A 56643-nucleotide genomic window follows, 5' to 3' on the forward strand; every position below is an offset into this window, starting at 1 on the left:
CGGCGGGCGTTCCGGGCGGCCCGATCAACACCGTCGCCGAGGCCCTCGCCGAACCGCAGATCGAAGCCCGCGGCCTGAAGATCGAGGCCGGCGGCGTACCGGGATTGCGGACGCCGATCGTGTTTTCGAGAAGCCCGCTGGATACGGAGCAGCCCGCGCCGGCGCTGGACAAGACGAAAGGGATCGAAGGAGCGCGGTTCGGGCAGGGATAGTCCGGCGGGCTTAACGAGCGACGATTTCCAAACGCTCCGTCATTCCGCGGCCTTGGAAAGCTCCGAGGGCTTTTCGCTTCCGTCGCCACGCATCGTGCTGACGCGTCGATGCTCCCGAATGAACTTGTCGATGTCACCGGACAGGAGGAGCGGGACGTTGGCCTCGACGTCCTCGGCTGGCCAATTCCACCAAGCGATCTCAAGCAGTTCCTCGATCTGCCGGTCGGTGAAGCGCTTCTTGATGATCGTTGCCGGGTTGCCGCCGACGATTGCGTAAGCTGGAACGTCTTTCGTCACCACTGCGTTCGTCCCGATGCAAGCGCCATGACCGATCCTCACGCCGGACAGGATCCTGCAGCCGGCCCCCAGCCAGACGTCGTGGCCAATGATCACCTCCCCTTTCGTGGCTGGATGGCCTTTGATATGGCGGAACGCTGGTCGTAGCGCGCTGAACGGATAGGTCGTGACCCAATCCGTTCGGTGATTGCCGCTGAGAAAGATCTCGACGCCGACCGAAATGGATCCGTATTTGCCGATCGTCAGCTTGGTGCCGCTGTTCCAATCCCGGACGACGGGGCGACCATAAGTGAATTCCCCGATCGACCAGCCTTTTTTTTCGATTTCATCAGCGAGTGCATCGCGGGTATAAAAGGCCATTCTGACTCTCGGCGCCCAACAGTGTCGGGCGCCAATCAACATGACCGAATTGGAACATGCAACAGAATTCTTTGCATCTTTGCCCGCCCCCATTCGTCCCCTAGCCGGACGCTCGTCGAGGGCGTGAGAACTCTCGACGGCCAATTGATGGGATGGCCGAAACGTTCACTCGGCCGCGGATCGCCGCGCGTGGGCTGAAGATCGACGGCGGCATTTCCCGCCTCGACACGCCCCCGGCTTCGGAGACGAGGAGCAGATGGTTGGGACGCGCGACCTCGAATCCACCGACGGGATCGGAGTTCTCCCGGATCACCGTAGGGTCGGCAGCGTGCGCCATCTGAACGCCGGCACAACGAGGATCAACCGCGTCTGACGACGCTTCGCCGACGTCACCTATTCGCCGGCACCACCCAAGGCCGCTCGGCGAAATGCCGCGTCTCGAAGGCCGTGATCATCGGCTCGTCCTCCAGCGTTTCGGACAATTCGTCGAGGCCGAGGAGCAGCCGGCGTTTCAGGCCGGCGTCGATGTCGAACTCGATGGTTTCGAGGCCCTCGCCAGCGATCGTCTGCGTCTCGAGGTCGATCGTCAATCGCCCCAGCTCGGCACTTGCCCGTTCCCGCTCCACGAAGCGGACGAGCCGGGCGCGCTCGGCATCGCCCAGCGCGATCGTCAGCAGCCCGTTCTTGCCGGCATTGCCGCGAAAGATGTCGGCGAAGCTCGCGGCGACGACGACGCGGATGCCGTGGTCGACGAGGGCGTAGACCGCCGCCTCCCGCGACGAGCCGCAGCCGAAGTTCTTGCCCGCCACCATCAGCACCGGCGGCTCGGCCAAGCGGTTGAGGGGAAAGGCCGGGTCGGGCTCGCCGTCCTCGTCGAAGCGGAGGTCGCGGAGAAGCTGGTCGCCATACCCTTCCGTCCGGCTGCGCTTCATGAAGCGGGCGGGGATCAGCTGGTCGGTGTCGATGTTGTCGCGGTCAAGGACGACGCCCGGGCCGGTGACGGTGGTGAAAGGCTGCATCGGTCTGGTCTCTCAGCTGCCGGCTCGCGCGGCTTCGAAACTTTCCGCCGCCTCCGGCAGGGCGGCGAGTTCCATGGCGCGCACGTCGGCGATGCGGCCGGACAAGGCCGCGGCCGCGACCATCGCCGGGCTCATCAGATGGGTGCGGGCGCCGGGACCCTGGCGGCCGCGGAAGTTGCGGTTGGAGGTCGAGGCGCAACGCTCGCCGGCCTGCACCCGGTCGCCGTTCATGCCGACGCAGAGCGAACAGCCGCTCATCCCCCACTCGGCGCCGGCGGCCCGGAAGATCGCCGCGATGCCGCTCTCCTCGGCCTGTCGCGCCACCTCGCTCGATCCGGGCGAGACGAGCAGCGGCACGGCGAGCCGGCGCCCCGCAAGGACCCGCGCCGCGGCCAGGAGATCGGAATAGCGGCCATTGGTGCACGAGCCGATGAAGCCCCGGTCGATGGGGATCTCAGACAGGCTCTCGCCGCCGGAAAGGCCCATATAGTCCAGCGCCTCGGCATCGCCTCCCGCGGCGGGCTCCGGAACGGCGCCGGTCACGGGTGCGACCTGCTCGGGGCTCGTGCCCCATGTGACCATGGGTGCCACCTCGCCGGCGTCGATCACGACCTCGCGGGCATAGTCGGCGCCCGCGTCGGAGCGCAGCGCCTTCCAGCTTTGCACGGCCCTGTCGAAGGCCGCCCCCTTCGGCGCCATCGGCCGCCCCCTCAGCCAGGCGAAGGTCGTCTCGTCCGGCGGCACGATGCCCGAGCGCGCGCCCATCTCGATGGTCATGTTGCAAAGCGTCATGCGCCCTTCCATCGACAGCGCCGAAATCGCCGCCCCGGCATATTCGACGGCATGGCCGGTCGCCCCGCCGGTGCCGATCCGGCCGATGATGTGGAGCGCCAGATCCTTCGCAGTCGTGCCGAAGGGCAGCTCGCCCGTGACGGTGATCCTCATCGCCGGCGGCTTCTTCTGCCACAGCGCCTGGGTCGCCAGCACATGCGCCACTTCCGACGCGCCGATGCCGAAGGCGAAAGCGCCGAAGGCGCCGTGGGTGGCGGTGTGGCTGTCGCCACAGACGATGACGAGGCCGGGAAGCGTCAGCCCCTGCTCGGGCATCGCCACATGGACGATGCCGCGCCGGGCGTCGCCGAGGCCGAAGCTGCCGATGCCGTGGCGGGCGGTGTTTGCGGAGAGCCGCTCGATCATCGTCGCCGAGGCGGCATTCGCCCGAAGCTCGCTCGACGGCGCATAGTGGTCGGCGACGCCGAAGGTGAGCTCGGGATGACGGACCTTGCGCCCGGCGGCGCCGATCTTGTCGAAGGCGTGATGCGAGCCCTCGTGCAGGAGATGGCGGTCGACGAAGAGTAGGCTCGACCCCTCGCGGGCGAGGATCTCATGGGCTGCCCAGATCTTGTCGACGATGGTCTGGCGCATGATGCCGCACGTCCTCTTCCACTGCGCTACCCACGGTCACGCCCGACCCGTCGGGGCGAATGGCCAGCCGGTCCGTCGTCAAGGTTTCCGGACGAGTTTGGCGCTCCTCGCCTGTCCGGTCAATAGGACATGTCTTGTCTTTTGAAACAGACAGATTTGAGATGGGTCAGGATACGGCCAAGACGCGATCGTGTTGCGCCTCGCCGTCGCCATTTCCTCAAGCTTGCGCGAAGATGGCGTCTTCCGCCTTCACGCTTGACTCGACTCACGCGCTTGACCATCGTCCGCTTACGGAAAACAAGCGTCGATCCATCTTCAGGGCGTAACAGGATCGAAAGCCCGCAGCCGCGTCGGCCAATCGTAGTTTTACCGGCGTCCTGTCTCGGCTGTCGATCGGACTTCGTCCAATTGACGCGAGTCGGGGCTTCGAGCAAGCGGCGGGACGGTCGGCGACCGCACCGGCGCAACAAGGGAGGCGCTCGTCATGGCCGAGGATGAGAGCGAGCGAGACGGCGCCCCCGGCGGGGCGCGAAGCGGAACGAGAAGCGAGACGGGCGCGGTGGCAGAGGCTGGAAAATCGGGATCTGCGACGGCGCGGCGTCATGCCGACGAGGCGATCGCCCGCGACGCCGAGCTTTTGTCGGCGCAGCTCAGCCAGATGCGCGAGCGGCTGTTTCCGCCCTCGGCGAAGAAGGCGCTGCGCTCCTTCACCTCCGGCGAGGCAGCCAAGCTGATCGGCGTCTCCGACGGCTATCTGCGCCAGCTGTCGATCTCCGGCGAGGGGCCGCAGCCCGAGACCGGGCCCGGCGGGCGGCGCTCCTACACGCTGGAGACGATCAATGCGCTGAGACGCCATCTCGCCGGCCAGCACGACAAGGGCAGCCCCAAGGCGCGGCAGTATCTGAAATGGCGCGAGCCGGGCGAGCATCTCCAGGTCGTCGCCGTCACCAACTTCAAGGGCGGCTCGGGCAAGACCACGACCTCGGCCCATCTCGCCCAGCATCTCGCCCTCGAAGGCTACCGGACGCTGGCGATCGATCTCGATCCGCAGGCGTCCTTCTCGGCGCTGCTCGGCTACCAGCCCGAGCTCGATCTCAGCGGCAACGACACGCTCTACGGGGCGATCCGCTACGACGAGCTGCGCCGCCCGCTACGCGAGGTGGTGCGGCCGACCTATTTCGACGGCCTGTCGCTGGTGCCCGGCAATCTCGAACTCCAGGAATTCGAGCACACGACGCCGCGCCAGCTGGCCGAACGCGGCGCTGCCGACGATCTGCCCTTCTTCGCCCGCATCGGCGCGGTGATCGAGGAGGTGGAGGCCGATTTCGACGTCGTCGTCATCGACTGCCCGCCGCAGCTCGGCTTCCTGACGCTGGGGGCGCTCTGCGCCGCGACCTCGGTCATCGTCACGGTGCATCCGCAGATGCTGGACGTCGCCTCGATGAGCCAGTTCCTGTTCATGACCGCCGATCTGCTCGCCGTGGTGCGCGAGGCCGGCGGGGACCTCAATTTCGACTTCCTGCGCTATCTCGTCACTCGCTACGAGCCCCATGACGGGCCGCAGGCGCAGATCGCCGGCTTCCTGCGCGCCCAGTTCGGCGAGCGGGTGCTGACCAACGCCATGCTGAAATCGACGGCGATCTCCGATGCGGGCCTGACCAAGCAGACGCTCTACGAGGTCGGCCGGGAGAACTTCACCCGCGGCACCTACGACCGGGCGATGGAATCGCTGTCTGCGGTCAATGGCGAGGTCGAGGCGCTGATTCGCGCCGCCTGGGGGCGGCCATGACGGGAATATCCGACCGCATCGGGATCGCCGCCGGCAGGGCTGCGCCATCTTTTAAAAACGGCGATATTTTAATGGCTTGCAGGCGGTTTTCGCGCCGCCGGCGGGCCGTTTCGCCGCTTCGTCCGGCCAAAACTTATCCCCGCCCCGCACGGCCGCGTTCATCGTGGCGCGGCAAGCCGGGTCTCGCAGCCATGTCGCGGACGGAAAAGGAGGGCAGCCGATGGTGAAACGCAAGGACGCATTGCGCGCCCTCCTCTCGGCCACCCCAGGCAACCCGGCAGGACAGAGCGAGGCCGACCGCGCCCCGCGGACGCCGGGCGAAGAGCCGGCGGGTCAGTCCGAGTCCCGGGACGAACCGCCCTCCCCGCCGCTGCCCGCTGCATCCGGCGAGGCGGCGCCCGCCCGCGAACATGCGCGCTCGGGCGCGATCAACGCCATGCGCAGTTCCTGGGGCGAACTCCAGAAGGAGGCGGAAGCCGCCCGCAGGCTGCGCGAGGACGTGCGGGCCGGCGGCCATGTCGTCTCGATCGATCCGCAGAAGATCCTGCCCTCGCCGGTGGTCGACCGGCTGTCGCGGGCCGGCGATCTCGATCCGGGCTTCGACGCCCTGAAGGCCTCGATCGCCGCAGACGGGCAGAGCGTGCCGGTGCTGCTTCGTCCCCACTCAGACCCGGCAAAAGCGGCCGGAGGCTTCTTCGAGACCGCCTATGGCCATCGCCGCGTCCGCGCCGCGAAGGATCTGGGGCTTCATGTCAGGGCGATCGTCCGCCCGCTCAGCGACGACGAACTCGTCCTCGCGCAGGGCCGCGAAAACGCCGAGCGGCGGGACCTCACCTTCGTCGAGCGGGCCTTCTTCGCCAAGGGGCTGGAGGCGCGGGGCTTTTCCCGCGAGACGATGCGCGCCGCGCTCGGCATCGACAACACGGAACTGACCCGGCTCCTCCAGGTGGCGCACCGGATCCCCGTCGCGATCGCCGAGGCGGTCGGTCCGGCGCCGAAGGCCGGGCGGCCGCGCTGGGGCGAACTCGGCGAAAAGATCGAGCGCCAGTGCGGCCGGGAGGTGGCGATGGACTTCATCCAGCGGGACGCCTTCCGCGCGCTGACGGATTCCGACGCAAGGTTCCGGGCGCTCTACAAGCGCATGGACCGCGGCACGCGCCGTGGCGAGAGCGCCGGCGAAACGAAGATCACCACCGGGGACGGCATGGTTCTGGCGCTGGCGAAAAGCGGCCCGCGCTCGCGCCCGGTGCTCAGCTTCCAGACCGGCGAGGCCTTCGCCGATTTCGTCGCGGCCCGGCTGCCCGAACTCTACCGGGATTTCCAGCGGGAAGCGGAAGATCGGCGCGGCAGCGACGATGCTTCGGACGGCCCCGGGGACGACGCTTCGGGCTGAGGCCCGAGCGAGGACTTTCACCGCCCGTCGACCGGTTTCGACGGGCAAGACGCGACGGAAAACGGAGACGCGGAAGACGGCAAAAGAAAAGGCCCCGAAGCGGGAGCCGCAACAGGACCTGATCCTTAAGACTAGACACCTTTCGATCTAGGCCCTCCCGACTCACACGTCAAGCAGCTTCGCGGTTTCCCGCCACGGGCTTTTCTTGCCTCGCGCAAGGAAGGCGAACGTGACGGAACAAGGATGGCGTGCGCCCGGCGCACGGAGAGCACCCGGCCGGGAAACGGTTTTCGGGCAGGTGAGGACGCGCGCCGTCACGGCGCAAATCATGGCGGCCGAAAACCCCGACACCCCGCGCGGCGCCAGCCATGAATCTGCGGCGGAGGCTTGCGCTCAGGCCGTCGCCACGACGGAAGCCCCCTCCCCGGTCTTCACGGCCAAAGCCGCGATCTGGGCGGATTTTCGCGCCGGGCTGATCTCGCTGCAGGAGGCCGAGCGGCGCTCGGCGAAGATCGGCGCGGCTTCGGCCGAAGCCGAAACGTCCCGACAGCGGAAAGGCGCCCATCCGCCGGCGCCGCGGCCGCGCCACAAGCGCCCGGCCCCGAAACCCTCCCGCCAATATGCCAATCCGATGGCGACGACGGCGATGCGCGACGACCGGCTCACCCCCGGCGCCAAGGCGCTGCTCGTCGTCCTTCGCGCGCGCTGCGGCAAGGGCCGGGTGACGGCCTTCGCCAAGGCGACGCTGGCCGCGACCATGCAGCGCTCGGCCCGCACCATCCGCCGCTATCTCCTCGACCTCGAACGCTTCGGCTACATCGCCGCGCGCATCCGCAAGACGGCCCGGGGCTTTCACACGGGGCTGGTGGTGACGCTGACCGACAAGGTCCTACCCTTCTTCGCCGAACAGAAAGAACTCGCCGCCTGGCTGACGGAGGCGCCGGACCGCGAGCGGATACCTTTCGCGCCCTTTGCGGCGATGGGCCGGGCGGCGATTGCCATGGACCTGCCCATGCCAACCCTGGCGATAAAAACCCGGCGAAACCCGATCTTTCAGGGTGTGACAGTCCTGTCGCCCAACAACCATATCCATCAAGACTCTTCTTTCAGGGAAAGATTTCGCCGGGAGATATCGGGTGGGTTTTGGGGCAAGGGCGGCGGGTCGACCTGAACCGCACCACTTGCCAAAGACGAACAGGACGAAAAGCGCGCTCGCGAAACGAGCGGGCGAGGGCGCTTGGCATGGAGATGCCGACGGAGTTTGGCCTACGCTTTTTGCCATCGATCAAGCAGGTCCCGAGCCAGAAGACGTCGTTGACAGCTGTCAACGCGAAGACGCGAACGCCGAGACGATGCTTGACCCTGCAACGCGGCATGGCGGACACTCGCCACGACACGGAGCCGCCGAGACCCGCCACGACGAGTTGGTATGCGGAAACATTGAAGGGAGCATCCGTTGCTGAGCCGGATCGGCGTCTTTGGCTTCCTGAGCGGGGTCGCGCTCGCGGCTACGACCGGGATCGTGCCCTCCGCAGACTTCGGCGCGATCATCGCCAATGTCCTGCAGGGCGCCGTCGGCAGCTCGCTCTTCGACCTCGCCGACAAGTCCGGCGGACCGCTCGGCAAAGCCATATTGGGCCGCAACACCGGGATCGACAGCAATCAAGCTCGGTGATGTGTTCAGGGCGGAGGGCAATCTGGCCGAGGCGAAGGCGCGCTACGAGGCTGGCTTGAAGGTCAGGGAAGCGCTGGTGGCGCAGGACCCGGGCCACAGCGAATGGCGGCGGGATCTGATCGTCAGTCACTGGCATCTCGCGACCGTTTCACCGGCGGAGGCGCGAGGGCATTACTCGGCAGCGCTGACCATTGCCGAAGAACTCTCCACGAGCGGGCGGCTGGCTCCGGCCGACGGCGGGATGATCGAGGAGCTACGTCGGCGTCTGGCCGGTCTCGACGATTGCGAGGATGCCGGCGCCTGAGCCGTTGACAGCTGTCAACGCCGCGCCGGGGGAGAATGCGGGTCAGCGAGACGGGCCGCTTCTCCCTCCACCACTGCCCGCTTGCCGCGAAAGATTGCATGCAACGTCCGCGATTGCGCAAAAATGCGGCAGAGCGGCGCGTGGCGTTTTGCTCCAAACCATTGAAAACGCTTGGACTCCCGTTTGGCATGGTGGTTGCATGCAATCGGATCGAGACCCGGGCGCGCGGTCCGGGGCGTCGCGCAAGTCCGATCGGGCGCCGCGGCGAGACGCATGATCCGGGGCGCCTCGGCGACCGAGGACCACGAACCGAGAGGGATCACCATGCTGCCAATGAACCGCCGCCGCTTCCTGGCCACCACCGCCGCGCTGTCCGCCGCGCCGCTGTTCGGCCGCCCGGCCTTCGCGGCCTCGCTGACCGCCGGCTTCGTCTATGTCGGCCCGCGCGACGACTATGGCTACAACCAGTCCCATGCCGAGGGCGCCGCGGCGATCAAGGACATGGAGGGGCTCACCATCGTCGAGGAGGAGAACGTCGCCGAGAGCGATGCGGCGGTGAAGACGATGGAATCGATGATCCAGCTCGACGGGGCGGGGCTGATCTTCCCGACCTCCTTCGGCTACTACAATCCTTTCGTGGTCGACACCGCCAAAAGCTACGAGGACGTCCAGTTCCGCCATTGCGGGGGCTTGTGGACCGACGAGGACCCGAAGAACGCCGGCTCCTATTTCGGCTATATCGGCACGGCGCAATATATCTGCGGCATCATTGCCGGCCACATGACCAAGACGAAGCGCCTCGGCTTCGTCGCGGCGAAACCGATCCCGCAGGTGCTCCTCAACATCAACGCCTATACGCTCGGGGCGAAGTCGGTGGATCCGGAGATCACCACCCAGGTGATCTTCACCGGCGACTGGGCGATGCCGGTCAAGGAAGCCGAAGCCGTCAACGCGCTCGTCGACCAGGGCGCCGACGTCCTCACCTGCCATGTCGACAGCCCGAAGGTCTTCGTCCAGACGGCCGCGGGACGGGGCGCCTACGTCACCGGCTACCACACCAGCCAGGCGAAGCTTTCGCCGGAAAAATATCTCACCGGCGCCGAGTGGCACTGGGCGACGGTCTACAAGATGTTCGCCGAAAAGGCGCTGGCCGGCGAGGAGCTGCCGAATTTCGTCCGCGGCGGCCTCGCCGAGGATTTCGTCAAGATCTCCGACTACGGCCCGGCCGTGACGGAGGAGGCGAAGAAGCAGGCCGACGCCGTCAAGGCCGAGGTGATGAAGGGCGGCTTCGCCGTCATCAAGGGGCCGCTGAAGGACAACAAGGGCAACGAAGTCGTCGCCGCGGGCACAAAATATCCCGAGACCGCCATCGAACTCGAAAGCATGGACTACCTCGTCGAAGGCGTCATAGGCTCGACCTCGTGAGGGCACGATGAGCGAGATCACCGACAGGGCGCCGCTTTCCGGCTTCCAAGTCCGGCCGCTCCTCGGCGAGGCGGGACGGCGGCGGCTGGAAGGCTTTCTCATTCCGCTGATCGCGCTTCTCGCCGGTCTGGCGTTGTTCGGCGCCTTCATCGCGGCGAACGGCAAGAGCCCGGTCGAGTTCTACCAGCTCGTCTATCGCGGCGGCTTCGGCACCTGGTTCTCGCTCCAGAACACCATGACGCGGGCGGCACCGCTGCTCCTCACCGCGCTCTGCGTGGCGCTTCCCGCCCAGCTCGGCCTCGTCGTCATCGGCGGGGAGGGGGCCTTCGTCCTCGGCGGGCTCGCCGCCGCCGTGGTCGGCCCGCTCTTCGGCTTCGCGCCGGGATCGCTGGCCATCCTGACGATGGCGCTCGCCGGCATTTGCGCCGGCGGCGTCTGGATCGGCCTCGTCGGCGCGATGCGGCACTATCGCGGCATCAACGAGACGATCTCCAGCCTGTTGATGGCCTATATCGCCATCGCCCTGATGAACCATTTCGTCGAGGGTCCGCTGAAGGATCCGGCGAGCCTCAACAAGCCCTCCACCGTGCCGCTGCCGGACCCGATGCGGGTCGGCGAGATCCCGGGCATGGACGTTCACTGGGGCTTTGCGGTGGGAATCCTCGCCTGCCTTGCCGCCGGCTTCGTCCTGTCGCGCACCACTTTCGGCTTCGCCGCGCGCATTGCCGGCGGCAATGCCAGGGCCGCCGCCGTGCAGGGGCTTCCCGTCGGGCGGCTGATCCTCGCCTTCACGGCGGCGGCGGGCGCCGCGGCCGGGCTCGCGGGCATGATCCAGGTCGCGGCCGTGCAGGGCTCGGCCAATGCCTCGCTGGCGGCGGGTTACGGCTATACCGGCATCCTCATCGCCTTCCTCGCCCGGCAGAACCCCGTCGCGATCATTCCGATGGCGCTTCTCATCGGCGGCATCGACGCCGCCGGCGGCTTCATCCAGCGGCGGATGGATTTGCCCGACGCCACGGTCCTGGTGCTGCAGGGCATCCTGTTCGTGGCGATCCTCGTGTCCGAAACCCTGTCGGGCCGGCTTCTGCCGAGCCGCAACGCCAAGGCGGGAGGCGCGTCATGAATGCCGATCTCGGCCTCTGGGCGGTGCCGATCGCCGTTCTCGGTGGCATGCTGCGGGTCTCGACGCCGTTTCTCTTCGTCAGCCTCGGCGAATGCGTCACCGAGAAGTCGGGCCGCATCAATCTCGGCCTCGAAGGCACCCTCGTCTTCGGCGCCATGGCCGGCTATGGCGGGTCCTATCTCACCGGCAATCCGTGGGCGGGCGTGCTTCTCGCCGGCATTGCGGGAACGCTGTTCGGCCTCCTCCACGCCGCGCTCTGCTCGCTGCCGCGGGTCAACGACATCGCGGTGGGGATTGCCCTGATGATCCTCGGCTCGGGCCTCGCCTTCTTCTTCGGCAAGCCGCTGATCCAGCCCGCGGCGCCGATGCTGCCCGGCCTGTCCCTCGGCGCCTGGTCGAACGTGCCGCAGCTGCGCTCGGCGCTCGAAGTCTCGCCGCTGTTCCTCATCGGCGTCGCCGTCGCCGTCATCCTGCTCTTCGTCTTCAAGCGCACGCGGATCGGGCTGATCCTGCGGATGGTCGGCGACAGCGCCGACGCCGCACGCGCGATGGGCTATCCGATCGTCCCGGTGCGGATCGCCGCCACCGCCTTCGGCGGCTTCATGGCCGGCGTCGCGGGCGCCTATCTGTCGCTCTATTATCCCGGCTCCTGGAACGAGCACATCTCGTCCGGCCAGGGCCTGATCGCCGTCGCCCTCGTCATCTTCGCGCGGTGGAACCCGCTGGCCTGCCTCGGCGCGGCGCTGATCTTCGGCGGGGCAGGGGCGCTCGGCCCGGCGCTCCAGTCGGTCGGCGTCACCTCCGGCTACTATCTGTTTTATGCCGCACCCTACGTGCTGACGCTGCTCATCCTCTTCCTCACGTCCTCGCCGCGCCGGGCGCTCGAAGGGGCGCCGCGCGAACTGTCGATCACCAAGTAAAGGAGCCACCATGAACGGATTGGGCGGTCTCAACAAATCGGAAAGCGGCGTCGTCATCGGCTGCGTCCAGCTGCAGCTACCGACCGTCGTCACCAAGGCGGACCTTGCCGCGCAGACGGAGAAGATCGTCGCCATGGTCGGCAAGGCCCGGCGAAACCTGTCGACGATGGATCTCGTCGTCTTCCCGGAATATTCGCTGCACGGCCTGTCGATGGACACCAATCCGGAGATCATGTGCCGGGTCGACGGGCCCGAGGTCGCGGCCTTCAGGCAAGCCTGCGTCGACAACGGGATCTGGGGCTGCTTCTCGATCATGGAGCTCAACCCCGGCGGCATGCCCTACAACACCGGGCTGATCATCAATGACGCCGGCGAGATCGTTCTCAACTACCGCAAGCTCCACCCCTGGGTGCCGGTCGAGCCGTGGGAGCCGGGCGACAGGGGCATCCCGGTCATCGACGGGCCGAACGGCTCGAAGCTCGCGCTGATCATCTGCCACGACGGCATGTTCCCCGAGATGGCCCGCGAATGCGCCTACAAGGGCGCCGAAATCATGCTCAGGACCGCCGGCTACACCGCGCCGATCCGCCAGTCCTGGCGCTTCACCAACCAGGCGAACTCCTTCCAGAACCTGATGATCACGGCGAACGTCTGCATGTGCGGTTCGGACGGCTCGTTCGATTCCATGGGCGAGGGCATGATCGTCGACTTCGACGGCACGGTGATCGCCCATGGCGAGACGGGGCGGCCCGACGAGATCATCACTGCGGAAGTCCGGCCGGATCTGGTCCGCGAAGCGCGGGCCGGCTGGGGCGTCGAGAACAACATCTACCAGCTCGGCCACCGCGGCTATGTCGCGGTGAGGGGCGGCGCGCAGGACTGCCCCTATACCTTCATGCACGACATGGTGGCGGGCAAATACCGCGTCCCCTGGGAGGACGAGGTGAAGGTGACCGACGGCACCTCCTGCGGCTTCCCGGCGCCGACGCGGGTTTTCGGCGAGCGGTTGAAGGACGCGGCGGAGTGATGGGGGTGGTTTCGCCATCCGTCGCCGGCTGGGCCGATTTGCCCGCATTTACCGACGTCGCGGCTGCAGCACCCCCCTCTGCCCTGCCGGGCATCTCCCCCACAAGGGGGGAGATCGGCAGTGTCAGGGGCGACGCCTTTTCGTTCGATCGTCTTGCAGATTTCGTAGCAGCTGAACGGACGCTGGCGTTTCCGCAGTATCGATCTCCCCCCTTGTGGGGGAGATGCCGGCAGGCAGAGGGGGGTGCTTCAGCCGGACGTCGCCCCCACCGCGGCGTCATCCTCGGGCTTGTCCCGAGGATCTACCGTCCCCTCCGCGCCAGAAGCCTTGCCGGATGGCGGAGCGCCGACGATCAATCCCTCGATCCGGCGGCAGTAGATCCTCGGGACAAGCCCGAGGATGACGCCGCGTCGATGTTCTCGGTCGGTCGCGAGCGCTTCTCCCGCACCTCGCCGCATCAGGAAGGACCCCACCGATGACCACCACCCTCGACGAGCGCATCGACGCCGCCTTCGTCCCCGGCGGTCGCACCGTCGCCTCGGACCCTTATCCGTGGCCCTTCGACGGCAATCTCAAGCCTCAGAACACCGCCATCGTCGTCATCGACATGCAGGTCGATTTCTGCGCGCCGGGTGGCTACGTCGATTCGATGGGCTACGACCTGTCGAACACCAGAGCGCCGATCGCGCCGATCGCCAAACTCCTCGAAGTCGCCCGTGCAAAAGACTTCACCGTCATCCACACCCGCGAGGGCCACAAGCCGGACCTGTCCGATCTGCCCGCCAACAAGCGCTGGCGCTCCCAGCGGATCGGCGCCGGGATCGGCGACCAGGGGCCGTGCGGGCGCATTCTGGTGCGCGGCGAGCCGGGCTGGGAGATCATTCCGGAACTGCAGCCAATCGCCGGCGAGCCGATCATCGACAAGCCAGGCAAGGGTTCGTTCCTCGCCACCGACTTCGACCTCGTGCTCCAGACCAAAGGCATCCGCAACATCGTGCTTTGCGGCGTCACCACCGACGTCTGCGTCCACACCACCATGCGCGACGCCAACGATCGGGGTTACGAATGCCTCGTCCTGTCGGACTGCACCGGCGCGACGAAACTCGAAAATCACCTCGCGGCGCTCGACATGGTGAAGATGCAGGGCGGCGTCTTCGGCGCGGTCGCGACGAGCGACGCCTTCATCGCGGCGATCGCCTGATGCGGCGGGCTCTCGTCCATCGCATCGCGACGACGGCGCCGGACGACGTCTCGGGCCTGGAAGCCGCGATCGCCGCCGGGCGGATCGACCCGGCCGGGATCGTCGCGATCCTCGGCAAGACCGAGGGCAATGGCTGCGTCAACGATTTCACCCGGGCCTTTGCCGTCTCGGCGCTCGAGGCCTGCCTCGCGAAGCACCTCCCCGGCGACGCGGTGGCGGGCATTGCCATGGTGATGTCCGGCGGCACCGAGGGCGCGCTGTCGCCGCACATCCTCGTTCTGGAGCACCGCGACCTCGCGGACGAAGCGGGCGAGGGGCCGGCGCTCGCCATCGGCGTCGCCCACACCGGCGACATGCCGCCGGAGCATCTCGGCCGCATGGGGCAGGTCTGGCTGGTGGCCGAGGGCGTCGCCAAGGCGATGCACCAAGCCGGCATCGAGGATCCGGCGGACGTCCATTTCGTCCAGATCAAGTGCCCGCTGCTGACGGCCGAGCGGATCGCCGGCGCCGAGGCGCGGGGCGAGACGACGGCGACCCGCGACACGCTGAAATCCATGGGGTTGTCCCGCGGCGCTTCGGCCCTCGGCGTCGCCCTGGCGCTGGGTGAGATCGAGGCCCATGCGATGAGCGACACGGCGATCGGCAGGGACGTCTCCCTCTGGTCGGGCCGGGCGAGCGCTTCTGCGGGCGTCGAGTTGCAGAACCACGAGATCGTCGTCCTCGGCATGAGCAGGGCGTGGTCGGGTCCGCTCGCGATCGACCATGCGGTGATGGCCGACGGGATCGACGTCGAGCCGGTGCGCGCGGCCCTCGCACGGCTCGGCTTTGCGGCGGACGGCCAGCTCTCGCAGGATGAGCGGGGACGCCTCGTCGCCCTCCTCGCCAAGGCCGAGCCGGGCTCGACGGGGCGCCTGCGCGGCGCCCGCCACACCATGCTCGACGACAGCGACATTTCCGCCACCCGCCATGCCCGCGCCTTCACCGGCGGCGCGCTGGCCGGGCTCACCGGCCTGACGGAGCTCTTCGTCTCCGGTGGGGCCGAGCATCAGGGGCCGGACGGCGGCGGCCCGGTCGCCGTCATCGCCCACCGCGCCGAGGGGAGACGCTGATGTCCGCCGTCGCCATCATGGAAGACGTCGAAGAGCCGGGCCCGGCGGCCGAGCGGCGCGGCGCACGCCCGCTGCTGGAGGCCATCGGCCTCACCAAGCGTTTCGGGTCCTTCACCGCGCTCGACGCGGTCTCGATCGAGCTTCACGCCGGCGAGTTCCATGCCCTTCTCGGGGAAAACGGCGCCGGCAAGTCGACCCTCGTCAAATGCATGCTCGGCTACTACCACCCGGACGAGGGCTCCGTGATCCTCGACGGGCGGGAACGGACGATCGCCAGCCCGCGCGATGCGAGGCGCCTCGGCATCGGCATGGTCTACCAGCATTTCACCCTCGTTCCCTCGATGACGGTGCTGGAAAACCTCGTCATGTCGCGCAGCGAGGTGCCACGCGTCATCGACTGGCGGGCCGAACGCAAGGCGCTGTCGGCGTTTCTGGAAACGATGCCGCTGAAGGTGCCGCTCGATACCAAGGTCGACCGGCTGTCCTCCGGCGAGCGGCAGAAAACCGAGATCCTGAAACAGCTCTATCTCGGTTCCCGCGTCCTCGTCCTCGACGAGCCGACCTCGGTGCTGACGCCGGACGAGGCGCGCGAGGTGCTCGGCTTCCTTCGCGCTTTGGCATCCGAGAGCGGCATGTCGGTGCTGCTGATCACCCACAAATTCGCCGAGGTGACGGCCTTCTGCGACCGCGTCACGGTCCTGCGCAAGGGCGCCAAGGTCGGCGCCGGCAAGGTGGCCGAACTTTCCACCGCCGCAATGGCGGAGATGATGATCGGCGAGCGGGAGCTTGCCGCGGTGCCGGAGCGCGTCGCTCCTGCGGCCGATGCGGAGCCCGTGCTTGCCGCCCGCAGTCTCGTCTCCGGCGATGCCGGGACGCGCGGCTCCGTCGCGATCGACCGGCTCGATGTCCGGGCCGGCGAGATCGTCGGCATCGCCGGGATATCCGGCAACGGCCAGACGCGGCTGGTCGAGCTGATCTCCGGCCAGGCGCGCCCCGATGCCGGCGAGATCCGCGTGAAGGGAAAGGCCTATGACGCCAGCCGCAGGGCTGCCCAGGCGATGAAGGTCCGGTGCCTCCCGGAAGAGCCGCTGCGCAACGCCTGCGTCGGCAAGATGAGCGTCGCCGAAAACCTCGCCTTCCGCGCCTTCGACCGGGACGGCGGCGGCAAGCCGCGCCGGCTGCTCGACAGGGGGGGCATGCGCCGCGAGGCCGAGCGGCTGATCGCCGCCTATTCGGTCAAGACCCAGTCGCCGTCGGCGCGGATCGAGACGCTGTCCGGCGGCAACGTCCAGCGCGCCGTGCTGGCCCGCGAGCTGTCGGGCGAGACCGACCTCCTGGTCGCCGCCAACCCCTGCTTCGGCCTCGATTTCGGCGCCGTCGCCGACATCAGGGCGCAGATCCTCAAGGCCCGCAACGACGGCGCGGCCGTCCTGTTGGTCTCGGAGGATCTCGACGAGGTCGTCGCCCTGTCGGACCGCATCGCCGTGATGTTCGAGGGCCGCATCGTCTTCGAATGCGAAGGCGGCGAAAAGGCCGACACGCGCGAGATCGGCGCTCACATGGCCGGCCATTCGGCGGTCGAAGCGGGAGGGCTCGACTGATGGCGAGGATCATGGCGAGACCCTTCGATTTTCCGCTCGATCCAGCCCGGGTGGCGCTGATCGTCATCGACATGCAGCGCGACTTCCTGGAGCCCGGCGGCTTCGGCGAGAGCCTCGGCAACGACGTTTCCCGCCTCCAAGCGATCGTGCCGGCGACGGCCCGGCTGATCGAAGGCTTTCGCGCCGCGGGCCGCCCGGTGATCCACACCCGCGAATGCCATCGGCCGGATCTGTCGGACTGCCCGCCGGCCAAGCGCCTTCGCGGCGCCCCGGGCTCGAGGATCGGCGACGCCGGGCCGATGGGCCGCATCCTGATCGCCGGCGAGCCGGGGGCGGAGATCGTGCCGGAGCTGTTTCCGATCGCCGGAGAACTGGTGATCGACAAGCCGGGGAAGGGGGCTTTCCACGCCACCGACCTTTCGGCCCATCTCGAAACCCTCGGCGTGACGCAGTTGGTCTTTGCCGGGGTGACGACGGAGGTCTGCGTCCAGACGACGATGCGCGAAGCCAACGACCGCGGCTTCGAATGCCTGATCGCCGAGGACGCCACGGAGAGCTATTTCGCCGAGTTCAAACGGGCGGCGATCGACATGATCGTCGCGCAGGGCGCGATCGTCGGCTGGGCGGCGCCGGTGGAGGCGATTGTCGCGGGGCTGGCTGCGGAAGAAGGCGCGAAGCAGGCGGGGTCCGAGACGAGCGCCGAGCCCGCGCCTGCAGGCTCCGCGCCGGGGGAGAGCGCCCGCGCCGCCTCTGCCGTCTCGCCCGCGCCGATCGGCTTCGGGGCCGGTCTCTGATGCCGGCGGTCTATTCCGGCCTCCTCGGCGCCGATCCGGCCGCCGCCCGCTTCGAGCCGTTCCGCGACGGCGTCGAGATCGCCCGGCTGTCCGGCGCGGGCGACGGGGGCGAAACGGCGCTGCTGCGCTATGCGCCGGGCGCCTCGGTGCCGATGCACGAACACACCGGGCTCGAGACCATCCTCGTCCTTGCCGGCTCGCAATCCGACGACCACGGCACCTATCGGGCGGGTGATCTCGTCCTCAACCAGCCGGGCAGCCGCCACCGGGTGTGGTCCGAGGAGGGTTGCCTCGTGCTGATCTCCTGGGCGGCGCCGGTGCGGATTTTGGGGGAGGCAGAGTGATTGCCGTGTCGAAGCGCCGAAAGGTCTTCCTTTCGGGGAGCGCCGAAGGGTGCTTCGCCAGCAAGCGAGTCATCCGCGCCCAGGCGTGATCAAAAGACGCGACCAAGCATAACGAATTGAACTTCCCCGGGGAGGGGAGACATGACCGACCTGCCGACCATTCTCGATTTCGCCGGCCTCAGCGCCCTATACGCCGGCGGCACCACGCCCGCCGCGGTGATGGCCGCCGTCGCCCGCCGCATGGAGACCGCCGATCCCGCCGCCTTCATCCTGAAACGCGCCCAAGCCGACATCCTGGCCGATGTCGAGGCGCTTCTCGCCCGCGCGCCGGAGCCGAACTCCCTGCCGCTCTGGGGCCTGCCCTTTGCGGTCAAGGACAATATCGACGTTGCCGGCCTTCCGACCACCGCCGGCTGCCCCGACTATGCCTATGTGCCGGCGGCCGACGCGAGCGCCGTGAAGCGGTTGCGCGAGGCGGGTGCCATTCTCATCGGCAAGACCAATCTCGACCAGTTCGCCACCGGCCTCAACGGCAGCCGCTCGCCCTATGGCGCGCCGCGCTGCGTCTTCGATGCGTCATACGTGTCCGGCGGGTCGAGCTCGGGCTCGGCGGTGGTCGTTGCCGCGGGGATCGCGGCGTTTTCGCTGGGGACGGATACGGCGGGGTCTGGCCGGGTGCCGGCGGCCTTCAACAACATCGTCGGCATCAAGCCTTCGCCCGGCCGCGTGTCCACCACCGGCGTCGTGCCGGCCTGCCGCTCGATCGACGTCGTCACCGTCTTCGCCGCGAGTGTTACGGACGGGATGGCGGCGCGGCGGATCGCGGAAGGCTTCGACCCCGCCGATGCCTATGCCCGTCGCTTTGCCGACGAAGCGCTGCCGCCGGCGCTGCGGATCGGCGTTCCGGCCGAGAACGAGCGCGAGTTCTATGGCAACGCGGCCTATCGTGCGCTCTATGACGCGGCGATCGGGCGGGCCGAAGCGCTGGGCGCGACGATCGTTTCTTTCGACTACCGGCCGTTCCGCGAGGCGGCGGCCCTCCTTTACGAGGGGCCCTGGGTGGCCGAGCGGCTCGCCGCGATCGAGCCCTTCCTGAACGAGCGGCCGGACAGCCTCGATCCGACGGTGCGCCAGATCATCGAGGGCGGCCGAAACATGACCGCCGCCGACGCCTTTCGCGGCGCCTACCTTCTGGAGGCGCTTCGCCGGGAGGCCGAAGCCGAATGGGCGAAGGTCGATTGCCTGATGCTGCCGACCTCGCCGGACATCCAGACGGTCGAGGCGATGCGGGCCGATCCGATTGCCCTCAATGCCCGCTTCGGGCGCTTCACCAACTTCGCCAATTTCTTCGGCTGCGCGGCTATCGCCGTCCCCGCCGGTTTCACCCCGGCGGGGCTTCCCTTCGGCGTGCAGCTCGTGGCGAAGCGGGACACGGACGAGGCACTCGGCGTCTTCGCAGCGACGCTGCACGAAGCCGCGCGATGCGGCGCGGGGATCGACCGGCAATTCGTGCCGCCAGCGCTTCATGAGCCGGCTAATCAGAGCGCGGCCGATCCGCATCCCACCCGCGAAAAGGACGCCGCGTCCCGGCGGATCGAGATCGCCGTCGTCGGCGCCCATCTCACCGGCATGGCGCTCAACCACGAACTGAGCGAACGGGGCGCGCGGCTCGAGCGGGCGGGCAAGACCGCCTCGGACTATCGGTTCTATGCGCTCGATACGGTCCCGCCGAAGCCGGGGCTCGTCCGCGAGCCGGGCTTTGCCGGGCCGGGGATCGCCATCGAGGTCTGGTCGCTCGACCCTTCCAGCTTCGCCACCTTCGTCGACGGCATTCCCGCGCCGCTCGGTATCGGCAAATTGACGCTCGACGACGGGACCAGCGTCTCCGGCTTCATCTGCGAGCCCGCCGGGATCTCCGATGCCCGGGAAATAACCGCCTTCGGAGGCTGGAAAAACTACCTCGCATCGCGCAAGACTGCGCCGTGACGTCGCGGTTGCATCCAGTGAGCATGGCGTGAAGAAGCGCACCCAGGTCGACATGATCCGCGAGGCCCTCGCCGACCGGATCGTCCACGGTTATCTGAGACCCGGCGACCCGCTCGACGAGACCTCGCTCGCGGCCGAATACGGCGTCTCGCGGACGCCGATCCGCGAGGTGCTGCGGCAGCTCGAGACCATCGGCCTCGCTCTGTCGCGCCCCCATCGCGGCGCGATCGTCGCCAGCCTGACGCCGCGCCAGCTGGACGAGACCTTCGTCGTGATGGCCGAGCTCGAGGCGCTGTCGGCGCGGCTCTGCGCGACGGCGCTCAGGGGCGAAGGGCTGCACGCGCTGCAGAGCCTGCATGAAGGCGGGGCGGGCGCAGCCCGGACGAACGACGTTGCCGGATACCGCCTGCACAACGAGCGTTTTCATGCGGCGATCTATGCCGGCTCGGGCAACGCCTTCCTGGAAGAGACGGCGCTCGCCGTCCGCCGCCGCCTCGCGCCTTTCCGCAATCTCCAGTTCGAGGCGTTTCAGCGGCCCGAACTCTCGCACCGCGAGCATGCCAGGATCGTCGATGCGATCGTTTCCGGCGACGGGGAGGCGGCGGCCAGCGCCATGCGTGCCCACATCCTCATCGTCCGCGAGGCGGTCGACGCGGTCGATCTCGCCTCGGAGCGCTGAGGCCGGCGTGGCAATCGGGCTTGCGCGGACCGATCAGGCCCTGTGCTCGCGCCAGATGGTGACGACGCCGCTGGCGATGATGATCGCCGCGCCGAAAAGGGTCGCCAGGTCGGGGCGCTCGTGCCAGACGAGCCATCCGAGCGCCGTCGCCCACAGGAGCGCCGTGTAATCGAGCGGGGCGACCACGACGGCGGGCGCCAGCCGGAACGCCTGGGTCATCATGGTCATCCCCGCGGTGCCGAACAGGGCGATGGCGACGAAGGCCCAGAGGTCTTCGGCCGCGACGGGGCGCCAGGCGAAGGGCACGATGACGGCGCTCAGAAGCGCGCCCGCGCCGGTGAGATAGAGGAGCAGCGTCCAGACGCTTTCGCGCGGATCGACCCAGCGGGCGCCGAGCATCAAGAGCGCGTAGACGAAGGCCGTTGCCACGGGCAGGAGGGAGACGAGCTGGAACGCCGCCGTGCCCGGCCGTACCACGATCACGACGCCCGAAAATCCGGCGAGGACGGCCAGCCAGCGATAGCGCCCGACCGTCTCGCCGAGGAACGCGGCCGAGATCGCCGTGATGAACAGCGGCGCGACGAAGATCAGCGCCGTCGCCTCGGCAAGGCCGAGATGCATGATGCTGGTGAAGAACAGGACGGTGGCGCCGATCCACAGGATGCCGCGCAGGAGATGGGCGAGGGGGCGATGACTGCGCAGGGCCGCCGGACCGCCGATCCGCCAGGCGATCGCGAGGGCGAAGGGGAAGGCGATGACGTTGCGCAGGAACAGGATCTGCAGCGGCGAGTAGCGCTCGGTCAGGAGCTTGGCGAGGGCGTCGTTGACGCTGAGGCATGCGACCCCGGCGCACATCAACGCGATGCCGACCGCGTTGCCGTGCGGCACTCCCCGCGAATTCGTCTGCAATTTCATCCTCCCGCCATTGGGCTCTCTCCTACCAGACCGCCCGGCATTGTCACGAGCTTGCGCAGGGCGGCCCGTCTCGGCCCGACGCCGATGCGCCGGGTGGGGCCGGCACGCCGAGCGACCGAGGCGGGGCCATGTTCGCGGCCATCCGCGGGCGCTGACGGGCGACTGCCGCCTGCGCGATCTCAGCCGCTGGGTGGCCAAGGCGGCGGAGGAAAGCCGCGCGGTGGCAGCCAGGGCCCGAGCTGCGCCGTGCGCGGGCTCAGTCGTCCTCGCCCTGCCAGTAGTCGACCGCGTCTTCGGTCCGGAACGAGGCCGCGACCCGCCGCCGGGCTTTGTCGCCGCCGGGGGCGGCGCCGGCGAAGACGGTGATCTTGCCGCTGTCGGGATATTCCATCACGTCCGGCTCGCGCATCGAGCTGACGGCGACGTAGCGCAGCGGCTCGTCGCCGGTGGCGATCATCTGATGGGCGGTCTCGGCGCCGCCCGCCGGACAGACCGCGACCATGCCCGCCGCCACCTGGTGGCGCTCCATGCCGAAACGAAGTTCCCCCGTGCCGGAGAGGATGACGAACAGCTCGTCGTTCGCATGGTGGGCGTGGAACGGCCAGGCGGCCTTGCCGGGCGGCACCTCGACCAGACGCGCGCCGAGATGGGTGGCGCCCAAGGGCGCGGCGATCGCCGCCATCGCGGCGGCGAAGCGCTCGCCATGGATCTGCGGCACGAGGGACAGATCGTCCAGCCGGACGAGCGGGACGGGGCGCGAGGGATGGCGGGACATGGACGGACCTCCTGCCGGCCATAATCCCCCGGCCGCGCGCGTTGGCAACCGAGATCGTTTCAGCGGCGGCGGGAAAGGCCCAGCTCGCGGTGCGTCTCTCGCCGTCGCGGCTCTATCGCTTCCAGCGCGGCAGATGCCGCTTCCAGCGGTTGCCGATATGCCCCTCGACGGCGCGGCGCGGGCGGCGCCGCGCGACGATCGCGACGGGAGCCTCGTCCCCGGTCCCTGAAAAATCCTCGGCAGCTTCGGACAGATCGTCCTCGGCGAGATCGTCGTCCACGATCTCGCCCGCCTCGATCCCGGCAACTGTCGTCAGCGCCTCGTCGGCGTCGGCGGACGGATGCTCCGCCGGCTCGACGTCCTCTGTGGCGAGGGCCTCCGCTGCCGTTTGCGTGCGGGCCTTGGGCGGGCGCCCACGCTTCGGCCTGGCGGCTTCGGGGGCCGGCGGCGGCGACCAGCCGGGGGCGGTCGATTCCAGGATGCGCGGGGCCGAGCCCGCGGGCTCGCTCGGGGAAAGGAGGAGGGCGGCCGAAGCCTGCCTGCTTTCGCCGCTCGGGGCGGCGGGTTCCTTCGGCAGATCGAGGAAGGGCGAGGGCTGGCGCGAGCCCTTGGTGCGCTTGATCTCGACGGCGAAAGGTCGGGTCTGCTTTCTCATGACGTGTCAGCGTGGCCTGGAGTGATGACGTCGCGCCGTTGACCAGCGATGGCGGGCCTTCGCGTTCGACGTGGAGGAATCACCGACCGATGTCGTGCGCGCGATCCTCGGGACCGGCGGGTTCGATGGTGACGGTTGCGCGCAGTCCTAGCGGGAATCGGGCGGATCTGATAGCCCATTTTCGCGCGATCGCGGGGTAGAGCGGTTGACGTTTCCGTGCCGACGCCCCGCCGAGTGCATCCGGAGTGTGCCGGCGCCAGCGAAAACGAGCCAGACGAACGGTCTGGAGCGCCCGGTCGGGCGGCATGGCGCGGGAAGGGTGTCTTGCCGGACCTTTGAAGCGGGACGAAAAATGCGTGGATGACGGCCCGACCGGGCCGCAAGTCTCCGCCAGAGCGTCTTCGTCCCTCACCGAAAAGCCGGGGATAGTCCCGCGATCCGGCGATTCGATACGGCCGGACGGCTCGTGACGAGGCGCCGCATCGGCTATGGGTGCGAAGATGAAAGCCGCTCAGACGCGTCAGTTCGATCTCTTCGCCGCCCCCGCCCCGCATGCCGGCGCGGAGCAGCCGGGGCGGGCGAAAGCAGCCGCACCGCGCCGGGCCGGCGGCCTCGTGCCGCGTCCCGCCTCCCCGGCCGACCCGGAGGCGATGGTCCGGCATCTGGAGGCGACCGGCAACTACCGGATCCTGCGCAGGCTGGAGCCGCGCCCGGTGCTGGCGGGCTGGACGCCTGCGATGAAGCGGCCGGGCGAGAAGCTCGGCGTCATCCTCGACACGGAGACCACGGGCCTCGACGCCACCGTCGACGAGATCATCGAACTCGGCATGGTGACGTTCACCTATGGCGCGGAAGGGATCGGCGACGTCGTTTCGGTCTTCAGCCGGTTGCGCGAACCGGCCCGGCCGATCGGCCCGGAGATCACCCGCATCACCGGCATCACCGACGAGATGGTGGCGGGCCGGACGATCGACCCGGCCGAGGTCGCCGCCTTCGTCGCGCCGGCGGATCTCGTCATCGCCCACAATGCCAGGTTCGACCGGCCCTTCTGCGAGCGCTTTGCGCCCGGCTTCGCCGACAAGCCCTGGGCCTGTTCGGTCGCCGAGGTCGACTGGAGCGAACTCGGCTTCGAGGGGGCGAAGCTGACCTATCTCGTCGGCCAGTGCGGCTTCTTCCACAACGGCCACCGGGCCGTCGACGACTGCCACGCGCTGCTGGAGGTTCTCGCCTTCGAAGCGGAGGCGAGGACGACCGGCTTTTCCCGGCTCGTCGCCTCGGCCGAACGCCGCTCCTGCCGGATCTTCGCGGTCGGCAGCCCGTTCGAGCTGAAAGACCTTCTCAAGGCGCGCGGCTATCGCTGGAACGACGGCAGCGACGGCCGCCCGAAGAGCTGGTGGATCGAGGCCGACGAGTCCGCCCATGCGGACGAATGCCGGTTTCTGCGCGAGGAGGTCTATCGGCGCGACTACGAGCCGCTCGTCCAGTGGCTGACGGCGACCGAGCGCTACAAGGCCTGACCGCCGCAGCGGCCCGGCCGTGCGGCACGATCGCGCGGCAATGTCGGACGATTGCGCTGGAGGTGGGTCGATTATTGCCAATTGGCATGAAAGACATTATTTCATGCCAAAGTGCAATTCCGCCGGAGCCGAAGAATGCCCGCATTGGAACTCGTTCACGCCCGACCCGCCGAACCCAAGCCCGCCGTCATGGGCGATGCGGACGCCGCGGCTGCGGCGCGGGCGGTGGTCAATCTCTTCGCGCGCTGGGGGCTGTCCGACCGGGACGCCAGCATCCTCCTCGGGGGCATCGCGCCGCGCAGCTGGGCGCGCTGGAAGAAGGGCGAACCGCCGAAGCTCACCCGCGATCTTTGCGCCCGGCTCTCCAATCTCCTCGGCATCCACAAGGGCCTGCGTATCGTCTTCGCCGAGCCCGAGCGCGGTTATGGCTGGATCTCACGGCCGAATGCGGCCTTCGGCGGACGGTCGGCGCTGGAGGTGATGCGCGGCGGCGAGCTGACCGACCTGATGCGCGTCCGGCGCTATCTCGACGCCGAGCGGGGCGGCTGGTGAGGCGCGCAAGAGGCGGGCGGCGATGACGGCGACGCCGCCGCTCTCCCGGCTGCGCTGGCCGAAGACCCACCGCATCATCCGCTCGGTCTTTCCGCCGATCGACCTGTTCGAGGACATCGCCGATCCGGCCGACTGGGACGCCCTGGCGCGGGCGGAGGCGGCGACGAACCCGCGGCTCGCCGAGACGATCGGCCATCTCGACGCCGTGCCCCCGGCCCGGCGCGTCTCCGGGCCGGGGGCGAGCTGGGCGATGGCGCCATTCACCCATTTCTCGCCCGACCGGCCGAGCCGCTTTTCGGACGGCTCCTTCGGCGTCTATTACGCCGGCGACCGGATCGAGGTGGCGCTGTTCGAGACGATCCACCACCACCGGCGCTTCATGGCCGCGACGGCCGAGGCTCCGGGCTGGACCTCCCAGTTCCGCGAACTCGTCGGCCATCTCGACGCGGATCTGCACGATCTTCGCGGAGCCGACTGGGGTGATTGCCTCGCGCCGGACGACTACGGACCCTCCCAGGCGCTCGCCCGGCGTTTGAGAGGGGAGGGGGCCGACGGCATCGCCTATCCGAGCGTCCGCTTTCCGGGCGGCCAGTGTCTCGCGGCCTTCTGGCCGGACGTGGTCGGCGTGCCCGTCCAGGGCCGGCACTATTCCTATCACTGGGACGGCAGCCGGGTGGATCTTCTGCGCGAGGAAGGTTCCGGCGAGACCTATGCGGTGCGCGACTAGACGGCCTCGCCGGCGGCCGTGGCGGGTGTTTCACGTCCCGAATCCGAGGTTGCGACCCCCGTCGGACGGGCGGGTTCGAGCACTTCAGCCGGTGCCCCTTCGTTTCGATGGAAGAGAGGCGAAGGGACATTCGTCCGTCGCTCCGCAGGTCCGGTCGCGGGCTCGCAGTGGGCGGCGATGCGAGCGGCGCTCCCGAGCGGCCTGCGGTGACGTCGCTTCGCTCGTTTGATCGGCATCAAAGCCGGGATCTTGCCATCGGGATAATTTCGGCACCGTCCGAATTGGGGATCCCGATGTGACGACGATGACGAGACCGGCCGCGCTTCAGGGCTTTGGCGAATTCCCGACGATCAAGAACGTGCGGTTCCGGTACCGGGCGAGGTCGCTGTGAAGGTGGCCGGTGGCGTCGGCTCCACCGATCCGGCGGACGGTCTCCGGTCGGATCTCGTCCGCGATCGGGAGGACGCCTGACATGCCGAAGCTGCGAAGATTGTCGCTTTTCGCCGCGCTCGCACTTCTCGGAGTGGCGGCATATTTCGGCTACCGGCACTTTCGTCCCGGCGATTTGCCGGAAGGTTTCGTCCGAAGCAATGGCCGCATCGAAGCGGTCGAGATCGACGTCGCCGCGAAGACGGCGGGGCGGATCGCCGAGATCGCCGTCGACGAAGGCGACTTCATCGAGGCGGGCCAGAAGCTCGCGACCATGGACGTCGCGACGTTGCGGGCCCAGCTCCGCGAGGCAGAGGCCAATCTCGAACAGGCGAAGATCGGCGTCGACACGGCCGAGGCCGAGGTGCGCCAGCAGGAGGCGCAGCGTGACGCGGCGAACGCCCTCGTCGCACAGCGACAGGCCGAGCTCGGCGCGCTCGACAAGGACCTCGACCGCACCCGGCAACTGCTCCAGCGCGGCACCACCTCGCAGCAACAGCTCGATCAGGGCACGGCGGCGGTCGAAAGCGGCAAGGCCGCTCTCGGGGCCGCTCGAGCCCAGGTGGCGGCGGCGGACGCCGCGATCAGCCATGCCCGGTCGAGCGTCGTCGCCGTGCGTGCCCAGATCGCCGCGGCGGAGGCGACGAAGGAGCGGATCGAGGCCGACATCGCCGATTCCACCTTGCGCTCGCCGCGGTCCGGGCGCATTCAATATCGCGTCGCCCAGCCGGGCGAGGTCGTCGGCGCAGGGGGCGCGGTCCTCAATCTGGTCGATCTGACCGACGTCTTCATGACCTTCTTCCTGCCGACCGAGGCGGCGGGGCGGGTGGCCGTGGGCAGCGAAGTGCGGATCGTCCTCGATGCCGCGCCCGAATACGTCGTCCCGGCACGCGTCACCTACGTCGCCGACGTCGCCCAGTTCACGCCGAAGACCGTCGAGACCGAGGAGGAGCGCCAGAAGCTCAGTTTCCGCGTGAAGGCGGGGGTCGATCGGGACGTTCTGGAACGCTACGTCCAATATGTGAAGACCGGCCTGCCGGGCGTTGCCCATGTCCGGCTCGACCAGACCCGCGACTGGCCGGAAAACCTCGCCGTCAGGCTGCCCGATGAGTGATGGCGCGGCAGCGCCCGCCCCGGTCGCGCGGCTCTCGGGCGTCTCGCTCGCATACGGCGGGACGGTCGCCCTCAACGACGTGTCGCTGGCGTTTCCGGCCGGGCGGCTGATCGGTCTCGTCGGGCCGGACGGCGTCGGCAAGTCGAGCCTTCTGGCGCTGACGGCCGGTGCGCGCGCGGTGCAGAAGGGGACGGTCACGGTGCTCGGCGGCGACATCGCCACGGCCCGCCATCGCCGCGCGGTCTGCCCGCGCATCGCCTACATGCCCCAGGGGCTCGGCAAGAACCTCTATCCCTCGCTGTCGGTGGAAGAGAACATCGCCTTCTTCAGCCGCCTCTTCGGCCAGGGGCCCGAGGAACGGCGGCGGCGGACCGACCATCTGACGAAGAGCACGGGCCTTTTCCCGTTTGCGGACCGTCCCGCAGGCAAGCTCTCGGGTGGCATGAAGCAGAAGCTCGGCCTTTGCTGCGCGCTGATTCACGATCCGGACCTTCTGATCCTCGACGAGCCGACCACCGGCGTCGATCCCCTGTCGCGCCGCCAGTTCTGGGCCCTGATCGATACGATCCGCCGCGAGCGGCCGGGGATGAGCGTCCTCGTGGCGACGGCCTACATGGAGGAGGCGGCGCGTTTCGACTGGCTGGTCGCGATGGACGCGGGAAAGGTGCTCGCCACCGGCACCGCGGCCGAACTTCAGGCGGAGACCGGAACCGGATCGCTCGAAGCCGCCTTCGTCGCCTTCCTGCCGGAGGCAAAACGCCGGGGCTACAGCCCGGTCGCCGCGACGCCGTTCGAGCCGCGTGACGCCGGCCCCCCGGCGATCGAGGCCGACGGGCTCACCATGCGTTTCGGCGATTTTGCCGCCGTCGACCATGTCAGCCTGAAGATCGAGCGCGGCGAGATCTTCGGCTTTCTGGGGTCGAATGGCTGCGGCAAGACCACGACCATGAAGATGCTGACCGGCCTCCTGCCGGCGAGCGAGGGGGAGGCCCGGCTGTTCGGCCGCCGCGTCGACCCGAAGGATCTGACCATCCGCCGCCGCGTCGGCTACATGTCGCAGGGCTTCTCGCTCTATGGCGAACTGACGGTGCGCCAGAACCTGTCGCTCCACGCCAATCTCTTCCACATCCCGGAAGCCGAGATCGGCCCCCGGGTTTCGGACATGATCGCGCGCTTCGACCTTTCCGACGCCGCCGACGCCTATCCCGACGCGCTGCCGCTCGGCCGCCGGCAGCGCCTGTCGCTCGCCGTCGCTTTGATCCATCGTCCGGACATGCTGATCCTCGACGAACCGACGTCGGGCGTCGATCCGGTCGCCCGCGACGGCTTCTGGCGCGTCCTGATCGATCTCGCACGCAAGGACGGGGTGACGATCTTCATCTCCACCCATTTCATGAACGAGGCCGAACGCTGCGACCGCGTCGCCCTGATGCATGCGGGCCGCGTCCTGGTGACGGCCGATCCGCGCACCCTGCCGGCGGCCCGCGGCGTCGCGACGCTGGAGGAGGCCTTCATCGGCTATCTCGAGGCGGCGTCGGAGGAAGCACAGGGAGCGTCCGGGGCAACGGCGGATGAGCATGACAAGCGTGTCCGAGTAGCCGCCAACGAAGACGCTCCGATCTCCCCCCTTGCGGGGGAGATGCCGGCAGGCAGAGGGGGGTACGCCCGTGCAGAATCTCTTGACGTCGGCGCTGCACCCCCCTCTGGGTTGCCACCCATCTCCCCCGCAAGGGGGGAGATCGCAGCTTCTCCGCCCGTGCATCGTCTCGGGCGATTGCTGCGTTCGAACGATGACGAGCCGCTGATCGCGGCAGACACCGCCCCTGAAAACCGCCCCAAGCCCCGCGCCTTCGACTTCCGCCGCATGGGCAGCTACGCCCGGCGGGAGACGCTGGAGTTGCGGCGCGATCCGGTGCGGTTGACGATGGCGCTCGTCGGCTGCGCGATCCTGATGTTCGTGATGGGCTACGGCATCAACCTCGACGTGCAGAACCTGACCTTCGCCGTGCTCGATCGCGACCAGACGACGGCGAGCCGCGACTATGCCCTGAACATCTCGGGCTCGGACTATTTCGACGAAAAGCCGGCGCTCGCGAGTTACGACGAGATGGACCGCCGCATGCGCTCCGGCGAGATCGGGATGGCGCTGGAGATCCCGCCGGGCTTTGCCCGCGACATGGCGCGCGGCAAGGAGGTCGCCGTCGCCGCCTGGATCGACGGCGCGATGCCGAGCCGGGCGGAGACGATCAGCGGCTACGTCCAGGGCATGCATGCGAACTGGCTCGTCCGCAAGGCCCGGGAAGCGGGCCGGGCGGATGCGCTGTCCGGCCCGGCCGAGATCGAGATCCGCTATCGCTACAATCCGGACGTGAAGAGCCTCGTCGCGATGGTGCCGGCGATCGTTCCCATGCTTCTCATGATGATCCCCTCCATGCTCGCGGCGCTGAGCGTCGTGCGCGAGAAGGAACTCGGCTCGATCGTCAATTTCTACGTCACGCCGACGACGCGGCTCGAATTCCTGATCGGCAAGCAATTGCCCTACATCGCGATCTCGACCTTCAGCTTCCTGCTGCTCACGGCCCTTGCGGTCTTTTTCTTCGCGGTGCCGCTCAAAGGCTCTTTCACGCTCCTGCTTCTCGCCGCCGTCGTCTATGTTTCGGCGGCGACCGCCATGGGGCTTTTGATCTCGAGCTTCATGAAGAGCCAGATCGCGGCGATTTTCGGCACCGCGATCCTGACCATCCTGCCGGCGCGCAGCTTTTCGGGCGTGATCGACCCGGTCTCCTCGCTCGAAGGCTTCGGCCGCGTGGTCGGCGAGGTTTATCCGACGACGTATTTTCTCACCATGGCGCGCGGCGTGTTCTCGAAGGCGCTCGGTTTCGGCGATCTCGCCGGGCAGTTCCTGCCGCTCACCCTCTCGGTCCCGGTGCTCCTCGCCCTGTCGGCGGCGTTCCTGAAGAAGCAGGAGCGCTGAGCCATGGGGGCGAGCCTCGCCAACGTCTTCCATCTCGGCACCAAGGAGCTCAACAGCCTGTGGCGCGACAAGGTGCTTCTGATCTTCGTCGTCTACGCCTTCAGCCTGGCGATCTACGCCGCCGCGACGGCCGTGTCCGGCACGCTCAACCGGGCGCCGATCGCCATCGTCGATCACGACCGCTCGCAGCTTTCCGCGCGGATCGAGAACGCGTTCTACCCGCCCTTCTTCACGCGGCCGATCCTGATCGACGAGAGCGAGATGGACCGGCGGCTCGACGAGGGCCGGGACACGTTCGCCCTCGTCGTTCCGCCGGATTTCCAGAAGGACGTCTTGGCCGGGCGCCGCCCGAGCGTGCAGCTCAACGTCGACGCGACGCGCGTCTCCCAGGCCTTCGTCGGTTCGGGTTACGTCCAGTCGATCGTCTCCGGGGAGGTTTCCGCCTTCGCCCGCCATTACCGGGCGGCCGAGCAGCTTCCGGTCGATCTCGTGCTCCGGGCGCGGTTCAACCCGTCGCTCGACCAGTCCTGGTTCGGCGCCGTGGTGGAGATCATCAACAACGTCACCATGCTGTCGATCATCCTCACCGGTGCCGCGCTGATCCGCGAGCGAGAGCACGGCACGATCGAGCATCTCCTGGTCATGCCGCTGACGCCCTTCGAGATCATGGCGAGCAAGATCTGGTCGATGGGCCTCGTCGTTCTCCTCGCCTGCGGGTTTTCGGTGGTGGTCGTGGTCCAGCAGCTTCTTTCGGTCTCGATCCAAGGCTCGGTCGCGCTGTTTCTCCTCGGCGCTGCGCTCAATCTCTTCGCCACGACCTCGATGGGCATCTTCCTCGCCACGCTCGCCCGCACCATGCCGCAATTCGGCCTGCTCATCATTCTCGTTCTCCTGCCCCTGCAGATGCTGTCGGGTGGCCTGACGCCCATGGAGAGCATGCCGCTGGCGGTGCAGATCCTGATGTTCGCGGCCCCGACGAGCCATTTCGTAACGCTCGGCCAGGCGATCCTGTTTCGGGGGGCGGGGCTCGCCGAGGTCTGGCCCCAATTCGTCGCAATCGCCGTCATCGGTGCCGTCTTGTTCGGCGCGGCGCTCATGCGCTTTCGTGCCTCGGTCGGTGCGATGGCCTGAGAATTGGCCGTCGTGGTTCGCCTTTGCGATGGATCAAGGCGAGCGACCGCAGATGACGCAGACTGGCGGCAACTCGTATTGCCGCGGGGTGCATCGTGTATTTTCTGGCTCTCGCGACCGATTTCGACGGGACGTTGGCACATGACGGTCTCGTCGCCGCCGAGGCGCTCGACGCGCTGGAGCGGCTGAAGGCGAGCGGGCGCCGGCTGATCCTCGTGACCGGAAGAGAGCTCCCCGAGCTGCGGGGCATCTTTCCCCAGATGAGCATGTTCGATCGCGTCGTCGCCGAAAACGGCGCGCTGCTGTTCGACCCCGAGGACGGCGTCGAACGACTCCTCGCGGCGCCGCCGTCGGCACGGTTCGTCGAATTGCTGCGCGCCAAAGGCGTCGGGCCGATCTCGGTCGGACGGGGCATCGTCGCGACCTGGGAGCCGCATCAGGCCGTCGTCCTCGAGGCGATCCGCGAAAGCGGGCTGGAACTGCAGATCGTCTTCAACAAGGGCGCGATCATGATCCTGCCGTCCGGCGTGAACAAGGCGTCGGGGCTCGAAGCCGCGCTCCGCGATCTCGATCTCTCGGCTCACAATGCGGTCGCCGTCGGCGACGCGGAGAACGATCACGCCCTTCTCTCGGCGACCGGCTGCGGCGCAGCCGTCGCCAATGCGGTGAAGTCGATCAGGGCGGCAGCCGATCTCGTCCTCGTCGGCGACCATGGCGCCGGCGTCGCCGAACTGGCCGACCGCATGATCGAGGAAGACGCGGCGCTCGCCCCGCTCTCGCGTCACGGCCTGTCCCTCGGCATCGACAGGAACGGCCGGGAGGTCCGCCTGACGCCGTTCGGCGGCAACGTCTTGATCGTCGGTGGTTCGGGGTGCGGCAAGTCGGCGCTTGCCACCGCCTTGACCGAGCGCATGGCCGAGATGCGGTTCGAGTTCTGCGTGATCGATCCCGAGGGGGATTACATCGACCTCGAACGGGCCGTTTTCATCGGCACTTTGCACGCTCCTCCCCCGGCGGCCGAAGCGTTGAAGCTGCTGCGCGACGACGCGGTCAATCTCGTCGTCAACACGCAGGCATTGCCGCTCTGCGAACGACGGGCGCTGGTCGCCATGATGCTCCAGCAGATCGCTCGGCTGAGGGCCCGCACCGGCCGCCCGCACTGGCTGTTGATCGACGAGGCGCACGAGGTCCTGCCGGCCTCGCGGACCACGCCGGTCTCTCCGGTTCTGCAACACGACTCGGGCACGATTCTCGTCACCGCCTATCCGCATACCCTGTCGAGCGAAACTCTGAGCCGGATCGGAACCATCATCGTCGCGGGTGACGTCGACGACGAGACGATTTCGTTTCTCGCGGCAGCCACCGCTTCGGAGCGCCCCCGCGAGGTTCCTGCGGCTCGCAAGGGAGAGGTCGCCGTCTGGCGGACCGGCTCGCACGAGCCGCCGATCGCGGTCAAGGTTCCCGCCCCGCTGCAGGTCCATTGCCGACATCGGGGCAAATACGCCGTGGGCGACGTCGGCTCGGTCCGCAGCTTCTACTTCCGCGGACCGCGAAAGACGATGAATCTGCCGGCGCACAACCTTTACCGTTTTCTCGACATGGCCGGGGAGATCGACGATGCGACCTGGGAGCATCACCTGCGCGCCGGCGACTATTCCTCCTGGTTCCGCCACGTGATCAAGGACGAGGACCTCGCCCACGAGGCGGCTCGGATCGAAAGGGACGAGACCCTTCCGCCACAGGAGAGCCGCCGCAGGATCCGCAAGGCGGTGTGGCGGCGTTACGCCGCCCCCGGGGGAGGATGATCGCCTTGCTGCATGACGAGACGCGCGGCGGCGATGATCGGTCTCCCGATGCCATGGCCGAGCCTCGCTGGCACGCCCTCGACGTTCCGGCCGCCGCTGCGCGGCTTCGAACCTCGTCCGCCGGCCTCTCGAACGACGAGGCGGCGCGCCGCCTGGCGCATGATGGCCCGAACGCTCTGCCGCAGCCGCCGGCCCGCTCGATCGCGGCGATCGTCCTGTCGCAGTTGCAGAGCCCGCTGATCTATCTCCTGCTCGCGGCGGCGGCGGTCTCATTCCTCCTCGGCGAATATGACGATGCCGGCTTCATCTTCCTGGTGCTCACGATCAACACCGCCGTCGGCGCCACCCAGGAATGGCGGGCGGAGGCGAACACCGCGGCTCTGCGCTCGGCGATCGCCACCGTCGCGCGGGTTCTGAGGAACGGCGCGGTCAAGCGCCTGGACTCCCGGCAGCTCGTCCCGGGCGACGTGGTGCTTCTGGAGGGCGGCGACCGCATCCCGGCCGATCTGCGCATCCTCGAAGCCAACGAGGTCCAGGCCGACGAATCCTCGCTCACCGGCGAGTCGCTTCCCGTCGACAAGGCCGCAGGCGAGGCCCTGCCGGCGGACACGCCGCTCGCCGAGCGGCTGACCATGCTCCACGCCGGCTCCACCCTCCAGCGCGGGCGGGCAAGGGCGCTCGTCGTGGCGACCGGTAGCCGCACCGAACTCGGCGCCATTGCCGGCGCGCTCCGGGTGCCCGCGGCAAAGCCGCCACTGACGCGCCGGCTCGACCGGTTCGCCCGCATGCTCGGCTTCGTCTCGCTGGCGCTCGTCGCGGCCGTGATTGCGCTACAGCCCGGCCTCGGCCATACGCTTTCGGAGACGATCTTCGTCGCGATCGCGCTGGCCGTCGCGATCATCCCGGAGGGGCTGCCGGTCGCGGTCACGATCGCGCTTTCGATCGCCACCCGCCGCATGGCCCTGCGCAACGTCATCGTCCGGCATCTGCCGGCGGTCGAGGGGCTCGGCGCCTGCACCGTCGTCGCGACCGACAAGACCGGGACGTTGACCATGAACCAGCTGACCGCCAAGCGGCTCTGGCTGCCGCAACATGGCTTCGTCGACGTCGACGGCGCCGGCTTCGAGACCAGGGCGCGCCTGCATCAGGACGGTGTGACCCTGAGCGAGACCGCGCATGGCGCCGCCCGCGCTCTCGCGCGCTCGGCGGCCCTGTGCAACGACGCCGATTTCGACCCCGAGGGCGGCGCCGAGGGACGGAGCGGCGATGCCGTCGACCTCGCCTTCCTGGTGCTGGCGGTCAAGACCGGGCTGGATACCGGCCTCCTGCGCAAGACTGCGCGGCGGATCGCCGATCGGCCCTTCTCGGCCGAGCGCAAATATGCCGCCAGCCTGCACGACCATGGCGACGGCCACGTCCTCCACATCAAGGGATCGGCGGAAGTCGTGCTGCCGCTCTGCGAAGGCGTCGACGGCGACCATGTGCTCCGGCTCGCCGACGAGATGGCAAGCCATGGCTACCGGGTCCTTGCCGTCGCGGCCAGGATCGTCGACCGGACGGACGACCGGGGGGTGCGCCCGGACCTGGACGGCGATCTCGACAGGCTGACGCTGCTCGGCCTCGTCGGCTTCATCGATCCGCTGCGGCCGGAGGCCAAGCAGGCGGTCGCCGATTGCCGCCGGGCGGGCGTTTCGGTGAAGATGATCACCGGCGATCATGCCGCGACGGCCCTTGCCATCGCCCGCGAACTCGGCATCGCCGACAGGCCGGAGGAGGTGGTGACCGGCCGCGAGGTTGCGGCCGCCGAAAGCGGGAGCGGCGCGAGGATCGCGACGGCGAGCGTCTTCGCCCGCGTCGAGCCGGCCCACAAGGTCAGGATCGTCGAGGCGCTGAAGCAGGCGGGCCACGTGGTCGCTATGACCGGCGACGGCGTCAACGACGCGCCGGCGCTCCACCGCGCCGATCTCGGCGTCGCCATGGGCCGCGATGGCACGGACGCCGCCCGCGACGCCGCCGATCTGGTGCTTGCCGACGACAATTTCGCCTCCATCGTCGCCGGCATCGAGGAGGGGCGGGCAGCCTATGCGAACATCCGCAAGGTGATCTATCTCCTGATCGCGACGGGAACGGCGGAGGCGCTGATCTTCCTCCTGGCACTCGCCGCCGGGCTGCCGATTCCGCTGACGGCGGTGCAGCTTCTCTGGCTGAACCTCGTGACGAACGGCGTGCAGGATGTCGCGCTCGCCGCGGAAGGGTCGGAGAAGGGCCTTCTCGACAAGCCGCCGCGCCCGCCGAAGGAACCCGTCTTCGACCGGCTGATGATCCGCGAGACGCTTCTTTCCGGCGCCACCATGGGTCTCGTCTGCACCGCCGCCTTCGCCTGGATGATCGGCCAGGGCTTGAGCGAAGCGGCCGCGCGCAACACGCTTTTGTTCCTGATGGTCGCCTTCATGAACGTCCACGTCTTCAACTGCCGCTCCGAGACGCAGTCGACCTTCCGCATCCCGCTCTCGGCCAACTGGCCGCTGATCGCGGCGGTCGCCGGCGCCCAGGCCGTCCATGTCGGTGCGGCCTTCACGCCGGGCCTTCGCGACGTCCTGGGGCTTGCGCCACTGCCCTTGAGCGAATGGCTCCTCCTCGTGCCGCTCGCCTTGACCGTGCTGGCGACGGTGGAGATCGACAAGTGGATCCGGAGGGCGACGAAATCCGCAGCCCGTTCGAACGCGGCGGGCGGCACGCCCGGCGACGGCGGGAGGCTTTGAGGCTCGCGCGCCGCCTCGGGCTCAGGGAACGATGACGGCGGCCCCCTGAAACCGTCCGGCGCGCAGGTCGGCGAGCGCCTCGTTGGCGGCGTCGAGCGGGTAGACGGTGGTCGTCGTCCTGATGCCGGCCTTCGGCGCGATCGCGAGAAACTCCCGCGCATCGGCGCGGGTGAGATTGGCGACCGAGACGATCGAGCGCTCTTCCCAGAGATCGCGATAGGCAAATTGCGGGACGTCGCTCATGTGGATGCCGCCGCAGACGACGCGTCCGCCCTTGCGCACGGCCTTCAGCGCCGCCGGCACCAGGGCGCCCACCGGCGCGAACAGGATCGCGGCGTCGAGCGGTTCGGGCGGCATCTCGTCCGATCCGCCGGCCCAGACGCAGCCGAGCGAGAGGGCGTGGCGCTGCGCGGCTTCGTCGCCGGCGCGCGTGAAGGCGTAGACCTTTCGGCCCTGCCATCGGCAGACCTGGGCGATGATGTGGGCCGCCGCACCGAAGCCGTAGAGGCCGATCCGCCTGGCATCGCCCGCCATCTTCAGCGAACGCCAGCCGATCAGTCCGGCGCACAGTAGCGGTGCGGCGGCCACCGGATCGTCGAAGCCGGGCATCGCAAAGGCGAAGCTTGCCTCCGCCACGATATGGGTCGCAAATCCGCCGTCGCGCGTATAGCCGGTGAAGAGCGGCCGGTCGCAGAGGTTCTCGTGGTCCTCCAGGCAATAGCGACAGGTTCCGCAGGTGTGGCCGAGCCAGGGAACGCCGACGCGGCGGCCGATCTCCTGCTCCGTGACGCCGTCCCCCAGCGCTTCGACGATGCCGACGATCTCGTGACCGGGAACGATCGGCAGCTTGGGGTGAGAGAGGTCGCCGTCGACGACGTGAAGATCAGTGCGGCAGACGGCACAGGCCTCGATGCGGATGAGGATTTCGCCGGGACCGGGTTCCGGGACCGGGCGCTCCTCCAAGCGCAGCGGCTGGCCGATCGCGTGAAGCACCATGGCGCGCATGTTCGACCTCACAGGGTTCCGTTTGCCCGGCGATTGTCCGGCGGCGACGTCGACCGTCAGAGTATTTGCAGACCGGCCCGGGCGATTTGATCGCGATCAAAGTCCCGGCTGCCGAACGGGCGCTCCATGCGGGCGTCGAGGCGCTTCGGCGGGCATGTCCGCCCGCGGCGCCATCGAGGGCTCGACGCCACCCACCGACACGGATCCGCGACGACCATCCGGACGTCGCAGCCCGCACCGGTGCCCGCGGCTTGGCAGGCGTCCGCGCTCTGCCGGCGCTTCTTGGAAATTCGGTGCCTGCGACGAAGGGTTTGATCTGGCGCAAGGTGCAAGCGCAGGGGATCATGGTCTGCTGCCTGGCAGAGGCGGATCGTTCCGCCGAGGCGGAGTAGCAAGAATGATCCTTCCGAACGGTACGATCGTCGCCGTCGCCGACGGCACGAGCCTGACACTCTTCCGCAATCGTGCGGCGGAGCCCCAGATCGATCTGGTCGCCTATGACGACCCGGACATCGCTTCGAAGAATCCGGGATCGGGAGGGCGCCATCGCCAGAGTTCGGCCAATCCGGATTCCGATCGCGGGGCGGAAGACGGCTTTGCGGCGGGCGCCGCCGACTATCTCAATCACATGGCGATCGAAGGGGCCCTCGATCATCTGTTCCTCATCGCCGACCCCCGCACGCTCGGGGAACTGCGCAGACACTTCCACCCGAAACTTCGGTCCAAGGTCGTCGGCGAGTTGCACAAGGACCTCGTCGCCCATCCGGTCGAAGACGTCGTGAAGGCAATTCTTCACGCCTGAGCGGACGTACGCCTCCACTCGCGGCGAACAACATGGACAGGGCCAATGCACCGACTTGGTTTCGCGTTGATCGTCAGCTCCCTGGCATTGGGTGTCGCGCATGCCCAGCCGAAGGGGGATCCCGCGGCGGGCAAGCGCATCGCCGAGCGCTGGTGCGCCGGTTGCCACATCGTTTCGCCGCAGCAGCGGACCGGCAGCGCGGACGTCCTGACATTCGAGGCCATCGCCGAGAAAAGCGGCGGCGACCGCGATTCTCTGGCGTCCTTTCTCACCGATCCCCACCCGGTCATGGCCGATATCGGCCTGACGCGCCGCGAGGTCGGCGATCTCGTCGCCTATATCGACAGCCTCCGCTGACCGGCCGGTCGTGCGCTGGCACGACGACCGAGACGTCGGCGTCCGAATCCCACCTCGGCCGGAGTTCGAATGGCCCCCGGCCGAAGCGCACTTCGGTCGGGGGTCACGCTCTCGATCAGCGCGCCAGAAGCAGCGGGATCGGAGGGTTCTCGATCATCGAGCGGGTGACGCCGCCGAAAATCCGTTCGCGCCACCGCGAATGGCCGTAGGCGCCCATGACGATCATCTCCGCCGAGACGTCGCCGGCATGCTGACGGATCACGTCGGCCACCGGCCTGCCACCGCTCGGCAGGCGGTCGACCGTCACCTTGGCGCCGTGACGGGCGAGATAGGCGGCGACCTCGGCTCCCGGCTCCGGGCCGGCCTCGGAGGTGGTCGCCTGGGGATCCACCATGACGATCCGGACATCGTCGGCCGCGCCGAGGATTTCCGCCGCCTCGTAGACGGCGCGGGCGGACTCGGGCGTCGAGGACCAGGCGACGACGGCCGTCTTCGGTCGAAGGGTCGGGCTGGCGCCCTTGGGAAGGATCAGGAGGGGACGTCCGCTCCCGAAGAGAGCTCCGTCGAGGACCACCTCGGCGAGATAGCCGTCCGCGGCGAGTTCGGGGCCGACGAGCACGAGATCGGCATAGCGGGCCCGACGGGCGACGGCCTGTGCGATCATGGCGTGCTCGTGATGGGCGGTATCGATGTCGGCGGACAGATCGGCCCGGGCGAAGCGCGCCTCGAAGCTTTCCATGCGCTCGCTCAGCCGTCGCATCTGGTCGCGCTGCTCTTCGAGCCAGTAGTCGGCGCCCACCGCCGCCTCGCCGACCGGCGGTGGTGGGCTGATGGCCGCAAGGAGAATGGAAAGGTGGACCCTCTCGTCTTCGCAGAGCGATTGAGCCAGGCTGACGTCGGCATCGGAATGGTCCACTCCGATGACGCCGAGGATTGTCTTGAAACGCATGGTTCGCCTCCGTTCCGCTTGCGGGCGATCCCGTCAAGCTTCGAGGCGAGACTAGACCCGGTCGCGGGCAACGATGTTGCGCCAGATCAATTCTCGGCCGGTCTTTTGCCGATCGCTCCGGCTCGACCCCGGCATCCGACGGAGCGAACGTTCGATCTTTTCCAATGAGCACATCGGCGGGACGGTGGAGAACGGCGTGGACATCGCCGCCGAGGCGATGGGCCGTGTGGTCCGCGAAGCGGCGCGATCGCCGATGAAGCCATCTCCAGGGCGCGCAGATTACGATCCGGTTTACGCGACGATAAGCAATCCTTTGTTTGGCAACCTTGGGAAATCCCCGTAGCGTCACCATGCGCGAAAGGGATGAGCGACGACATCGTCCGTTGGGACGGCAAAGCACTTGCAGGATGGGGCCATTCATCGCGCCTTCAGATTGAATTCTGTCCGATAAAAGCTTGATTTCGCAGTATGAATGCAAACAATACAGTCAGTAATTTTTAAAGTCTGGCGGATAAACGTAGGTCCTGGGTCGATTTTACCTCTGGGTATTTCCATGCAAATCCGCCTCGCCACCCGTCTCTTGGTCTTTTCGACAGCGGTCGGGATCGCCATCGCCGTATCGGGAGCCGTCAGCTGGCTCGAATTTCGTCAGGTCTCCGTGGGCGGCCCGATCTATGGCGAGATCATCGAGTCCAAGGATCTCCTCGCCGACATTCTGCCGCCGCCCAACTATGTCATCGAAGCTTTCCTCGATGCCACTCTCGCTCATCAAGACCGGCTGGCGCCGGAGGATGCGGCGCGCAGGCTCGTGATCCTGAAAGATCAATACGGCGACCGCATCGCGCATTGGCAGACTTCCGCGATGCCGGCGAACATCAAGGGTTTCGTTCAGCAGTCGGACGCGATCGTTCAGCCGTTCTGGCGCACGATCGAGCAACGTTTCCTGCCGGCCCTGAGGCAGCAAGACGCTGCAGCGGCCGATGCCGCATACGAGGAGATCGATGAGCTCTACAGAAAACATCGCGCCGTCATCGATCAGTTGGTCGAGGCGGCCAATGCATTGAGCGCCGATCTCGAGGCTCGCTCTCGGGAGAGTGTCACCCGAGCGACGACCCTCCTTGTCGGTTCGGCCTTCCTTGCCTTCCTGATCCTTGCCTATGGCGCCTGGTCGTTGCGCCTGCAGCTGATCCGTCCGCTCATCGCCCTGACAGGAGGTATGCGCCGGCTGGCAGACGGGCATGTCGAAGATCAGCCGTTGTTCCATTCCCGCCGCGACGAAGTGGGCGAGATGGCTCGGGCGCTCGACGGATTTCGCGAGGCCGAACGTGCCAAGCGTGAGCTTTCCCGCCAGTCGCAAGCCCAGCAGACCGAGATTGAACAGCGCCAGAGTGCCGACAAGGTTCGCGAACGGAGCGAACGCGAGGCGCTGCAGGCGTTCGTCGCCGAGATCGAGACGGGGTTTGCCGGTCTGTCCAACGGGGATCTCACGGTGCGCATGGCGAGGCCGGTTGCGCCCGCCTACGAACCGATCCGTCGCAAGTTCAACGACAGTATCACCAAGCTGGAAAATGCGATCGAGCAGGTCGTCCGTGCCACCGGGCAGATCCGGGCGGGCCTTGCCGAGATCAACACCGCATCGAACGACCTCGCCCATCGCACCGAGCAGCAGGCTGCTTCCATCGAGGAAACAGTCGCTGCGCTGTCCGAAATCACGCAAGCCGTCAACCGGACTGCAGAGGGTGCCAACCGTGCCCAGACATCTGCGGTGACGGCGCGCAGCAATGCGGCAAAGGGCGGGGAGATCGTTGGCCAGGCGGTCGTGGCAATCACGAGGATCGAGAAGTCGTCAGAGGAGATCAACAGGATCATTTCGGTCATCGACGAGATTGCCTTTCAGACGAATCTCCTCGCTCTCAACGCCGGCGTGGAAGCGGCACGAGCAGGTGAGGCCGGCAAGGGGTTCACCGTCGTCGCGCAGGAGGTACGTGGTCTCGCCCAGCGCTCCGCCGAGGCTGCCAAAGAGATCAAGGGCCTGATCACGGCCTCGCGCCAGGAGGTGGAAAGCGGGGTCGAGCTCGTCACCGCCTCGGGCGAGTCGCTGCAGGAAATCATGGCGCAGGTCAGCGAAACGGCCGAGATCATCGCGCGCATCGCCGCCAGTGCCGGCGAGCAGGCCGTCAGCTTGCGCGAGGTGGCGGGCGCCGCCGATCAGATGGATAAGGTCACGCAGCAGAATGCCGCCATGGTGGAGCAGGCGACGGCCGCCAGCCGGACCCTGTCCAAAGAGACCGACCAGCTTTCCGATCTGATGGGGCAGTTCAAAACGGCTGCCGGTCCGTCGCGCCAGACCGGACGGGTCTCCGGCGGGAGGGCGGAGAGTCCCGGCTCTTCGACGGTCGTGCAATTCAAATCGGCCGGGACGGGAGGTGCAGCGCGCATGCAGAAGCCGGTCCACGCGGACGTTGAATGGGCGGAATTCTGAGCGCCTCGGGGCACGGTAGGAAACCGGGCCCCAAACTCCAGGCCCCGTTGAGCCGTCACCCGTAGCATCGACGACCGACAGTCGGCGGAACACGAATTGCATGCGCCGAGGAATACCGTGACGGTTTCCGCCTTGGTCAGATGATCCCGCTTCGGCGTCATCAAGCGCGCAACCGTTCTGGCTGAGGGAACTCTGCGGCGTTCGGCACCAGCCCGGCAGCCCGCTTGCAACCCCGTCACGACCGAACCGTCATTGATGCGGGGTTCGCCGGTCCCGTCCAGGGATCGGAGGAGACCTGACGTCGCGGTCACCAGTCCTGCGATCGGTCCTTCAGGCAGGCCGCCAGATAGTCGATCCAGGCGCGAACCTTAGCGGTCGGCCGTCTGGTCGGATGCGTGATCGCGTGGATCGCGCCCATGTCGGCGAGCGGGCGGTCGAGCGCGATCTCCACGAGCCGTCCATTGGCGAGGGCGTTCGCAGCGATGAAGCGCGGACCGTAGACGATGCCTTGCCCGCCGATGGCGGCGGTCACCAGCGCGTCGCCGTTGTCGGCGGCGAGCGAGCCCGCGACCGGCACGCGGATTTCGCCGTCGCGGCCGAACCGCCAGACCCTGTCCGAGGCCGTATCCGACAAGGTGTAGCTCAGGCAGTCGTGGTCGCGGAGCTCGGCCACGGAACGAGGCACGCCTTTCCGACGCAGATAGTCCGGTGCGGCGCAGACCACGAGGCGAACATCGGCGAGCTTGCGGGCGAGAAGGCCGCTGTCGGCAAGCCGCCCGATCCGCACGGCCATGTCCCACCGCTCTTCCAGAAGGTCGACGGTGCGGTCGTTCAGACCCAGCTCGATCCTGACGCCCGGATGCCGCGCGGCGAAGCCCGGCATGAGGGACGCAAGATGCAGCGCGCCGAACGCGGCGGGCGCCGAGACGCGAACCAGCCCCTCGACCAGCACCGTGCGCGCCGACGCCTCGGCTTCCGCCTCGGCGAGGTCCGCCAAGAGCCGCTCGGCGCGCTCGAGAAATGCCGCGCCCGCCTCGGTCAGCGACAGCCGCCGCGTCGTGCGCCGCACGAGCGTGGTGCCGAGCCTTGCCTCGAGCGCCTCGAGATGGCGCGCGGCCATGGCGGGCGACATCCGCAGCCCACGAGCGGCCGCAGACAGGCTGCCCGTCCGTATCGCGCGCACGAACACCTCCAGTCCGGCCAGCCGATCCGCCATTTCCTACTCCCATGCAAAACTGTTCCTTGCAGGGGCTGCATTATCACGGCTGACGAAGGGGTCCATATTCACGGGCAGAGGAAAAGACCATGACCAACGAGCCATTCACCACCCACCGGCAGCCGGCGCTGTTCATTCCCCATGGCGGCGGGCCATGCTTCTTCATGGACGATCCGCGCGGCACATGGGCCGGCATGGCAGCGTTTCTCCGCAGTCTGCCTGATCGCCTGCCCGAGACGCCGAAAGCGATCCTCGTCGTCTCCGGTCATTGGGAGACAGAGGGCTTCGCCTTGACGGGCACTTCCGCGCCCGGCCTCATCTACGATTATTACGGCTTTCCCCCGCATACCTACCAGTTGCGCTATGACGCGCCGGGCGCTCCCGAACTGGCGAAGCGGGCAACGGGATTGCTGAAAGATGCAGGCCTCGCCGCTCACGTCGATCCGGAGCGTGGACTCGATCACGGTGCGTTCGTTCCGCTGATGGTCGCCTTTCCGTCCGCCGCGATCCCGGTGGTGGAGATGTCGGTCGAGCGATCGCTCGATCCGGCGCTCAACGTCGCTGCCGGGCAGGCGCTCGCGCCGCTGCGCGACGAAGGCGTGCTGATCGTCGGCTCCGGCATGAGCTTCCACAACATGCGCGGCTACGGCGACCCTCGCTCCACTGCCCCGTCCGAAGCCTTCGATGCATGGCTGACCGACACGATGGAGCTGCGCGGCGAAGCGCGTGCTCGGGCGCTTGAACAGTGGGGGGAAGCACCGGCTGCCCGGTTCGCCCATCCCGAGGCGGAGCACCTTCTCCCGCTGATGGTGGCGGCTGGTGCGGCAGGGGACGCGGCCGGAACGAAAATCTATGGCGAGCACGTCCTCGAAACCGCGATCTCCGGTTTCCGCTTCGATTGAACCATACAACCCAGAGGAACGATGACATGAAGATCGCGCTGATCGGCGCGTCCGGCAATGCCGGTTCGCGCATTTTGAAGGAGCTGTCCGATCGCGGGCATGCCATCACGGCCATCGCCCGGGGCCCTGCGCGGATCGCGTCGCTCCCCGGCGTCGTCTCCATGGCCGCCGACATCAACGATACGGCCGGACTGACCGACGCGATCGCCGGTCACGACGTCGTGGTGAGTGCGCTGCGTTTCGCGCAAACCGACGCGCCCGCCCTGATCGCGGCCGTGAAGGCGGCGAGGCCCGAACGCTACCTCGTGGTCGGCGGCGCCGGCAGCCTGGAAGTGGGTCCCGGCATGCGGCTGGTCGACACGCCGGACTTTCCCGATGCCTACAAGCCCGAAGCGCTGGGGGGCGTCGCCTTCCTCGATCTGCTGCGAGCCGAGCCGGAGCTCGACTGGACCTTCCTGTCGCCGTCGGCCGCGTTCGTCCCCGGCGAGCGGACCGGTCGTTTCCGTCTGGGCGGCGACGAACTCCTCGTCGGCGACGAGGGCAGCAGCATCTCGTTCGAGGATTTCGCCGTCGCGCTCGCCGACGAGATCGAAGCGCCGGCGCATCGCCGACAGCGGTTCACCGTCGGCTATTGAGCGGCGACGCCCGCATCGCTCGACACGCCGCTCCATGGCTTACGGGCGCCGACCCGCCCCACCAAAATTTCAACGTCGGGAACGATCATGAACGACACGTCTTCGCCTTCGTCCAAAATCGCCGCCTTGGCGCCGAGCCTTCTTTCCGTGCTGCGGATCGTCGTGGGCCTTCTCTTCCTCGCCCACGGCATCGTCAAGCTGTTCGGCTTCCCCGAGGGCGCACAGCCCGGACAGGTGGCGCTGTTCAGCCTGTTCGGCCTTGCCGGCGTGTTGGAGTTCGTCGGCGGCATCGCGATCGTCGCGGGCCTCTTCACGCGTCCCGTCGCCTTCCTGCTGTCGGGCGAGATGGCTTTCGCCTATTTCATCGCCCATGCGCCGCAGGGCTTCTTTCCCGGTGTCAACGGTGGCGAGGCGGCCATCCTGTTTTGCTTCGTGTTCCTCTATCTCGCAGCGGCCGGTGCAGGCCCATGGAGCCTCGACGCCATCCGTCGGACCTAATTTCCCCATTCATCGAAGGAATCGTGTCATGACCGATCACGCCAACTCCGGCGAGCCCGACCAGGACTTCTCGGACTTCGTCGGCCTCCACTTCATCTATACCTACGCCAACGGCTGGAAATACGAGTGGTATGCGCGCAGCGAGACCTCCTGCGATTATCGCATTCACCATGGCCTGGTCGGAGGCCGTTGGGTGACCGACCAGCCGATGACGCTGGTAAGACTGGCCGGGAAGATGTTCAAGGTGGACTGGCACGAGCCCACCGGCACCTCCGTCAGCCTCTACTTCGATCTGGGCCGCCGTCTGATTCACGGCACCATCTTCTTCCCGCAGTGGATCGCGGGAGACGGCGGCCATCCCGAAAAGACGATCTGCTATCAGAACGAGTTCATCGAGGACATGCAGCGCTTCCGCGATGAAGGCCCGTCCTATCCGTTCGTCATCATCTCCGAGTTCGCCGAGATCACCTTCATGGAGCAGCGCGGCGCCGACAACGACGAGGTCATCAGCCAAGCTCCCGGTCAGTTGCCGGACGGTTACGTCGAGCGCACCAACTAGACGTGGATAGTCGATAGGTCGTTCCGGTCAATCCGAAGCGGCCTATCGGCGTCTTTGAGCTCGTTTCGCCGTGCGGGCGATGCCAGCTCAATCCTGCCACGGATCGATGACGACCACGCCGGCCCCCTCGAAATCACTCACATTGCGGGTGACGACGCTGAGGTCATGCACCAGGGCGGTCGCGGCGATGAGGGCGTCGGCTTCATTGCGGCGGTCGGGCACATGGAGTTGGGCGCAGCGCGTCGCCACCGCATCGTCGACGGGCAGGATGCGTCCGTCAAATTCAGGACGGACACGGCCGTCGAGCCAGGATCGCAATCTCCCGCCTTGCGCCGCGTCGCGCCGTTGGACGCTCAGGACGCCCCGCTCCAGTTCGAGAATGGTGATCGCGGAGATGAAAAACCGCGTCGCGTCCCGGGCGCCGATCCAGCCGGCCACCTTGGCGTCGGCTTTCCCGTCGCCCAGCTTGCGAAGCTCGGAAATGACGTTGGCGTCGAGGAGATAGGTCAAGCCAGATCGATCTCGCGCGGGGCGATGCCGGCGCGCTCCGGCGCAAAGTCGATGTCCGACAATCCCGGCATGGCCAGGGATACGGTGAGATCGCGATGCTTGCCGGCCAGGCGCTCGAATTCGGCATATGTCATCAGGACGTGAGACGGCTTGCCCCGGTCGGTGATGACGACCGGCCCATCCTTCGCGGCTTTCTTGGCGCGGCTGACATCCTGGTTCAGATCGCGGCTCGTCAACGTCGTAATGATCATGACCGTCTCTTGTAGGTATTTACCTACATATAGCATCCGCACCGGTCGCTGCAAAGCGTCGGCGTGACAGGCCGTGACGGATCACGAATTTAGTTATGAAGAATAAAAGTTATGGACCATAATCATATTGTGGGCTATGGATGGCGTCAGGAGGAGACGACGTGGTGAGCGAGCGCGAAACTTCGGGCCCGGTCGAGCTTCGCGAGGCCGTCGACGACGAGGGCATGCGCGGTTTCGTCGGCTACAACATCAAGCGCGCCTACATCAGGGTTCAGGGCGCCGCCCAGGCTGCTCTGGCGCCGTTCGAGCTTCGCGTCCTTTCCTTCACCGCGCTGTCGATCATCGGCACCAATCCCGGCATCACGCCCTCGCAACTGGCGGTGCTGCTCGGGATGGAGCGCTCGAACGTGGTCGCGGTCATCGACGATCTGATGTCGCGCGATCTCGTCTCGCGCGAGCGCCTCGAAACCGATCGCCGGCGCTTCGCGCTGACGATGACGGCGAGAGGCGGCGAGGTGCAGAAGGCGGCAGCCCGAGCGATCGCGGAATTCGAAGGCCGGCTCGTCTCGGTCCTGAGCGAGGAGGAACAGGCGACCCTGGTCCGCTTGCTGAACAGGATCGAAGCGGAAGGGGCCGCAACCAAGGATTAAGCCGCCGACGATGGGACGTCCGTGCGGCCAACAGGGAGGAAGGCATGACGAGACTTCTTGCGAAAACCGTCGCGGTTGCGGCGTTGATCGCCGCCACCGGCGCATCGGCCGACACGATCCGGGCAACCTCCGGCTTCGGCCCGTCGCATCCGATCGCGAACGCGATCTATCCGGAGATCAACAAGCGGCTTCAGGAATTCACCAATGGCGAATGGGACCTCCAGGACACCCCGTCCGGCCTCGTCGCCCCCAATGAGATGAGCTCGGCGCTGCGCGACGGCGTCACCGAATTCGGCGCGCTCTTGATGCCCTATTTCCCGGCGCAGTTTCCCGAGGCGGCCATGCCCTCCGAGCTCTCGGTCCTGGGCGAGGGCAACCTCGCCATCTCCTCGGCGGTGACCGAATACATCGCGACCTGTGAAGAGTGCCAGGCCGAGTTCGCCGAAAACGGCCAAGTCTATCTCGGCACGGATGCGACGCCCCCCTACAATCTCCTGACGGTGAAGCCGGTTCGCAGCGCCGCCGATCTCCAGGGCATGCGCATCCGCACCGGCGCGCCGCTCTATGCGACCTTCATCGAGGAACAGGGCGGTGCCGCCGTCCAGCTGCCGTCCTCGGAACTCTTCGAATCCCTCAGCCAGGGTGTCATCGACGGCACCTTCAGCGCCGATCACGAGATCATCGCCAACCGGCTGGGTGACGCGATCGACTACGTCACCGAGGTGAAACTCGGCGTCTTCAACGGTGCGGCCGTCACCACGGCGAGCCAGATCTTGTGGAGCCGCATGGATGCCGAAACCCGCGCGGCCCTGGCCCGCGCATCGCAATACGGCATCGCCAAGGGGCTGAAGGGCATGCAGAAAGACGCCGAGGCCGCCCGCGACGTCGACGGCGTCGAGTTCATCGAAGCCGACGAGAGCCTGGAAAAGGCCAGAAAAGAGTTCATCGAGGCGCATGTCGCCCGCGCGGCCAAGATCCTCGAAGAGCGCGGCGTGACCGACGCCCAGTCCAAGGTCGATCGCTACCGTGCCCTGGTCGAGAAGTGGCAGGGCCTGGTTACCGAGGACATGAGCGCCGAGGAACTGGGCGAGCTTCGCTACAACGAGATCTTCGCCAAGCTCGACATGAGCACCTACGGCCAATGACGCCACCTCGGGCGAGGAGGGCTGAATCTCGTCCTCGCCCGAGCCACCCGAACGAAAGAAAAAGGCGCCGCCTCAGGCGCTTCCCGGAGGAATTGCGCGGGTCGCGTTCCGGATTGATCGAACGCGCCGGCGACCAGGGAGGACAACATGCGCCAGGCTGAAGTCTGGATCGGAAGGATCAGTCTTGCCATCGGTTCGGCGGTCCTCGTCGCGATGATGCTGCAGGTCGTGGTCGACGTCTTCCTGCGCAGCTTCGTCGGTATCGTCTTTCCGGCGACGGCCGATCTCGTGGGGCGCTACTACATGGTCGCGGTCAGCTTCCTGCCGCTGGCGATGACCGAGATCGACCGCCGCCACATCGAGGCGACGATCTTCACCCACGGCCTGACGGGAGCGGCGAAGACCGCGGTCTTCTTCCTCGGCTTTCTCGCCGGGCTCGTCGTCTTCGGCCTCCTGATCTGGGGCTCCTTCAACGAAGCGATGATCCAGAGCGCGCGCGGCGCCTATCTCGATGTGGGCACGATGCGCTTTCCCACCTGGCCGAGCTACTGGATCCTGCCGGTATCCTTCGCGCTGATGGAGGCCATCATGGTCATCCGGCTCGTCGAACTTCTGACCGGACGCTTCGTCGAGGGCGATCACGATCCGAGCGAAGAGGTCCAGGGCCTCGGACCGGAGACGCGCTGATGGAACCCGTCACCATTGGATTGATCGCGCTCGCGGCCGTCCTCGTCCTGATCGCGCTGCGCGTGCCGATCGGGGTCAGCCTGATCCTCGTTTCCTTTTCGGGCATCTGGGCGATCGCCGGCTTCCGTCCGGCCTTCAGCATGGTCTCGACCATTCCCTATTCCTCCTCGGCGAGCTGGACCCTGAGCTCGATCCCGATGTTCCTGCTGATGGGCTATGTCGCCTATCATTCGGGTCTGACGCGGGGTCTCTTCGAGGCCGCGCGGGTCTGGTGGGGCTGGATGCCGGGCGGGCTCGCCATCGCGTCGCTCGCCGGGGCGGGCGGTTTCGCCGCCGTTTCTGGCTCGTCCGTCGCCTGTTCGGCGGCGATCGGGCGCATCGCCATCCCCGAAATGGCGCGCCAGGGCTACGATCTGAGGATCGCGACGGGATCGGTCGCCGCCGGCGGCACGATCGGCGCGCTGATCCCGCCCTCGATCATCCTGATCCTCTTCGGCATCCAGGCGAACGTCTCGATCAACTCGCTGTTTCTCGGTGGTCTGTTCGTCGGGCTCGCCTCGCTCGCCTTCTATGTCGCGGCGGTCTTGATCTTCTGGCTGCGCCATCCCGATCGCATGCAGCGCTCGACCGGCTACGACATGGCCGATCGCTGGAGGAAGACGCTGGAAATCTGGCCGGTTCTCGTCCTGATCGTGGCGGTGCTCGGCGGGCTCTTCGCCGGCTTCTTCACCGCCACCGAGGCCGGCGCCTTCGGGGCCTTCATGGCGCTCGTCATCGCTTTCGCCCGCCGCTCGCTCGGCTGGCAGGGCTTGCGCGAGAGCCTGGTCGACACGCTGCTCGCCTCGGGTGCGCTCTTCATCATCGCGATCGGCGCGAACCTCTTCACCCGGCTCGTGGCGATGTCCGGCCTGTCGATGGAGATCAGCCAGTTCGTCGAGGGGCTCGGCCTCGGCACCTTCGGGCTCCTCGCGATCATCACGGTCATCTATCTGCTTCTCGGCATGTTCCTGGAGCCGATCGGCGCGCTGCTCCTGACATTGCCGCTCTTCCTGCCCCTGATCGGGTCCCATCAGGTCGATCTCGTCTGGTTCGGTATTCTGGTCGCGAAACTCCTCGAGATCGGAATGATCACGCCGCCGGTGGGGCTCAACGTCTTCGTCATCCACTCCGTCGCGCGCGATCACGTGCGGCTGGAACAGGTCTTCGCGGGGATCGTGCCGTTCCTCGCCGCCGATCTCGTCCTGGTCGTGATCATGCTTTTGACGCACGGATTTTTCTAAAGGGGGCAGCATGAGGATCGAAGGAGAAATCGCGCTTGTCTCGGGCGGCGGAAGCGGCCTCGGCGAAGCGACCGCCAGACGGCTCGCGGCGAACGGGGCGAAGGTCGCGGTGGTCGACCGGGACGGCGAGGGGGCGAAGCGCGTCGCCGGCGAAATCGGCGGGTTCGCGGCCGTCGCGGACGTGACGGATGCCGAGGCGGTCGAGGCGGCATTCTCGCAAGCCGCCGAGGCGCTCGGCCATGCGCCGCGGATCGTCGTCAACTGCGCCGGGATCGGCACGGCGGCGCGCATCCTGCCGCGTGACGGGAGCCTTTCGATCGACCTCTTCGAGCGGACGATCAAGGTCAATCTCATCGGCTCCTATGTGATCATGAGCGTTGCGGCGCGGGCGATGGCGGCGCTCGACCCGATGGACGACGACGGAGCGCGGGGCGTCATCGTGAACACGGCATCCGTCGCCTATCAGGACGGACAGATCGGGCAGGCGGCCTATGCGGCCTCCAAGGGCGGCATCGCCTCGATGACGCTGCCTGCGGCGCGCGAACTCGCCCGCTTCGGCATCCGCGTGATGACGATCGCGCCGGGCCTTTTCGAAACCCCCATGGCCGGTGGCCTCGACGCCGAAGTCAAGGCCGCGATCGAGAAGGGCCTGCCCTTCCCCTCGCGCCTCGGGCGGCCCGACGAATATGCGATGCTGGTCCAGCAGATCGTGGAAAACCCCTTGTTGAACGGCGAGACGATCCGCATCGACAGCGCCGTCAGATTGGCACCGAAATGAGCACGAAGCAGTACACAGAGGGCCGGATCGACGGCCAGATCGCCGAACTCGAACTGATCCGCGTCGAGAAGCGCAACGCCATGTCGGACGGCCTGATGGCCGAGATCGAGGCGTTCTATGCGGGCCTGCCCGCCGATGTGCGCGTCATCATCCTGCATGGTCGCGGGGGGCATTTCTGCTCGGGCCTCGACCTCGCCGAACACGTCTCGCGCTCGGCCGAGGCCGGTGTCCACCATTCGCGCAACTGGCACCGGGTGATGGATCTGATCCAGCTCGGCGGCAAGGTGACCGTCAGCGCCATGACCGGCGCGGTGATCGGCGGCGGGCTGGAGCTTGCCACCGCCACCCATGTGAGGATCGCCGAGCCCTCGGTGATCTTCCAGCTTCCCGAAGGGCGACGCGGCATCTTCGTCGGCGGCGGCGCGACGGTGCGGGTCGGGCGGATTCTCGGAGCCGACCGCATGGTCGAGATGATGCTGACGGGCCGCAAATACGGCGCCGAAGAAGGTCTGAGGCTCGGCCTTGCGCACTATAGCGTCGGCGAGGGCGAGGCCCTGCCCTTGGCGCGCGAACTCGCCGCCAAGATCGCCGAGAACGCGCCCATGTCGAACTACTTCATGGTGCAGGCGCTGACGCGGATCGCCGACATGCCGCGCGCCGAAGGCCTGTTCACCGAAAGCCTCGCCGCCGCCCTCGTCCAGACGACGCCGGATGCCGAGGAAGGGCTCAAGGCCTTTCTCGAAAAGCGCATGCCGAAATTCCGCTGACCGTCGGAAAGGAGGAGAAACGATGACCCAAGAGACCCGGATCCCACCGCAGCAAGCCGGCGACCACGCCGCCTGGGCGCGGGAAAACACCGCCGTCGAGTGCCGGCCTCACAAGGTGATCCGCGAGAATCGCGAGGACGGGACGATCCTGCTTCGCTCGGATTACCCCTTGGGCGAGTTCGCGCCGAACACCGGCACCTGGCTGCATCGCTGGGCCGAGGAGGCTCCCGGCCAGGTGGCCGTCGCCGAACGGGCGAAGGACGGCGAGGGCTGGCGCGAGGTGACCTATCGCGAGCTTCTTCAAGAGGTGCGCGCGGTCGGCGCATCGCTGGTGGCGCGGGGGCTTACGCAGGGCGATACGATCGCGATCCTCTCGGGCAACGGGCTCGACCATCTGATCCTGTCGCTCGGTGCGCAATATGTGGGCGTGCCGGTCGTGCCGCTCGCAGAGCAGTATTCGCTGATCACCGAGGCCCATCCGCGCCTGATCTACGTGCTCGGCAAGGCCAGGCCGAAGCTCGCCTTCGTCGACGATGCGGGACGCTATGCCGAGGCACTGGCGCTTCCGGAACTGAAGGACGTCGAGGTGGTCGCGGCGACGACGGAAGGCGCGCCGCGCGCCGTGACGCCCTTTGCCGATCTCCTCGCCGGCGCCGACGCCGATGTGGACGCCGCCCACGCCAAGGTCGGGCCGGACACTCTGGCGAAGATCCTCTTCACCTCCGGCTCGTCGTCGGACCCCAAGGGCGTGATGACGACGCACCGGATGATGTGCGTCAACCAGGAACAGTTGGCCGCCTCGATGCCGTTTCTCGACAAGCGGCACCAGGCGATCACCGACTGGCTGCCCTGGAATCACGTCTTCGGCGGCAGCCACAACGTCAATATGATGCTGCGCTGTGGCGGCACGCTGGTGATCGACGCCGGCAAGCCGACGGGCAAGGGCTTCGCGACGACGGCGAAGAACCAGCGCGAGCGTGCCGGAACGCTCGCCTTCAACGTGCCGATCGGCTTTTCCATGCTCGCCGACGCGATGGAGTCGGACGAGGCGCTGCGGCAGGCCTATTTCAAGGATCTCGATCTTCTCTTCTATGCCGGCGCTTCGCTGCCCCAGAAGGTCTGGGACCGGTTGGAACGATACGCGCTGGAAGTGCGCGGCGCGCTGCCGCTGATGATCTCGAGCTGGGGGCTGACCGAAACCGCCCCCTCGGTGCTGATGGTCCACGAGCCGATCGGCCGCTCCGGCGTCATCGGCGTCCCGGTGCCGGGTGTCGAGGTGAAGCTGATCCCTGACGACGACATGCGCTGCGAGATCCGCGTGAAGGGTCCGAACATCATGCCCGGCTACTACGAGGACGAAGAGCGCACGAAGAAGGCCTTCGACGAAGAGGGCTATTTCATCACCGGCGATGCCGTGCGCTTCGTCGACATCGATGACGCCGACAAGGGCCTGACCTTCGACGGCCGCGTCTCGGAGGACTTCAAGCTCGACACCGGCACCTGGGTCCAGGCGGGCGCGCTGCGCCTGAAGGTTCTGACCGAGCTGTCGGGTCTCGTGCAGGACGTGGTGATCTGCGGCCACGACCGGGGCGAGGTCGGGCTCTTCGTCTTCCCGGCGCCGGGCACCGCGAGCGACGAGAACACCAGCGGCGGCGCGGTGACCGAGCCGCATCTGATGGCGTCGATCGAGGAGCGGTTGCGGGCCATGAATGCCGGCACGTCGGGCTCGGCCAAGCGTATCACCCGCGCGCTGATCCTGGCCGAGCCGCCCTCCGTCGAGGGGCAGGAGGTCACCGACAAGGGCTCGCTCAACGTCAACAAGATCCTCACCCGCCGCGCCGACCTTCTGGAGCGGCTCTACGACAATGACGATCCGGCGCTGATCCGGGTCTAGAGCGCATCGATCGAATTCGAAGTCGGCTAATGCGCTCTAAGATATTGATAATACGCATTTTCGCGAGCGCGAAAGTCTGCAACCTTCGCTGAAAATGCTCCAAGGAGGAAACCATGGTCGATTTCTCTTCCGTTCGCGCGATCGACATCCACACCCATGCCGAAGAGCCCTGCGGCTGCCATTCCGACGACGGCTATGACGACTTGCAGTCGACGATGGCGCAGTATTTCGGCGCCCCCTGGAATCACCCCCCGACGATCGAGGAGACGGCCGCCTATTACCGCGAGCGCAACATCGCGGCGGTGATCTTCCCCGTCGATGCCGAGCGCGAGACCGGCTATCGCCGCTATTCCAACGACGAAGTCCTCGAACTCGTCAAAAAGAACGACGACATCCTGATCCCCTTTGCCTCGATCGATCCGTGGAAGGGCAAGATGGCGGTGCGCGAGGCGCGCCGGCTGATCGAGGAGCACGGCGTCAAGGGCTTCAAGTTCCACCCGACCATGCAGGGGTTCTATCCGAACGACCGGATGGCCTATCCCTTCTACGAGGTCTTGGCCGAACATCGCTGCGTGGCGCTGTTCCACACCGGCCAGACCGGCGTCGGCTCGGGCATGCGCTCGGGCAACGGGATGCGGCTGAAATATTCCAACCCGATGTATCTCGACGACGTGGCGGTCGACTTCCCGGACATGAGCATCATCGCCGCCCATCCGAGCTTTCCCTGGCAGGAAGAGGCGCTCGCCGTCGCCCAGCACAAGCCGAACGTCTATATCGACCTCTCCGGCTGGTCGCCGAAATACTTCCCGCCGATCCTCGTGCGCTATGCCAACAGCCTGTTGAAGAAGAAGATGCTGTTCGGCTCCGACTGGCCGATGATCGCGCCCGACAAGTGGCTCGGAGCCTTCGAGAAGGCGGACTTCAAGGACGAGGTGCGTCCGCTGATCCTGAAGGAAAACGCCATGCGGCTCCTGGGCGTTTCCTGAGCGTCGCGCGATCCATTTCTGAAACGTCCGGGAATCCGATGGCCCGTGTCAACGCTCCGACCGACGACATTCTATTCTCGCTGCGCCATGTGGCGCGCGCCGATACGCTGCCCGACTGGGACGACGAGCTGGCCGGCGAGATCGTCGGCTATTTCGCCGCCTTCGCCGAGGAGCGGATCGCGCCGCTCGACGCGGTGGGGGATGCGGAAGGCTGCCGGCTGGAGAACGGCCGGGTGCGGATGCCGGAGGGCTTCGTCGAGGTCTATCGCGAGCTCGCCGAACAGGGCTGGCAGGGGCTCGTCGCGCCGGAAGCCTATGGCGGGCAGGGTTTGAGTGGCGCCGTGCTCGCGGCGGTGAGCGAGATCTTCACCGGCGCGAACCATTCGCTGCAGATGGTGACGGGCCTGGTGCCGGGTGCGATCAGCACCTTGAAGCGTTTCGGAACAGAGGCCCAGCGCGAGGCCTGGCTGCCGCTGCTTGCCGAAGGGCGCTGGCTTTCGACCATGGCGCTGACCGAGCCCGGAGCGGGGTCCGATCTTTCGGCCATCCGCACCAAGGCGGTTCGGGACGGGGAAGGCTGGCGGCTCGACGGGGAAAAGATCTTCATCTCCGGCGGCGACCAGGACATGAGCGAGGGCATCCTGCATCTCGTGCTTGCCCGGACCGGCGCGGCGGAAGAGGGCGTCAGGGGCCTCAGCCTTTTTGCCTGCCCGGCCGAACGGCCGGACGGTACGCGCAACGGTGTCTCGGTCACGCGGATCGAGGAGAAGATGGGGCTTCACGCCTCGCCCACCTGCCAGCTCGCCTTCGATGGCGCCCATGCCGAATTGCTCGGGGAGGAAGGCGGCGGGCTGAGGGCGATGTTCACGATGATGAACCACGCCCGGCTCGACGTCGCGCTCCAGGGCGTCGCCCATGCCGCCCGCGCCTCCGATCTCGCAAAGGCCTATGCGGCGGAGCGGCGGCAGGGGCGCGGGCCCGACGGCGCCCCCGCGACCATCGACGCCCATCCCGACGTCGCCCGCATGATCGACGAATGCGACGCGCTGGCGATCGGCGGCCGGGCGCTCTGCCACATCACGCTCGTCGCGCTGGAAAAGGGCGACCAACCGGATTTCGTCGAGTTCATGACGCCGGTCTGCAAGTATTTCTGCTCGGAAGCCGGCATCCGCGCCGCCGATCTCGCGATCCAGGTGATGGGCGGCTACGGCTATCTCAAGGAATACGGCGCCGAACAGAACTGGCGCGACGCGCGCATCTGCTCGATCTACGAGGGCACCAGCGGCATTCATGCCCGCACCACGGCGACCCGCTCGCTGACCCTGAACGGCGGAGCGGGGATGCGCGCCTTCGCGAATTTCGTCGCCGAAAACGACGGTCTCGCCGAGGCCGCCGAGGCGTGGTCGAAGGTGGCCGCTGCCACCGCCGCGTCTCCCGATGCCGACGCCTACGACTTCATGGAGGCGACCGCGTCGCTCGCCTACCGCGCCGCCTGGGCGCGCGTCGCCGCCGTGGCGGACGCCTCCGCCGACCCCGCGCGACTGCGCCGGCTCGCCGGGCGGGTCGAGCGGCGCGGGGCGTCCTCGTTTCGCGCCTGACGGGCGCCGAGCCCCTCCGCTCGTCCATGCGCCCATCCGCACCATGGGCCCCATGCGCTTCCGCAAGATGCCGAAGGACGAGCCGCTTCTATCGCCGGCGATGATCGGCACCGATGGCGCCGGAGTGCTTCCCGGCACCATCCGGTCGGCAATCGAAGTTCGTATGCTCACCCCGAACCCGGTTCACTCAAATGGGCGGCAAAGCCTGAGAAGGCGTCGTACTCGGCAGAGTCTGGGCCGCTGCCCGCCTTTGCGGCGCGAGGCCGATCAATTTCCCTCGGCAATCCGTCGAGCCATGGTGATTGCGCTTGACAACCCGTTCCAGGCCGGACAATCATGGCTGAACTGGTCTAGTGGACGAACCACTGGATCAATCATGGTTCAAAGTCGATGTCGCGTTCTAGCTTCGTGCTCAAAAATGCTCCGGAACTGCAGCAGGCGATCGTCCGTCGCAGCATCCGTCATGCCGTTGCGACGAAGATCGGGGCGCTCATCGCCTCCGGCATCCTTCAGGTGGGCGACAACCTGCCGAGCGAGCGCGAACTGGCCGATGCTCTCCAGGTGAGCCGGGAGACGATCCGAGGCGGAATCCAGATCCTGGCCGCTCAGGGGGTTCTCGCGGTGGTGCATGGCGCGCGCACCAAGGTCGTTTC

53 protein-coding genes and 2 pseudogenes (1 of these 55 only partly in view) are annotated in these 56643 nt (G+C 67.7%); 44 read left to right on the forward strand and 11 right to left on the reverse strand.

Going from position 1 to position 56643, the window contains the following annotated elements; translation table 11 throughout:
• Positions 1-212, forward strand: a 212-nt coding sequence (locus tag LZD57_RS21495) for a CoA transferase (protein WP_233721643.1), incomplete at its 5' end; no start/stop codon positions are given.
• Between the two features lie 39 nt (positions 213-251).
• Here LZD57_RS21495 and LZD57_RS21500 read toward each other — a convergent pair.
• The 3 genes from LZD57_RS21500 to leuC all read right to left on the reverse strand — a co-directional run bounded on the left by LZD57_RS21500 (position 252) and on the right by leuC (position 3313).
• Complete coding sequence (locus LZD57_RS21500) at positions 252-869, reverse strand: CatB-related O-acetyltransferase (RefSeq protein ID WP_233721644.1); 618 nt, start codon at positions 867-869, stop codon at positions 252-254.
• A gap of 389 nt (positions 870-1258) precedes the next feature.
• On the reverse strand, positions 1259-1888 hold the full coding sequence (gene leuD, locus LZD57_RS21505; RefSeq protein ID WP_233721645.1) for a 3-isopropylmalate dehydratase small subunit: 630 nt from the start codon (positions 1886-1888) through the stop codon (positions 1259-1261).
• 12 nt (positions 1889-1900) lie between these two features.
• Positions 1901-3313 (reverse strand): 3-isopropylmalate dehydratase large subunit, encoded by a 1413-nt coding sequence (gene leuC / locus LZD57_RS21510; protein ID WP_233721646.1) that lies wholly within the window; start codon positions 3311-3313, stop codon positions 1901-1903.
• A gap of 484 nt (positions 3314-3797) precedes the next feature.
• Here leuC and repA point away from each other — a divergent pair, with 484 nt between their 5' ends.
• The 16 genes and pseudogenes from repA to LZD57_RS21590 all read left to right on the forward strand — a co-directional run bounded on the left by repA (position 3798) and on the right by LZD57_RS21590 (position 20683).
• Positions 3798-5102, forward strand: a complete 1305-nt coding sequence (repA, locus tag LZD57_RS21515; RefSeq protein WP_233721647.1) for a plasmid partitioning protein RepA — start codon at positions 3798-3800, stop codon at positions 5100-5102.
• 220 nt (positions 5103-5322) lie between these two features.
• Positions 5323-6495 (forward strand): plasmid partitioning protein RepB, encoded by a 1173-nt coding sequence (gene repB / locus LZD57_RS21520; protein ID WP_233721648.1) that lies wholly within the window; start codon positions 5323-5325, stop codon positions 6493-6495.
• Between the two features lie 328 nt (positions 6496-6823).
• A complete protein-coding gene (locus LZD57_RS21525; RefSeq protein WP_233721649.1) occupies positions 6824-7666 on the forward strand; it encodes a helix-turn-helix domain-containing protein in 843 nt (280 codons plus the stop codon).
• A 285-nt stretch (positions 7667-7951) separates the two neighbouring features.
• Complete coding sequence (locus LZD57_RS21530) at positions 7952-8170, forward strand: hypothetical protein (protein ID WP_233721650.1); 219 nt, start codon at positions 7952-7954, stop codon at positions 8168-8170.
• A gap of 1 nt (position 8171) precedes the next feature.
• Positions 8172-8474 carry a hypothetical protein gene (locus LZD57_RS21535; protein WP_233721651.1) on the forward strand — a complete coding sequence of 101 codons (303 nt, stop codon included), beginning with the start codon at positions 8172-8174 and terminating at the stop codon, positions 8472-8474.
• A gap of 324 nt (positions 8475-8798) precedes the next feature.
• On the forward strand, positions 8799-9899 hold the full coding sequence (locus LZD57_RS21540) for a BMP family ABC transporter substrate-binding protein (protein ID WP_233721652.1): 1101 nt from the start codon (positions 8799-8801) through the stop codon (positions 9897-9899).
• 7 nt (positions 9900-9906) lie between these two features.
• Positions 9907-11022 carry an ABC transporter permease gene (locus LZD57_RS21545; RefSeq protein ID WP_233721653.1) on the forward strand — a complete coding sequence of 372 codons (1116 nt, stop codon included), beginning with the start codon at positions 9907-9909 and terminating at the stop codon, positions 11020-11022.
• Positions 11019-11942, forward strand: coding sequence for an ABC transporter permease (locus LZD57_RS21550; RefSeq protein ID WP_233721654.1), 924 nt, complete (start codon positions 11019-11021; stop codon positions 11940-11942). The genes LZD57_RS21545 and LZD57_RS21550 overlap by 4 nt, the downstream gene beginning before the upstream one ends.
• Positions 11943-11952: 10 nt before the next feature.
• Positions 11953-12969, forward strand: coding sequence for a formamidase (locus tag LZD57_RS21555; RefSeq protein ID WP_233721655.1), 1017 nt, complete (start codon positions 11953-11955; stop codon positions 12967-12969).
• 475 nt (positions 12970-13444) lie between these two features.
• Entirely contained in the window at positions 13445-14170 is a 726-nt protein-coding gene (biuH, locus tag LZD57_RS21560; protein WP_233721656.1) for a biuret amidohydrolase, read from the forward strand.
• Positions 14170-15279 carry a cyanuric acid amidohydrolase gene (gene atzD, locus LZD57_RS21565; protein WP_233721657.1) on the forward strand — a complete coding sequence of 370 codons (1110 nt, stop codon included), beginning with the start codon at positions 14170-14172 and terminating at the stop codon, positions 15277-15279. The genes biuH and atzD overlap by 1 nt, the downstream gene beginning before the upstream one ends.
• Before the next feature lie 17 nt (positions 15280-15296).
• Positions 15297-16880 carry an ABC transporter ATP-binding protein gene (locus LZD57_RS21570; RefSeq protein ID WP_233721716.1) on the forward strand — a complete coding sequence of 528 codons (1584 nt, stop codon included), beginning with the start codon at positions 15297-15299 and terminating at the stop codon, positions 16878-16880.
• Positions 16880-17539, forward strand: a pseudogene (locus LZD57_RS21575) (cysteine hydrolase family protein); the annotation flags it as partial. The gene LZD57_RS21570 and the pseudogene LZD57_RS21575, both read left to right, overlap by 1 nt.
• Before the next feature lie 134 nt (positions 17540-17673).
• A complete protein-coding gene (locus tag LZD57_RS21580; RefSeq protein WP_233721658.1) occupies positions 17674-18018 on the forward strand; it encodes a cupin domain-containing protein in 345 nt (114 codons plus the stop codon).
• Between the two features lie 141 nt (positions 18019-18159).
• Positions 18160-20004: an allophanate hydrolase gene (gene atzF / locus LZD57_RS21585; RefSeq protein WP_233721659.1), complete on the forward strand. Its 1845-nt coding sequence runs from the start codon at positions 18160-18162 to the stop codon at positions 20002-20004.
• Between the two features lie 28 nt (positions 20005-20032).
• A complete protein-coding gene (locus LZD57_RS21590; RefSeq protein WP_233721660.1) occupies positions 20033-20683 on the forward strand; it encodes a GntR family transcriptional regulator in 651 nt (216 codons plus the stop codon).
• Positions 20684-20716: 33 nt separating this feature from the next.
• Here LZD57_RS21590 and LZD57_RS21595 read toward each other — a convergent pair whose 3' ends face one another.
• The 3 genes from LZD57_RS21595 to LZD57_RS21605 all read right to left on the reverse strand — a co-directional run bounded on the left by LZD57_RS21595 (position 20717) and on the right by LZD57_RS21605 (position 23028).
• A complete protein-coding gene (locus LZD57_RS21595; protein WP_233721661.1) occupies positions 20717-21598 on the reverse strand; it encodes a DMT family transporter in 882 nt (293 codons plus the stop codon).
• Between the two features lie 256 nt (positions 21599-21854).
• Complete coding sequence (locus LZD57_RS21600) at positions 21855-22373, reverse strand: cupin domain-containing protein (RefSeq protein ID WP_233721662.1); 519 nt, start codon at positions 22371-22373, stop codon at positions 21855-21857.
• 112 nt (positions 22374-22485) lie between these two features.
• Positions 22486-23028, reverse strand: a complete 543-nt coding sequence (locus LZD57_RS21605) for a hypothetical protein (RefSeq protein WP_233721663.1) — start codon at positions 23026-23028, stop codon at positions 22486-22488.
• Positions 23029-23528: 500 nt separating this feature from the next.
• Between LZD57_RS21605 and LZD57_RS21610 the strand changes: the two genes are divergently transcribed.
• From LZD57_RS21610 to LZD57_RS21645, 8 genes are all read left to right on the forward strand, one after another.
• Positions 23529-24545 carry a 3'-5' exonuclease gene (locus LZD57_RS21610; protein WP_233721664.1) on the forward strand — a complete coding sequence of 339 codons (1017 nt, stop codon included), beginning with the start codon at positions 23529-23531 and terminating at the stop codon, positions 24543-24545.
• Between the two features lie 135 nt (positions 24546-24680).
• Entirely contained in the window at positions 24681-25097 is a 417-nt protein-coding gene (locus tag LZD57_RS21615; protein WP_233721665.1) for an antitoxin Xre/MbcA/ParS toxin-binding domain-containing protein, read from the forward strand.
• Positions 25098-25119: 22 nt separating this feature from the next.
• Positions 25120-25824, forward strand: a complete 705-nt coding sequence (locus tag LZD57_RS21620) for an RES family NAD+ phosphorylase (RefSeq protein ID WP_233721666.1) — start codon at positions 25120-25122, stop codon at positions 25822-25824.
• 472 nt (positions 25825-26296) lie between these two features.
• Positions 26297-27367 (forward strand): HlyD family secretion protein, encoded by a 1071-nt coding sequence (locus tag LZD57_RS21625; protein ID WP_233721667.1) that lies wholly within the window; start codon positions 26297-26299, stop codon positions 27365-27367.
• A complete protein-coding gene (rbbA, locus tag LZD57_RS21630) occupies positions 27360-30341 on the forward strand; it encodes a ribosome-associated ATPase/putative transporter RbbA (RefSeq protein WP_233721668.1) in 2982 nt (993 codons plus the stop codon). Before LZD57_RS21625 ends, rbbA begins: the two co-directional genes overlap by 8 nt.
• 3 nt (positions 30342-30344) lie before the next feature.
• The gene (locus LZD57_RS21635; protein ID WP_233721669.1) at positions 30345-31472 is read left to right on the forward strand and encodes an ABC transporter permease; all 1128 of its coding nucleotides are present in this window, start codon (positions 30345-30347) and stop codon (positions 31470-31472) included.
• Between the two features lie 95 nt (positions 31473-31567).
• Positions 31568-33277, forward strand: coding sequence for an HAD-IIB family hydrolase (locus LZD57_RS21640; RefSeq protein ID WP_233721670.1), 1710 nt, complete (start codon positions 31568-31570; stop codon positions 33275-33277).
• Positions 33278-33282: 5 nt separating this feature from the next.
• On the forward strand, positions 33283-36039 hold the full coding sequence (locus LZD57_RS21645) for a cation-translocating P-type ATPase (RefSeq protein WP_233721671.1): 2757 nt from the start codon (positions 33283-33285) through the stop codon (positions 36037-36039).
• 21 nt (positions 36040-36060) lie between these two features.
• On the opposite strand, the gene LZD57_RS21650 is transcribed toward LZD57_RS21645, so the two are convergent.
• Entirely contained in the window at positions 36061-37044 is a 984-nt protein-coding gene (locus tag LZD57_RS21650; protein WP_233721672.1) for a zinc-dependent alcohol dehydrogenase family protein, read from the reverse strand.
• Between the two features lie 397 nt (positions 37045-37441).
• On the opposite strand from LZD57_RS21650, the gene LZD57_RS21655 reads away from it, so the two are divergent.
• Both LZD57_RS21655 and LZD57_RS21660 read left to right on the forward strand, forming a co-directional pair.
• On the forward strand, positions 37442-37846 hold the full coding sequence (locus LZD57_RS21655; RefSeq protein ID WP_233721673.1) for a host attachment family protein: 405 nt from the start codon (positions 37442-37444) through the stop codon (positions 37844-37846).
• A 45-nt stretch (positions 37847-37891) separates the two neighbouring features.
• Entirely contained in the window at positions 37892-38203 is a 312-nt protein-coding gene (locus LZD57_RS21660; protein WP_233721674.1) for a c-type cytochrome, read from the forward strand.
• 115 nt (positions 38204-38318) lie between these two features.
• Here LZD57_RS21660 and LZD57_RS21665 read toward each other — a convergent pair whose 3' ends face one another.
• A complete protein-coding gene (locus LZD57_RS21665) occupies positions 38319-39152 on the reverse strand; it encodes a universal stress protein (RefSeq protein WP_233721675.1) in 834 nt (277 codons plus the stop codon).
• A gap of 73 nt (positions 39153-39225) precedes the next feature.
• On the opposite strand from LZD57_RS21665, the gene LZD57_RS21670 reads away from it, so the two are divergent.
• A complete protein-coding gene (locus LZD57_RS21670) occupies positions 39226-39495 on the forward strand; it encodes a hypothetical protein (RefSeq protein WP_233721676.1) in 270 nt (89 codons plus the stop codon).
• A gap of 210 nt (positions 39496-39705) precedes the next feature.
• On the forward strand, positions 39706-41634 hold the full coding sequence (locus tag LZD57_RS21675) for a methyl-accepting chemotaxis protein (protein WP_233721677.1): 1929 nt from the start codon (positions 39706-39708) through the stop codon (positions 41632-41634).
• Positions 41635-41941: 307 nt separating this feature from the next.
• Here LZD57_RS21675 and LZD57_RS21680 read toward each other — a convergent pair whose 3' ends face one another.
• A complete protein-coding gene (locus LZD57_RS21680; protein ID WP_233721678.1) occupies positions 41942-42850 on the reverse strand; it encodes a LysR family transcriptional regulator in 909 nt (302 codons plus the stop codon).
• Positions 42851-42939: 89 nt separating this feature from the next.
• Between LZD57_RS21680 and LZD57_RS21685 the strand changes: the two genes are divergently transcribed.
• The 4 genes from LZD57_RS21685 to LZD57_RS21700 all read left to right on the forward strand — a co-directional run bounded on the left by LZD57_RS21685 (position 42940) and on the right by LZD57_RS21700 (position 45444).
• The gene (locus LZD57_RS21685) at positions 42940-43752 is read left to right on the forward strand and encodes a DODA-type extradiol aromatic ring-opening family dioxygenase (protein WP_255700094.1); all 813 of its coding nucleotides are present in this window, start codon (positions 42940-42942) and stop codon (positions 43750-43752) included.
• 26 nt (positions 43753-43778) lie between these two features.
• A complete protein-coding gene (locus LZD57_RS21690) occupies positions 43779-44387 on the forward strand; it encodes an NAD(P)-dependent oxidoreductase (protein ID WP_233721680.1) in 609 nt (202 codons plus the stop codon).
• 87 nt (positions 44388-44474) lie between these two features.
• Positions 44475-44885, forward strand: a complete 411-nt coding sequence (locus LZD57_RS21695) for a DoxX family protein (protein ID WP_233721681.1) — start codon at positions 44475-44477, stop codon at positions 44883-44885.
• 28 nt (positions 44886-44913) lie between these two features.
• Positions 44914-45444, forward strand: coding sequence for a phenolic acid decarboxylase (locus tag LZD57_RS21700; protein ID WP_233721682.1), 531 nt, complete (start codon positions 44914-44916; stop codon positions 45442-45444).
• Between the two features lie 87 nt (positions 45445-45531).
• On the opposite strand, the gene LZD57_RS21705 is transcribed toward LZD57_RS21700, so the two are convergent.
• On the reverse strand, positions 45532-45954 hold the full coding sequence (locus LZD57_RS21705; RefSeq protein ID WP_233721683.1) for a type II toxin-antitoxin system VapC family toxin: 423 nt from the start codon (positions 45952-45954) through the stop codon (positions 45532-45534).
• A complete protein-coding gene (locus LZD57_RS21710; protein WP_233721717.1) occupies positions 45951-46205 on the reverse strand; it encodes a type II toxin-antitoxin system prevent-host-death family antitoxin in 255 nt (84 codons plus the stop codon). Before LZD57_RS21710 ends, LZD57_RS21705 begins: the two co-directional genes overlap by 4 nt.
• Before the next feature lie 164 nt (positions 46206-46369).
• On the opposite strand from LZD57_RS21710, the gene LZD57_RS21715 reads away from it, so the two are divergent.
• The 11 genes and pseudogenes from LZD57_RS21715 to LZD57_RS21765 form a co-directional block, all read left to right on the forward strand.
• On the forward strand, positions 46370-46855 hold the full coding sequence (locus tag LZD57_RS21715; RefSeq protein ID WP_233721684.1) for a MarR family winged helix-turn-helix transcriptional regulator: 486 nt from the start codon (positions 46370-46372) through the stop codon (positions 46853-46855).
• A gap of 44 nt (positions 46856-46899) precedes the next feature.
• On the forward strand, positions 46900-48000 hold the full coding sequence (locus LZD57_RS21720) for a C4-dicarboxylate TRAP transporter substrate-binding protein (RefSeq protein WP_233721685.1): 1101 nt from the start codon (positions 46900-46902) through the stop codon (positions 47998-48000).
• Between the two features lie 147 nt (positions 48001-48147).
• On the forward strand, positions 48148-48687 hold the full coding sequence (locus tag LZD57_RS21725) for a TRAP transporter small permease (protein WP_233721686.1): 540 nt from the start codon (positions 48148-48150) through the stop codon (positions 48685-48687).
• Positions 48687-49967, forward strand: coding sequence for a TRAP transporter large permease (locus LZD57_RS21730; protein ID WP_233721687.1), 1281 nt, complete (start codon positions 48687-48689; stop codon positions 49965-49967). Before LZD57_RS21725 ends, LZD57_RS21730 begins: the two co-directional genes overlap by 1 nt.
• 10 nt (positions 49968-49977) lie before the next feature.
• Positions 49978-50745 carry an SDR family NAD(P)-dependent oxidoreductase gene (locus tag LZD57_RS21735; protein ID WP_233721688.1) on the forward strand — a complete coding sequence of 256 codons (768 nt, stop codon included), beginning with the start codon at positions 49978-49980 and terminating at the stop codon, positions 50743-50745.
• Complete coding sequence (locus LZD57_RS21740; RefSeq protein ID WP_233721689.1) at positions 50742-51512, forward strand: crotonase/enoyl-CoA hydratase family protein; 771 nt, start codon at positions 50742-50744, stop codon at positions 51510-51512. The genes LZD57_RS21735 and LZD57_RS21740 overlap by 4 nt, the downstream gene beginning before the upstream one ends.
• A gap of 22 nt (positions 51513-51534) precedes the next feature.
• Entirely contained in the window at positions 51535-53406 is a 1872-nt protein-coding gene (locus LZD57_RS21745) for a feruloyl-CoA synthase (RefSeq protein WP_233721690.1), read from the forward strand.
• 113 nt (positions 53407-53519) lie between these two features.
• Positions 53520-54392 (forward strand): amidohydrolase family protein, encoded by an 873-nt coding sequence (locus LZD57_RS21750; RefSeq protein WP_233721691.1) that lies wholly within the window; start codon positions 53520-53522, stop codon positions 54390-54392.
• A gap of 38 nt (positions 54393-54430) precedes the next feature.
• Positions 54431-55990, forward strand: coding sequence for an acyl-CoA dehydrogenase family protein (locus LZD57_RS21755; RefSeq protein WP_233721692.1), 1560 nt, complete (start codon positions 54431-54433; stop codon positions 55988-55990).
• Positions 55991-56048: 58 nt separating this feature from the next.
• A pseudogene (locus tag LZD57_RS21760) lies at positions 56049-56177 on the forward strand (IS6 family transposase); the annotation flags it as partial.
• 203 nt (positions 56178-56380) lie between these two features.
• Positions 56381-56643 carry the beginning of a FadR/GntR family transcriptional regulator gene (locus tag LZD57_RS21765; protein WP_233721693.1) on the forward strand. It continues 496 nt past the right edge of the window, so 263 of the gene's 759 nt are visible here — the first part of the coding sequence; the start codon lies at positions 56381-56383; the stop codon falls past the right edge of the window.

The sequence above is a fragment of the Jiella avicenniae genome, from assembly GCF_021390325.1.
GTDB lineage: Bacteria > Pseudomonadota > Alphaproteobacteria > Rhizobiales > Rhizobiaceae > Jiella > Jiella avicenniae.

What these genes read in the sequence shown, in the direction of transcription:
- LZD57_RS21500 (WP_233721644.1), bottom strand. Translation starts at nt 869, where the DNA reads ATGGCCTTTTATACCCGCGATGCACTCGCTGATGAAATCGAAAAAAAA.
- leuD (WP_233721645.1), bottom strand. Translation starts at nt 1,888, where the DNA reads ATGCAGCCTTTCACCACCGTCACCGGCCCGGGCGTCGTCCTTGACCGC.
- leuC (WP_233721646.1), bottom strand. Translation starts at nt 3,313, where the DNA reads ATGCGCCAGACCATCGTCGACAAGATCTGGGCAGCCCATGAGATCCTC.
- repA (WP_233721647.1), top strand. Translation starts at nt 3,798, where the DNA reads ATGGCCGAGGATGAGAGCGAGCGAGACGGCGCCCCCGGCGGGGCGCGA.
- repB (WP_233721648.1), top strand. Translation starts at nt 5,323, where the DNA reads ATGGTGAAACGCAAGGACGCATTGCGCGCCCTCCTCTCGGCCACCCCA.
- LZD57_RS21525 (WP_233721649.1), top strand. Translation starts at nt 6,824, where the DNA reads ATGGCGGCCGAAAACCCCGACACCCCGCGCGGCGCCAGCCATGAATCT.
- LZD57_RS21540 (WP_233721652.1), top strand. Translation starts at nt 8,799, where the DNA reads ATGCTGCCAATGAACCGCCGCCGCTTCCTGGCCACCACCGCCGCGCTG.
- LZD57_RS21545 (WP_233721653.1), top strand. Translation starts at nt 9,907, where the DNA reads ATGAGCGAGATCACCGACAGGGCGCCGCTTTCCGGCTTCCAAGTCCGG.
- LZD57_RS21550 (WP_233721654.1), top strand. Translation starts at nt 11,019, where the DNA reads ATGAATGCCGATCTCGGCCTCTGGGCGGTGCCGATCGCCGTTCTCGGT.
- LZD57_RS21555 (WP_233721655.1), top strand. Translation starts at nt 11,953, where the DNA reads ATGAACGGATTGGGCGGTCTCAACAAATCGGAAAGCGGCGTCGTCATC.
- biuH (WP_233721656.1), top strand. Translation starts at nt 13,445, where the DNA reads ATGACCACCACCCTCGACGAGCGCATCGACGCCGCCTTCGTCCCCGGC.
- atzD (WP_233721657.1), top strand. Translation starts at nt 14,170, where the DNA reads ATGCGGCGGGCTCTCGTCCATCGCATCGCGACGACGGCGCCGGACGAC.
- LZD57_RS21570 (WP_233721716.1), top strand. Translation starts at nt 15,297, where the DNA reads ATGGAAGACGTCGAAGAGCCGGGCCCGGCGGCCGAGCGGCGCGGCGCA.
- LZD57_RS21580 (WP_233721658.1), top strand. Translation starts at nt 17,674, where the DNA reads ATGCCGGCGGTCTATTCCGGCCTCCTCGGCGCCGATCCGGCCGCCGCC.
- atzF (WP_233721659.1), top strand. Translation starts at nt 18,160, where the DNA reads ATGACCGACCTGCCGACCATTCTCGATTTCGCCGGCCTCAGCGCCCTA.
- LZD57_RS21595 (WP_233721661.1), bottom strand. Translation starts at nt 21,598, where the DNA reads ATGAAATTGCAGACGAATTCGCGGGGAGTGCCGCACGGCAACGCGGTC.
- LZD57_RS21600 (WP_233721662.1), bottom strand. Translation starts at nt 22,373, where the DNA reads ATGTCCCGCCATCCCTCGCGCCCCGTCCCGCTCGTCCGGCTGGACGAT.
- LZD57_RS21605 (WP_233721663.1), bottom strand. Translation starts at nt 23,028, where the DNA reads ATGAGAAAGCAGACCCGACCTTTCGCCGTCGAGATCAAGCGCACCAAG.
- LZD57_RS21610 (WP_233721664.1), top strand. Translation starts at nt 23,529, where the DNA reads ATGAAAGCCGCTCAGACGCGTCAGTTCGATCTCTTCGCCGCCCCCGCC.
- LZD57_RS21615 (WP_233721665.1), top strand. Translation starts at nt 24,681, where the DNA reads ATGCCCGCATTGGAACTCGTTCACGCCCGACCCGCCGAACCCAAGCCC.
- LZD57_RS21620 (WP_233721666.1), top strand. Translation starts at nt 25,120, where the DNA reads ATGACGGCGACGCCGCCGCTCTCCCGGCTGCGCTGGCCGAAGACCCAC.
- LZD57_RS21625 (WP_233721667.1), top strand. Translation starts at nt 26,297, where the DNA reads ATGCCGAAGCTGCGAAGATTGTCGCTTTTCGCCGCGCTCGCACTTCTC.
- rbbA (WP_233721668.1), top strand. Translation starts at nt 27,360, where the DNA reads ATGAGTGATGGCGCGGCAGCGCCCGCCCCGGTCGCGCGGCTCTCGGGC.
- LZD57_RS21635 (WP_233721669.1), top strand. Translation starts at nt 30,345, where the DNA reads ATGGGGGCGAGCCTCGCCAACGTCTTCCATCTCGGCACCAAGGAGCTC.
- LZD57_RS21650 (WP_233721672.1), bottom strand. Translation starts at nt 37,044, where the DNA reads ATGCGCGCCATGGTGCTTCACGCGATCGGCCAGCCGCTGCGCTTGGAG.
- LZD57_RS21655 (WP_233721673.1), top strand. Translation starts at nt 37,442, where the DNA reads ATGATCCTTCCGAACGGTACGATCGTCGCCGTCGCCGACGGCACGAGC.
- LZD57_RS21660 (WP_233721674.1), top strand. Translation starts at nt 37,892, where the DNA reads ATGCACCGACTTGGTTTCGCGTTGATCGTCAGCTCCCTGGCATTGGGT.
- LZD57_RS21665 (WP_233721675.1), bottom strand. Translation starts at nt 39,152, where the DNA reads ATGCGTTTCAAGACAATCCTCGGCGTCATCGGAGTGGACCATTCCGAT.
- LZD57_RS21670 (WP_233721676.1), top strand. Translation starts at nt 39,226, where the DNA reads ATGTTGCGCCAGATCAATTCTCGGCCGGTCTTTTGCCGATCGCTCCGG.
- LZD57_RS21675 (WP_233721677.1), top strand. Translation starts at nt 39,706, where the DNA reads ATGCAAATCCGCCTCGCCACCCGTCTCTTGGTCTTTTCGACAGCGGTC.
- LZD57_RS21680 (WP_233721678.1), bottom strand. Translation starts at nt 42,850, where the DNA reads ATGGCGGATCGGCTGGCCGGACTGGAGGTGTTCGTGCGCGCGATACGG.
- LZD57_RS21685 (WP_255700094.1), top strand. Translation starts at nt 42,940, where the DNA reads ATGACCAACGAGCCATTCACCACCCACCGGCAGCCGGCGCTGTTCATT.
- LZD57_RS21690 (WP_233721680.1), top strand. Translation starts at nt 43,779, where the DNA reads ATGAAGATCGCGCTGATCGGCGCGTCCGGCAATGCCGGTTCGCGCATT.
- LZD57_RS21695 (WP_233721681.1), top strand. Translation starts at nt 44,475, where the DNA reads ATGAACGACACGTCTTCGCCTTCGTCCAAAATCGCCGCCTTGGCGCCG.
- LZD57_RS21700 (WP_233721682.1), top strand. Translation starts at nt 44,914, where the DNA reads ATGACCGATCACGCCAACTCCGGCGAGCCCGACCAGGACTTCTCGGAC.
- LZD57_RS21710 (WP_233721717.1), bottom strand. Translation starts at nt 46,205, where the DNA reads ATGATCATTACGACGTTGACGAGCCGCGATCTGAACCAGGATGTCAGC.
- LZD57_RS21720 (WP_233721685.1), top strand. Translation starts at nt 46,900, where the DNA reads ATGACGAGACTTCTTGCGAAAACCGTCGCGGTTGCGGCGTTGATCGCC.
- LZD57_RS21725 (WP_233721686.1), top strand. Translation starts at nt 48,148, where the DNA reads ATGCGCCAGGCTGAAGTCTGGATCGGAAGGATCAGTCTTGCCATCGGT.
- LZD57_RS21730 (WP_233721687.1), top strand. Translation starts at nt 48,687, where the DNA reads ATGGAACCCGTCACCATTGGATTGATCGCGCTCGCGGCCGTCCTCGTC.
- LZD57_RS21735 (WP_233721688.1), top strand. Translation starts at nt 49,978, where the DNA reads ATGAGGATCGAAGGAGAAATCGCGCTTGTCTCGGGCGGCGGAAGCGGC.
- LZD57_RS21740 (WP_233721689.1), top strand. Translation starts at nt 50,742, where the DNA reads ATGAGCACGAAGCAGTACACAGAGGGCCGGATCGACGGCCAGATCGCC.
- LZD57_RS21745 (WP_233721690.1), top strand. Translation starts at nt 51,535, where the DNA reads ATGACCCAAGAGACCCGGATCCCACCGCAGCAAGCCGGCGACCACGCC.
- LZD57_RS21750 (WP_233721691.1), top strand. Translation starts at nt 53,520, where the DNA reads ATGGTCGATTTCTCTTCCGTTCGCGCGATCGACATCCACACCCATGCC.
- LZD57_RS21755 (WP_233721692.1), top strand. Translation starts at nt 54,431, where the DNA reads ATGGCCCGTGTCAACGCTCCGACCGACGACATTCTATTCTCGCTGCGC.